Source organism: Chryseobacterium sp. CFS2 (genome assembly GCF_036543225.1).
GTDB lineage: Bacteria > Bacteroidota > Bacteroidia > Flavobacteriales > Weeksellaceae > Chryseobacterium > Chryseobacterium culicis_A.
This window is the reverse complement of record NZ_JAZHQU010000003.1, coordinates 346,030-403,700: the sequence shown is the minus strand read 5'-3', so window position 1 is coordinate 403,700 and position 57,671 is coordinate 346,030. Positions and strand designations below refer to the sequence as shown.

The window sequence follows — 57,671 nt, the reverse complement described above, 5'->3', positions numbered from 1 at the left end:
TTTTTTATGGCTGCTACTCTGATTCCTGCTTCAGGAACAATTTCGTACAGCGTAACAGTAGGACCAATTGTTGCCTTGATCTCTGCAATTCCAACGTTGAAATTCTTAAGAAGTCCAACAATCTTATTTTTATTTTCTTCTAATTCTTCCTTATTGATAGAAATTTCTTCATTTCCATAATCTTTCAGTAATTCTACAGGCGGCATCTGGAAATTGGGCAGATCAAGCTTATGGTCATACAATCCGTGCTTTTCTACAAGTTCCTGAGACTTTTTATCAGAATCGTCCAAAACATCAATTACCTGAGCTACTTCTACATTGAATTTAATGTTTTCCTGTGCAGGTGCGGGAGTTGCCACTGGAGACGGAGCAGATGGTCTGATGTCAAATGCTTCCTCCGGACTGGAAACCGGAACAATGGGTTTTGCAGAAAGGTTTAAACTTACCGGTTGGGAAACATCCCTCGGTTCTGCTTCAAAAGAAGTATGGTTGGGAGTAGTAATCGTTTCTATCTCGCTTGAAACCGGAACTTCAGGAAATCCTTTCGGAGTGCTTACCGGTTCTGGTTCTTTCATTGTATTAATCGGATTATTGGCAGAGTGGTTTGTAACATCAGTTACTGTAACTCTGGATGCTGTTTCCTCTGCTTCTTCTTTCAATTCCTCATCGGCCTCGAAATCATCATTAGAGTCCGGCATCATAGATTTTACTTTTCCAATAGTATTTTCATTGATCTTATCCAGTTTTGCTTTGATAGAGCTTGGACGAAGATTAAATTCAAGAATAAAATATAAAAGGATACTGGCCACGAGAACGGTCCACAAACCTACCGTTCCAATAATAGAGTTAAGGTAATCCATGATCTGATATCCGTACACACCTCCTAAAACCCCTTGTCCTTTAGTAAGTGCTCCCATAAAGATAGGAAGCCAGCAGATAAAAAATAAAGAATGACCAATAGTTTTCCAGGGCTTAAAGATCTTCTTTTTCAGGATCAGTGTACCCACAACAAGAAGTAAAAAAGCGATGATAAATGAAGCAATCCCAATACTTTCAAAAATAAAAATATTCCCAAGCCAATCACCTACCTTGCCAAAGATATTTGAAGATTTTATACTCTTGTCAAGCATCGTTCCAGCCTGGCTTTGATCTGCCTTCCAGTTCATCAGATAAGAGACGAATGAGAATGCAAGAACAGCCGATAAAAGTATAAAAGTAAGCCCGAAAAAAATACGTGGCTTAGATAAGATTCTGCCTTTTTCAGGCGATTCAGTCGGTTTTTTTTGTGTCTTTTTATCCATAATATCAATGTCGCAAATTTAATGTTTTATTCAACACTAAATGAATCTTTTTTATCCAAAAAACATTTTGGTAATCCCGCTTTTATAAAGGTTATTTAAATTTTTCCCCTTAAAAATATTTTCTTTTACAGTACAATAAAATAAGGCTATTTTTTTTGCTTATCCAAATCTGATACCGTTAAATTATATTAACGGATTAATATTTATATTCTTTAAAAAAGATAATAAAATTTCTTATTTAAATTGATGTAAATGAAAAAAAGTAGCAATATTCAAAATTTGATGGATATTATAATATATCAGTGGTGTTTTTTTGAACTAGTTCAAAGGTCAGGAGGAGAAGCCTGTGTAATTTTGACCTATAAAATTTGAGACATGAAAAATACATTCAAAACTATTCTGACTCTAGGTCTGATAATAATTTCACTGATTACAATGAACGCACAAAAACAAAAAATGGAAAACACAGCACTATTAATTATCGATGTACAAAACGATTATTTCCCGGGAGGAAAAATGATGTTGGAAAATGCCGAACATGCTGGAGAAAACACCCGGAAAGTTTTAGAGTATTTCAGGAAAAATAATCTTCCTGTTATTCATATTCAGCATATTTCTACCAATGATGGAGCTACTTTTTTTCTTCCGGATACGGAGGGTGCTAAAATCAATCCTAGGGTTTTACCTCGCGAAGATGAAAAAATAATTATTAAACATTTCCCCAACAGCTTCAGAGAAACGGATCTGATGGATTATCTTCGGTCAAAGGAAATCAAAAATCTGGTGATCACAGGGATGATGACGGATGTTTGTGTAGAGGCAACTACCAGAGCTGCTTTTGATTTTGGGTTTACGAATACAATTATCGGAGATGCAACAGCAACCAGAAACCGGGAGTTGAATGGGGAAGTGGTGAAGGCGGCAGAAGTACAAAGGGCTACTTTGGCCGGAGTATCTGCTCTTGGAAATCTTTATGCACGGGTCATAAATACTCATGAACTTTTAAAATAAGCTATCGGGGAAATGGAAAGGCACAAAGATTTTTTGATAATCTTATAGGTAATCATTTGAAAAATCAGCTCAATCTGTGAGAAAATAAAATATTAAAAACGCAAAGACGCAAAGATTTTTTTTGAAATATAAGCGGTTTTTAGGTCGCAAAGATTTTATCTCCGATAAAATTTAAAACAGTTCAACTTGCTGAAAATCTTCGATTTTCTTGCGCCTAAAAGATAATTACAATGTATTATGAGCTTTTTGCGCCTTTGCGTTTACCCAATAAAAATTGGAGCTCTACTGCTTAGTACAACAATAACTTAACATAACTTAATTTTATAAAGGTGTCAATAATTTTGATACCTTTATTTGACTTAAACAAAATAATGTCCGATTTACTTCTTAAAAATATCAGTCAATATATCAACCTTTCGGAAGAGGATTTTAAACAGTTTGTAAAGCCATTTGAATACAAAAAGTTTAAAAAGAAAGAAGTTGTTCTCAAAGAAGGAGATTGCTGCCTCTTCGAAGGATTTGTTCTGAATGGTTGTTTCAAAATCTATTACCTGAATGAAAAAGGATTTGAGCAGACTTTATATTTTGCTGTGGAAGGCTGGTGGATTACCGATATAGACAGCCTTATCAATAATGTTCCGAGCATTTTGAATATTGAAGCCCTGGAAGACAGTGAAGTTTTGATGATTGCTAAAAAAGATAAAGAATATCTGTACGAAACAATGCCACAGATAGAAAAGCTTTTCAGGATCATGAATCAAAAATCTTCGGTAGCCCTGCAAAGAAGAATTCTTTCATTAACTGGCAAAACAGCAGATAAACGGTATCTTGAATTCCTTGAAAAATATCCGGGACTCGAACAGAAGCTTACCCAGCAGCAGGTTGCTTCTTATCTGGGAATTACTCATGAATTTTTAAGCAAAATCAGAAAAAAAGTACCATTGTAGAAATTGTTTTATTGTCTTTTCTTTTTCTGAAAAAACACAATTGACATTTGTTGTTTGATAATCAGATGATTAGTCGTTATTGTTCTATTTTTGAATAGAAGTCTTCAATCATTGAGATAGGTATTATAAATCTGTATTCAGTTGATTTCCGGAATTGAATTTTTCCCAATGTTTTCAGGCTTATTAAGAATGTTTCAAAATAAGCAAAACCGAGGCCAAAGTGATAAAAAACAGCTTTTTTTAAGCTCTTTGTAGTTTATCATGCTTATTTTTGCATGTCAAGTACAATAAATCATGAAGAAGCTCCAAGATATTCTTATCTCAACCAGGACAATGGCTGTATTGTTGCTGGTGTACGCATTCGCGATGGCTTATGCAACGTTCTTAGAAAACGACTACGGAACTCCTACAGCAAAAGCATTAATTTATGAGGCTAAATGGTTCGAACTGATCATGGTCTTACTGATTCTCAATTTCATAGGAAATATTGGAAGATACAGGTTGTGGAAGAAAGATAAGTGGCCGGTTCTTGTTTTCCACCTTGCCTTTATTTTTATTTTTATCGGTGGTGCCATCACCAGATATATCAGTTTTGAAGGACAAATGCACATCAGAGAAGGTGAAACATCCAACGAAATCGTAACCGATAAAAATTTCTTTAAAATTCAGATCGAAGAAAAAGGTGATGTGCTGAACTATCAGGATGTTCCTTATCTGATGTCTCCGTTACACAAAGATTTCAATGCAACCTATGACTTCCACGGAAAAGAAGTGAAAGTGTCTGCAAAGGAATACATTCAAAGAAAAAAAGACAGCCTTGTCGCTGAGCCAAACGGTGCTGAGTATCTTCATTTGGTTTCTACCGGAAATACAGGAAGACAAAATATTTACATCAAACCGGGGGAAACAAAATCCATCAACGGAACTTTGGTGACATTCAACAGAGCGATTGAAGGCGCAGTGGAATTCAAAAACGAAGGAGGAAAATTATTCATTAAAACTCCTGTTGATGCAAGCTATATGACCATGGCGACTCAGGCTACAGGAAGTACAGCGAAAGATCAATTCCAGCCTTTGGCATTAAGAAGTTTATATACGATCAACGAACTGAAACTGGTAGTTCCTGAAGGTCTTAAAAAAGGAAGACTGATGGCTATTGAAGGAGACAGAAAGAAAGATGCTAATGTTCCGGATATGCTTCAGATTGAGCTTCAGGGACCAAAAACAAAACAAATTGTAGACCTTTCTGTTGAAAAAGGAAACCCAAATGCTTACAAGCAGGTGACTATGGATGGATTAAACATTATGGTAGGTTTCGGACCAAAAGTATACAACACACCTTTCGCTCTGAAATTAGATGATTTCGTAATGGAAACTTATCCTGGAAGTTCATCTCCAAGTGCTTACGAAAGCCATGTGAAAATCATTGATGAAGGTAAAGAAACTCCTTATAAAATTTATATGAACCACGTTCTTAACCATAAAGGATATCGTTTCTTCCAGTCTAGTTTTGATCCGGACAGAATGGGAACTGTTCTTTCTGTAAACCACGATTACTGGGGAACTCTGATTTCCTATATCGGATACGGACTTTTATTCTTAGGAATGTTTGTGATTTTCTTCTGGAAAGGAACTCACTTCTGGAAACTGAATAAAATGCTGACTGATGTTAACAAAAAGAAAGCAGCAGCAGTACTTTTACTATTCTTAAGTTTAGGGTTAAATGCTCAAAAAATTGAAACTCATGGAACAACTGATGGAAGCAGAGAACACATTCATGTAGAAGGAGACAACCATTCTCATGCTCCAGCTCCGTCTGCCCAGCCGCTTGACGGTGCTGCTCCAAAGCAGAACTCTTTGGCAACGCCAATGGGTAAAATGAGATCTATTTCTCCGGATGAGATCATTGCAAGAAACAAAATCAGCAAAGAGCATGCGGATAAATTCGGATACCTTCTGGTACAAAGTTTTGAAGGAAGAATTGTTCCTATCAACACAGAAGCATTAGATGTTTTAAGAAAATTATACAAAAAAGACGAATTCAAAGGAACAGACGGAAAGTCTCTTACAGCTAACCAGTGGTTCCTTTCTATCAATACAGACACACCAAGCTGGACGATGGTTCCTATGATCAAAGTGGGACCTAAAGGTGGTGATGAACTGAAAAATAAAACCAAAGCAAACGAAGACGGGTATACTTCATTAATGAACCTTTTCCCGGCAGATGCAAACGGTAATCTTACCTATATTCTGGAGCACGATTACAATACTGCATTCCGTAAAAAACCAGCTGAACAAACGAATTATGATAAAGAAGTAATTGCTGTAAACGAAAGAGTGCAGATCTTCAACGAATTCTTCAGCGGTCAGTTTATGAGAATTGTTCCTGTGAAGAATGATGCTAATCACACGTGGCATTCATGGTTAGACCAGAAATTCGAACCGGATATGGAATCTCAGCAGGTAATGGGTCCTTATTTTGCAGAAGCTCTTACAGCACAGAAAACAGGGGACTGGAGCAAAGCAGATACAGAATTGGCGAAGCTTTCAGAATACCAGCAGAAATGGGGTAAAGCTGTTGTTCCTGCTAAATCTAAAGTTGATCTTGAGGTTTTCATGAATAAAGCAGATATTAACTTTAAACTGTTGATTTTCTATACTATTATTGGAGGACTTCTTTTAATCTTAGGATTTGTTGAGCTGTTTAAATCTAATAAAGTATTAAATAAAGTAATTAAAGTAATCATCGCGGTTGGTTTAGTAGGATATCTGTGTCATTTCTTAGGACTTGTCGCAAGATGGTATATCTCAGGACACGCACCGTGGAGTAACGGATACGAAGCGATTATCTTTATCTCATGGGTAGGTATTACTGCTGGTTTATTACTATATAGAAACTCAAACGCATTAATTCCTGCAGCCGGATTTATGGTAGCAGTGATTATGATGGGATTTGCTCACGGAGGTTCAGCTCTTGATCCGCAGATTACACCGCTTGTTCCGGTATTGAAATCATATTGGTTAATTGTTCACGTAGCAATTATTACCTCCAGTTATGGATTCTTCGCACTGTCGATGATCATTGCAGTGATCTCATTGGTATTCTATATTATATCCAATAAAGAAACTTATAAAATTCACCATGATACTACATTGAAGGAATTGGTAATCGTTTCTGAAATGTCATTAACCATAGGATTGTTTGCTTTAACTGTAGGAAACTTCTTAGGAGGAATCTGGGCAAACGAATCATGGGGAAGATACTGGAGCTGGGACCCGAAAGAAACATGGGCTTTCATCTCTATCATGGTGTACGCGTTTGTATTGCACATGAGATTAGTACCTGGATTGAGAAGCAGATGGGCATTCCACGTAGCAACGATGTTTGCGTTCTGCTCAATGGTAATGACTTACTTTGGGGTAAACTATTACCTAAGCGGACTTCACTCGTATGCAGCAGGAGATCCGGTACCAGTACCGGCATGGGTATACATTGGAGTAGGTACAATGATCCTTTTATCAGCGGTTTCTTATATCAAGTTTAAAGCTTTAACGAAGAAATAAAAGATTGAACATATCAATTAAAATCCCGGAATTTACTTTCCGGGATTTTTTTATTTCTGTTGTTTCTGACTTTGGGATGAGTTGTTTTAACGCTATGTTCGCAATGATGTATATTATGATGAAAGAACGTTCGCAAAGGCGTTTCACTCAGCAAGAGAAGAAGTGTTTATTTAAGCTGAAAGTGTTGTAAAATGTAAAGAACTTGTGTTCTTATAAACGCTATGGTTCGCAATGATTTTGTTGATGAGTTGTCGTTCGCAAAGGCGTTTCACTAAGCAAAGAAACTACTGGTCGCAGCTAAACGAAGTGGCTTTGCGAACAAAAATATAATGCATCCTAATAAATTAACCTCGTGAACTTTGCGTCAGTTAAAAATACCCGAATCCCGAAATCTGCAGCTCATTCAAAAAACTCAAAATTTATCATTCATAATTCAAAATTCATTAGTATCTTTATGATATCAAAATAATATCAAATTAAAAATTCAATCATGGAAAAAACATTAAAACCCATGTCGGGTTATCTTACACTGGTCATCTGCCTTGCTCTGTTTGTTGCAGCAGTTTACTTCTTTGTTAGTGGAGTAGATCAAAGTATCGTCTATGTGGCTATCGCTATGCTTTGTTTTCTTCTTTCGTGCTTTTTCTTAAAAGGGTTAATGATTATTCAGCCTAACCATTCAAGAGTGTTAAACTTTTTTGGAAAGTATGTAGGGAGTGTAAAAGAGAATGGGTTATTCTTTATCAATCCTTTGTATTCATCACAGAAAATATCTTTACGTTCTGAAAATTTACAAGGTCAGACTTTGAAAGTCAATGATAAAATGGGTAACCCTATTGAAATTGCCGTTGTAATCGTATGGAAAGTGGGAGATACTTACAAAGCTGCTTTTGATGTAGAGCGTTATTCAGACTTTGTAAAAATGCAGAGTGAAGCAGCTGTGAGACATTTAGCGATGAGCTTTCCTTATGATAATTTAGAAGATGATCATGCTCCGATTACATTGAGAGAGGGAGGTGATAAAATCAATTCTATTTTGGAACAGGAGCTTACAGATCGTCTTTCCAAAGCAGGAATTGTAATTCAGGAAGCAAGAATTTCGCACCTGGCTTATGCTTCGGAAATTGCGGGAGCAATGCTTCAGAGACAACAGGCTACAGCAATCGTTGCTGCAAGAACCAAAATTGTAGAAGGAGCTGTGGGAATGGTAGACCTTGCATTGAAAAAACTTTCAGAAGATAATATCGTTGAATTGGATGATGAAAGAAAAGCTGCAATGGTAAGCAATTTAATGGTAGTTCTTTGCGGTGAAAAAGCGGCAACTCCAATATTAAATGCAGGAACACTTTACAATTAAAAGTGAAAAATTAACAGTTAGATTTTAGTGAAGATATTTCTGCGCTAAAATAGTTAGAAATAATGTTAGAGAATTTAGAAAATGAAATCAGAAAAAGCTCAGAACTCTTCGGAAAGCAAAGGTAAAAAATCCTTTGTGATAAGGATAGATGAGTCTACTTATAAACTTCTTGAAAAGTGGGCCAATGATGAATTCAGAAGTGTGAACGGACAGATAGAATTCCTGTTGCATCAGAGCCTTGTCAACGCAGGGAGGAAGAAGAAAGAGTAGTTTAAAAGGGTGGATCAAACAGGGAAAATAACCTTTTTGGGAAATACTCGCACAGAAATCGAATATTTTTCCCCTTTTTAAAATTACAGAAAGTATAAAAAAGACCTCCTTTTTTAGCTTTTCAATAAAGAAATAACAATTCAGTTAACCTTCGCCTAAAAAAGAAAGCAGAGAAATTTTCTCTGCTTTTTTATTGTATACAACTCTGGAGACTATCTGCTCCAACGTAGAATATAACGAGCCAAATCAAGCCTTTAATGGTAAAGAAAGCTAATCCTGCCCATCCCACACGCTTGAACCACTTTTTAAGCTTTGAGTTGTTTTCTTGTGAATTTTCCATTGGTGATTATCAAAAAGATTACTCTACAAAGATAAGCATGTTTATAATTAGTCCAAATAAAAAGCGTATTAAAAATTAAAGTTTTGAGGTTCACATAATATTTTTATCTTTAGAGAGAACGAAAAGTAAGATTTTATGTCAAAAAAAGTAAAGGATTTCGGAATCGAAAAAACGCTGAAAAATTTAGGTATTAAAGAAGAGAACAAAGGTACCTCAACAGGCGGGAAATATTTCGCTTCAGGAAAGGTGATAGAAAGCATTTCTCCTGTGGACGGAAAGTTGATCGCTAAAGTAAAAACTTCCGGAGAAAGTGATTATGACAAAGTAATTGAAACTGCTCAAAAGGCATTTCAGGAATTCAGGCTGATCCCGGCTCCCAAAAGAGGAGAGATCGTAAGACAGCTGGGCTTAAAATTAAGAGAATATAAAGATGACCTTGGTAAACTTGTTTCTTATGAAATGGGTAAATCATTGCAGGAAGGACTTGGTGAAGTTCAGGAGATGATTGACATCTGTGACTTTGCGGTAGGACTTTCAAGACAGCTTCAGGGGTACACCATGCACTCTGAAAGACCAGGACACAGAATGTATGAGCAATACCACCCGCTTGGAGTAGTAGGAATCATTACTGCATTCAATTTTCCGGTGGCTGTATGGTCTTGGAATACAGCTTTAGCATGGATCTGTGGTAATGTTACCATCTGGAAGCCGTCTGAAAAAACACCACTTTGTGCTATTGCATGCCAGAATATCATGATGGAAGTTCTGAAGGAAAATAACCTTCCTGAAGGTATTTCAAGTGTATTGGTATCAGACCACGAAATCGGACAGAAATTAGTAGATGATAAAAGAGTAGCGCTGGTATCTTTCACAGGATCTACAAGAGTAGGAAGAATGGTTTCTTCGAAAGTAGCAGAAAGATTCGGGAAGTCTATTCTTGAATTAGGAGGAAACAATGCGATTATCATTACTAAAGAAGCTGATATCGACATGTCAATCATCGGAGCTGTTTTCGGAGCGGTAGGAACTGCAGGACAGAGATGTACTTCAACAAGAAGACTGATCATCCACGAAAGTGTTTACAATGAAGTGAAAACAAGATTAACAAAAGCTTACGGGCAGCTGAAAATCGGAAATCCATTGGATGAAAACAACCATGTAGGACCACTTATTGATACGGATGCTGTAAACCAGTACGAAGAAGCGATCAAAAAATGTAAAAAAGAAGGCGGGAAATTCGTTGTTGAAGGTGGCGTTTTAACAGGAAAAGATTACGAATCCGGATGCTATGTAAAGCCTTGTGTAGCAGAAGTGAAAAACTCTTATGAGATTGTTCAGCACGAAACTTTCGCACCTATCTTATATCTTATCAAATACAAAACATTAGAAGAAGCTATCGCTATTCAGAATGATGTTCCTCAGGGATTATCTTCTGCTATCATGACTCAGAACCTGAGAGAAGCAGAGTTATTCCTTTCCCATGCTGGTTCAGACTGTGGTATTGCCAACGTAAATATCGGAACTTCCGGTGCTGAAATTGGTGGAGCTTTCGGGGGTGAAAAAGAAACCGGAGGAGGAAGAGAATCAGGATCTGATGCCTGGAAGTATTATATGAGAAGACAAACCAATACTATAAATTATACCGCGCAACTTCCTTTAGCACAAGGTATTAAATTCGATTTATAAAAGCTTTACTTAAAGCACTTAAAAAACAAAAAAAATTAATAACCTGAATGGTTACATGTTTCATTCTTTGAGCCATTTGAACATTCACTTATTAAATCACACTACAAATTTATTATGGAACACACATTAGATATAAAAGCAAATAAAGTAAAAGAAACAGTAGGAAGACATGTTCTTGCAGACGGTTTCGATTTTGTGATGGACATTGAAAAATCACACGGATCATGGCTTTATGATAAATTGACAGACAGAGAATACCTGGATATGTTCTCTATGTTTGCATCAGCATCCATCGGATACAATCACCCTTATCTTGTAGAAAGATCAGAGTGGTTAGGAAGAATGGCTGTAAACAAACCTACTTTGGCTGACGTTTACTCAGAAGAATACGCTCATTTCCTTGAAGTATTCGAAAGAGTGGTTATCCCGGAAGAATTACAATATGCGTTCTTTATCGAAGGAGGAACTATGGGCGTTGAAAATGCTATGAAGGCTTGCTTCGACTGGAAAACCCGCAAAAACTTTGCAAAAGGACTGGAAACGGAAGCAGGAATTTGTATCCATTTCAAACAGGCTTTCCATGGAAGAAGCGGTTATACTTTAAGCTTAACCAATACTTCTGACCCAAGAAAATACCAATATTTCCCAATGTTCAACTGGCCGAGAATTTTAAATCCAAAATTAAAATTCCCGATTACAGAAGAGAACCTTGAAGAAACCATCAAAAATGAAAACCTTGCGCTGCTTCAGATTGAAGAGGCTATTCTGATGAACCCTGATAAAGTGGCTTGTATCATCATTGAACCTATTCAGGCTGAAGGAGGTGACAATCATTTCAGAGATGAATTCTTATTAGGATTAAGAAGAATCTGTGATGACAACGAAATCTTACTTATTTTTGATGAAGTTCAGACAGGTATTGCCATTACAGGGAAAATGTGGGCTTTCCAGCATTTTACAGCAAAACCGGATATCATTTCTTTCGGGAAAAAAGCTCAGGTTTGTGGTGTTTTGGCCAACAAAGAGAAGTTTGATGAAGTTCCAAACAATGTTTTCAGAGAAAGTTCAAGAATCAATTCTACATTTGGAGGAAACTTTATTGATATGCTTCGTTTCCAACTGGTAATGGAAGTTATCGAAAAAGAAAACCTTGTGGAGAATGCAAGAGTAGTTGGAGATTTCTTATTAGAAAGCTTAAAAGCCATGGCTGAAAAGTATCCTGAAAAAATTTCAAATGCAAGAGGAAGAGGTTTAATGTGTGCTATTGATCTTCCAACTGCAGAGCAGAGAAATCACCTGATGAATGAGCTTTTTAACGATGGATTGATTATTCTTCCTTGTGGAGATCAGTCTCTTCGTTTCAGACCTCATCTGAATGTTACTAAAGAAGAAATCCAACTTGCTTTAGATAAAATTGAAAACAAGATTAATAAAATTTAAAACCCGGTATTTGTAATTTTAAAAAATATATCGTATATTTAGATACTTAAACAGTTAGAATATGGAAAGAAGTACGAGAGTATCAGTTTATGTAAGTGATAATCCTTCAGAAATTCAGTTGGTTAAGTCTAAATTGGATGACGCTCAAATTACAAATACCGTTGAAAATAACTATCTTACATTTACTACAACCCCAACAGCTACTTCGCTGAAGGTAATGGTAGATTTGGAAGATGAAAAAAAAGCATTTGAAATTATTGATGCTTACCTTCAACAAAGTGAAAATCAATAAACAATTTCATAATTTTAAATTTTACTACTTCAAACCGAAAATTAATCTTATTAGTTTTCGGTTTTTTAATTAATTACAAACGATTAAAAAAAATTATTCTTGCAATTATTAGTTATTCTAATTTTTTAATTTTTAAATCAAATTTTACCACATGAATCCAGAGATTAAGCTAAGAAAAGCGGAAATTGAAGAAAGAAACATTATTTGGGAAATCATCCAGCAATCTATCGAAAGAAGAAGACAGGATGGAAGCACCCAATGGCAGAACGGATACCCTAATCTTGGAACCGTAGAAAGTGATATTGCCAAAGGATTCGGACATGTTCTGACGGTAGATGGAGAGATTGCTGTGTATGCAGCTTTGATTTTAAATGATGAACCTGCTTACAGTACTATTGAAGGCGCATGGCTGAGCGATGGTGAATTTGTAGTGGTTCACAGAGTTGCTGTAGATGAAAAATTTGCAGGACAGGGTATGGTGAAAAAGTTTTTTGACCATATCGAAGAATTTACAAAATCCCATGGAATTCAGAGTATTAAAGTAGATACGAACCATGACAATATTGCTATGTTGAAAATCCTTGAAGGCAGAGGTTATTCTTATTGTGGAGAAGTTCTTTTAAGAGACGGAATGAGAAAAGCTTTTGAGAAGATTATATTTTAAGCCAAAAGTTAAATCCTATTTCATTGAATTTTTAAAACGCCCTGTATTTATAAACTCTATCAGGTTTGTTCGTTTGGTTCTGAACTAATTTCTACTTTTGTTCAAAATTTTTATATTATGCACCAAAGTATAGAAATTGATGAGAAAATTTTTCAGGATGCCGTAAAATTCTATGGCACCGTGTTCAGCTTACCCCCTTTAGCATCGAAAATTTATTCCTACCTTCTTTTTGACTATGAGAAAGTAGGAATTACTTTTGACGAGTTTGTTGAAGTATTATCCGCCAGCAAAAGCTCTGTTTCCACCAGTATTTCTTTGCTGTTGAACGCCCAGCTTATTGTTGATCATAATAAGATGGATGAGCGCAAACGATATTTTTTCATCAATGATGAATACAAAAAAATACGATTCGAGAAAATTGTCCAAAAAATGCAGGACGAACTAAAACTATTAGATGATTTAAACAATTTTAAAAAAAGTAAAGACGATGGATACAATGAAAGAATAGAAGTTTACAAAGCACTCTTAAATAAAAACATAGAAAATATACAGGAATCTCTTAATAAACTATAAAATGAATAATAAGCTAGTTATACTTTCCCTTGCAGCGTTTTCACTAACTGCCTGCAAAAAAGAAGCTCCGAAGCAGGATGGTGCCAAGCCCTATCCGGTTGTTTCCGTGGAGTCGAAAAATATAGTGGGTTATCAGACGTTTCCGGCTACCATTCAGGGTAGGGTAAACAATGATGTACGTGCAAAAATACAGGGGTATATTACCCAGGTATTGGTAGATGAAGGACAATATGTTACCAAAGGGCAGCCTTTGTTCCGTCTGGAAACCAATATTCTGAATGAAAACGCCGCAGCTTCCAAAGCCGGAATCGGTGCTGCTGCATCCAGTGTTGCTGCTGCTCAGGCTTCTGTAAATGCTGCGCAGGTTGAAGTAAACAAACTAAAACCTCTGGTTCAGAAAAATATCATCAGTAACGTACAATTACAGACTGCTCAGGCTCAGTTGGCTCAGGCTCAGGCTCAGTTACAGCAGGCCAATGCTGCCAAAAGACAGGCTGAAGCCAATTATAAAGGAGTAGAAGCCAATATCGAATATTCCATCATTCGTGCACCTATTTCAGGGGTGATCGGAAGACTTCCTTTAAAAGTCGGAAGTTTGGTAGGACCATCTGATCAGACTCCTCTGACAACGATTTCTGATACTTCTGAGATTTTTGCTTATTTCGCAATGAATGAAAAGGCTTATTTTGATTTCCTTGAAAAAGCTCCTGGGGCTTCTATGTCTGAGAAAATCAAAAACTTACCAATGGTTGAACTGCAGTTAGCAAACGGAAGCCTATATCCTGAAAAAGGAAAAATTGAAGCCATTACCGGTCAGATTGATCCTACTACAGGAACCATTCAGTTCAGAGTTGCGTTCTCCAATGCTCAGAAATTATTGAGCAACGGTAACAGCGGAACCATCAGATTCCCTCAACGTTATGACAATGTTTTGGTAGTTCCTGAAAGTGCTACTTACGAACAACAAGGTATTGTTTATGTATACAAAGTAGAAAAAGGAGATATTGCAAGAAACGTTGTAATCAACGTTATTGACAGAATCGACAATATGGCTCTGATCAAATCAGGAGTTAATAAAGGCGAAACCGTCGTTGCAGCTGGTATCGGAGGTCTGAAACCGGGAACAGCAGTGAAGCCGAAGCCCATCAAAATGGATAGTCTTGTTCAATCAATAAAACCGAAATTCTAATGATAAAAAACTTTATTAACAGGCCGGTTTTATCTACCGTAATCTCAATTTTGATTGTGATTCTCGGTGTGCTAGGACTGATCTCGTTACCGGTTACACAGTATCCGGACATTGCACCTCCTACGGTGAGTGTTTCCGCAAACTATACGGGAGCCAACGCTGAGACGGTGATGAAAAGTGTAGTGGTGCCTTTGGAAGAGCAGATCAACGGGGTGGAAGGAATGGATTATATTACTTCCAGTGCCGGAAATGACGGTTCTGCCCAAATCCAGGTTTTCTTTAAACAAGGAATTGATCCGGATATTGCAGCGGTAAACGTACAGAACCGTGTCGCAAGAGCAACACCACTTCTTCCATCCGAAGTAACGAGATCGGGAGTTGTTACCCAGAAGCAGCAGACAAGTGCCCTGATGTATATGTCTTTCTATTCTGAAAATAAAGATCTGGATGACGTATATCTTCAGAACTTTTTGAATATTAATATTATTCCAAACCTGAAAAGGGTAAATGGTGTAGGGGATGCCAACGTTTTCGGAGGTAAAAACTACTCGATGAGAATCTGGCTGGACCCGGCAAAAATGGCAGCCTACAGTGTGACTCCTACGGATGTTACCAATGCTATCAACGAGCAGAGTAGAGAAGCGGCTGCAGGTTCAATCGGCCAGAACAGTGGAAGTTCTTTTGAATATATCATCAAATATGTAGGTAAATTCAACGATAAAGAACAGTATGATAATATCATCATTAAATCTCTTGCAAACGGACAAAACCTGATGCTGAAAGACGTTGCTAAGGTAGAACTCGCAGGTCAGTCTTACACGGGAATCGGGGAAAACGGAAACAATCCTTCCATCAGTATGGGGATTTTCCAGACTCCGGGATCCAATGCACAGGAGATTATTAAAAATATCAAAACTTATCTGAAATCGGCAGAAGGTACTTTCCCGAAAGGAATTAAATATACCTTTAACTTTGATACCAATGAATTCCTGGAAGCTTCTATTGAAAAGGTAGTTCATACCCTGATCGAAGCATTCATCTTAGTATTTATTGTTGTATATATTTTCCTTCAGGACTTCAGATCTACCCTGATCCCGGCTATTGCAGTTCCGGTATCTATTGTAGGGGCGTTCTTCTTCCTGAATCTTTTCGGATACTCATTAAACCTATTGACCCTTTTTGCATTGGTACTTGCCATTGGTATTGTGGTGGATGACGCCATTGTGGTCGTCGAGGCCGTCCATGCGAAGATGGAGCACGGTATTTCCGATGCGAAAAAAGCTACGGTGGAAGCGATGGATGAGATTACTGGGGCTATTATCTCTATTACCCTGGTAATGGCAGCGGTATTTATCCCTGTGACGTTTATTACGGGTCCTACTGGGGTATTCTACCAACAGTTTGGTATTACGCTGATCATTGCAATCATTATCTCAGCAATTAATGCATTAACGTTGAGCCCGGTTTTATGTTCATTATTCCTGAAACCTCACGAAGCGCATCATGCAGAGTACAAGAACTTAAACATTCTACAGAAATTTTTCTATAAGTTCAATATAGCTTTTAAAACTACAACTGAGCGTTACGGAAGAGGGTTTGTATTTCTGTTAAGACATAAATGGGTAACCCTTATTATTTTCGCTATTACCGGAGGTATTTTATTCTGGGCAAGCAGCAGTATGAAGAAAGGGTTTGTACCTACGGAAGACAGAGGAATTATCTTTACCGATGTTCAGCTTCCTCCGGGAGCCTCTATGGAAAGAACTTATAATGCATTGAAAACGCTTCAGGCTAAAGCATTGAAAGTTCCGGGAGTTCAGAATGTAACGATTTCTACAGGGAGAGGATTCTTGTCCGGAAACGGAAGTAACAACGGTCTTGCCTTTGTAAAGCTAAAACCATTCGAAGAAAGAAAAAAAGATGGTCAGACTTCTGAAGATATTACCAAAAAATTATTTGGAATTGTAGGATCTGTACCTGATGCAAAAGTGGTATTCTTCCAACCTCCAAGTGTACCAGGATTTGGTAACAGTGCCGGTTTTGAAATGGTATTGCTGGATAAATCAGGTGGAGAATATGCTGATCTGGATAATAAAACCAATGAATTCATCAGTAAGCTGATGCAGAGACCGGAAATTCAGTTTGCACAGACCTCTTTCAATACAAAATATCCTCAGTATCAGATGGAAATTAATGTTCCTCTGAGCAAGCAGCTTGGAGTTTCTGTAAATGATATTCTGGCAACCATGCAAGGGTATATCGGAGGTGTTTATACCGCTGACTTTACCAAGTATGGGAAACAGTTCAGAGTAATGGTACAGGCTCTTCCTGAAAACAGAAAGAATATTGAAAATCTGAACGAACTTTATATAAGAACAGGTTCAGGGATCATGTCTCCGATTTCACAGTTTGTAACATTGAAAAAAGCCTACGGACCACAATCTGTAAGCCGTTATAACCTGTTTACTTCAGTGAAAGTGACAGGAGCCAACTCTGACGGATACAGTTCCGGTGATGCTATTGCCGCTGTACAGCAGGTTGCTGAAGAAACGCTGAATCAAAACTATGCGGTAGAATTTACCGGGTTGACCAGGGAAGAATTAAATTCAGGATCTCAGACTCTTCTGATCTTCGGGTTGAGTTTGGTCTTTGTTTACTTTATTCTTTCTGCACAGTATGAAAGTTATATTCTTCCGCTGATTGTTGTAATTTCCCTTCCTCTTGGGGTAATGGGAGCTTATTTCGGGCAGAAGATAATGGGCTTGGAAAATAATATTTATTTCCAGATTGCCCTGATCATGCTCGTTGGGCTACTGGCGAAAAATGCAATCCTTATTGTTGAATTCGCTGTTCAGAGAAGGCATCATGGCGAAACGATTGTCATGTCAGCTATCAATGCAGCGAAAGCCAGAGTGAGACCAATTCTAATGACATCGTTTGCCTTTATCTTCGGTTTATTACCGTTAGTATTGGCCAGTGGAATTGGTGCAGTAGGTAACAGATCTATTGCAACAGGTGCAGCAATTGGACTATTGATAGGAACGGTTTTAGGATTATTTGTTATTCCGGTATTGTATGTCATCTTTGAAACATTACAGGAAAAAATTAAGCCTATCAAAAAAGAAGATATCAATTTAGCAGAATAAAATTAAGATTTAAGAAATTAGAAGTTAGACATTAGAGATGAGTCTAAAAACTAACTTCTAACTTCTAAACTCTAACTTCTAATTAAAAATAATGAAGAGTTTATTAAACATCATAAAAGGAATCACTTTTTCAGTGTTCATACTCGGAGCCATCTCATCTTGTATGGCAAGAAAAGAATATGAAAGACCGAAGAACGTTGTAGACGAAAAGCTGTTCCGTACAGATATGCTTCCTTCAGACAGTGCCAGTATCGCAGATATTTCATGGAAAGAAATATTTACTGATCCGATATTGCAGGGGCATATTTCTAAGGCGCTGGAAAACAATCTTGATATCAGAATTGCCCTGGAAAGTATTAATTCTGCAGAAGCTTATCTGAAGCAAAGCAAAGCGGCATATCAGCCCACACTTTCTGTAGGACCCAACTATACGTTTCAGACCCAGTCTATCAATACGCAGTTTGGACAGATTATCGGATCAAGACGTTATGTGAACCAGTTTGACATTACAGCCAGTATCGGATGGGAAGCTGATATCTGGGGGAAATTAAAAGCGCAGGAGAAAGCGCAGTTAGCGACTTATTTAGGTACTGTTGCTGCCCATAAAGCAGTAAAAAGCAGCCTTGTTTCATCCATTGCTTCTGCCTATTATCAGTTGCTTACTTTTGATGCCCAGAAGAAAATTATCACGGAAACCATCGCTGTACGTGAGAAAAACTTAGAAACTACAAAAGCGCTGAAGATTTCCGGAACAGTAACAGAAGTAGCCGTACAACAAAGCGAGGCGCTTGTTTTCAATGCCAAATCATTATTGATTGATATTGATACACAGATCCAGCTGCTTGAAAATACGATGAGCCTTTTAATGGGTGAGCCTTCTCATTCTATTGAAAGATCTACCCTGGAAGGACAAAAACTTCCGATTGATTTAAAACTGGGATATCCGACCCAGCTTCTGGCTAATCGTCCCGATGTAATGAGAGCAGAATTTAACTTAATGAATGCTTTCCAAATGACGAATGCAGCCAAAGCACAGTTTTATCCTACTTTAAAATTAACAGGGAGTGGAGGGCTTCAGTCTGTAGATATTGACCACTTATTCAGTGTAAATTCATTGTTTGCCAATGTAGTAGCAGGACTTGCCCAGCCAATTCTGAACAAGAGACAGATCCAGACCAACTATGACGTAAGTCTTGCCAATCAGGAAACGGCTTATCTGAACTTCAGAAAAACAGTGCTTACTGCCGGAAAAGAAGTTTCAGATGCTATCAGAGTTTTCTCTGTACAGGATTCATTTATTGAATTAAAACAGCATGAGTTGGATGCCTACAAAAAATCGGTTGACTATTCTCAGGAATTGGTAAACTATGGTATGGCCAACTATCTTGAAGTGTTGAACGCCAGTGTAAATTCATTGAATGCAGAATTGAACATTTCCAATGCAAGATACAGTAAAATGAAAGCTGCCGTAGAGCTTTATCAGGCTTTAGGCGGAGGCTGGAAGTAACCGTGTTTTGTAATATAATAGCATAAAAACGTATGTCAGTAATGGCATACGTTTTTTTATTTACAAACATCCAAAAGTTAGAGTGGATCAGAATTTACTTATAAAATTAAATTTTCAGGTGTAAAAGACCATAAAAAATGGCCGGAATAAAATCCCCGGCCACGATTAATTTTATACTCTTTTTCTATTGTACATATGCTACATAAGATTCATTAATAGCTCCCTCGGTAGTCTTAGCAAAGAATGCATAATTTATCCAGAAAAATCCATGGTCTCCCCATGTTGTACCCCAGGAATTTTGTACTTTAAAGGCTTGTTTAGCATCGTCATAACCCACTATGCAAACGGCATGCTTACCTCTTACAGCACCAGAATGGCTTTTCCATATCCAATTGTTTGCTGAACTTAAATTATCAAAGCTTCCATCTACCGTAACGGCAATGATAATTGGTAAATTCATACTTAGAAGGGTCTTTACATTATCGATATTTGTATTATCTACAGTAGCCCATGTTGTAAATTTATGCGTACTCGCTGCACTTTTTTGAGTAGTATTAGGCTGTGTAGAGCACTCAACATCTGTGTAGGGCATTTCGTTCCAGCTGCAGACTCCTTGATCTTTTATTAAATTTAATCCACGGGATATATAAGTTCCATTAGGGCAGTCGCTTAATTTTATTTGATTATATACGTATTCTGGACTTCTTGGATTAGTTATCCCCTTAAAATTATGTTCCAGAGTACTTGCGGCAGCATACGCTGTAGCAAAAGCAACGCATGAGCCTTCCTGTCCCTGATTTAGTATTGGAGGGGTGTTCGGTATGCTGTAACTTGATGGAATCGTAGCTGCTGCTGCAATTGCAGATTTGCCTTTAAATTTCATTGTTAATGCTTCTATATCAGCTTTAGCAAATGAATCGTAGGTTTTCTCATCTACTAATACAGCGCCTAATGAACGCATTGCTTGATTTTCTTTATTAGGTTGCTGAGTATTTTGCTCTTCTTCATTTCTGTTACATGAAGACAGAGATAGCATTCCCAATACGATAGCTAATAATTTTAGATTTTTCATAAATGTATTATTTAAAATTTATCATGCGAAAGTATATATTATTTTTAAATTTTTAAAATATATTTTAAAAATTAGTCAATATTTTAACTTTTTTTATGTGTTTATTTGTTTTATTTATTAGTTTTGTTTGTCATTGTTGATATTATTCATTATTTCATGCATTTTAATGTAAAATTATAAAAGAGGATCCCGTGATCCGTTACAGGAGAGTTTTTACCTGGTTTTCAATGAATGGAAAGTTCATTGTTTTTCTATTCAAAGAGATGGAAGTATAGGTTCGGAAAGTTCAATTCCCGCTTGTTGTAATAGCTTTACTGTGATTGTTGTCTCATAGTGTTGTCGCTTCAGGCTTTCTATTTTTGTGAGTAGATATCAATGTTTATGTAAAAAAAAGGATACATATCATTACATGTAGAACTTACGGTCTCGGATAACCCGTGTAAAATTTCTTTAAAAATAAAAATCAATTTGTATATATGTATTTAACTACGTAGTTTTGTACTTTAAAATACACACTCTATGAAATTAGAAATACAATCCATAGGAAATTCTTATTCAGAACAGGTCATTGACTTGATTTTGACAATTCAGCAGAAAGAATTCAATATTCCGATTACGATAGAGGATCAACCTGATTTATTGCAGATTGAAAGTTTTTATAAGGAAGCCGGAGGAAATTTTTGGGGTGCTTTTGTGAATGGCGAACTGGTAGGTTCCATTGCACTGGTGAAGTTTGATGAAAAGGCAGGAGCAATCAGAAAAATGTTTGTTAAAAAAGAGTTCAGAGGCAAAGAACTGAACATTGCACAGGAATTGTTGGATGTTTTAATTTCTTTCTGTCGCAAAAACGGAATTAACGATCTATATTTGGGAACCATAACGGTACTGAAAGCAGCACAGCGTTTCTATGAGAGGAATGAATTTGTGAAGACTGGAAAAAGTGATCTTCCAGTGAAATTCCCTTTAATGAGCGCTGACGATATTTTTTACCATTTAAATATTGACTGAATATGAATGTGATCAACGAAGCAGGCATTCTTGCCATATCAACCAGACTTCACCGCCTCAGTGAACAATTGAGGAAAGATGGAGCGCTTATCTATAAAGCATTCGGAATTGATTTTGAACTGAAATGGTTTCCGGTTATTTTTACGATTTATAAAAAAGAAATAGCGAGTGTGGTAGAAATAGCCAATGAAATAGGGTATACTCATCCATCTACCATAACCTTACTCAAAGAACTCGAAAAACAGGAACTGATCCAATGGCAGAAAGATAAACAGGATGAAAGAAAAAGGCTGTTTATGCTGACTTCCAAAGGGCAAGAACTTATTGAAAAAATGAAGCCTGTTTGGGAACTGATGTCTCAGATTTTAGGAGATATTGCAGATAATAAAAACAATCTGCTGACTGCGATTGATGAAGCAGAAGAGAAAATTGCCAGCCAGTCTTTTTATCAGAGGGCGCTGCAACGTAAAAATTCCAAGTAAATATCGGAGCATTTCCTCTACTTACTTTAGTAAATAGTAATGTATAAAAAATAAAAAAATTAATTCCTTCTTACTGGTCATCTAATGATAATAGGCCTTTTTGTTCAATAATGTGAAAAAGCTTTATTGAAAACTCATTGTCGTAGAACTACGACAATTTTCCAAATAATCGGTAATTCATTTTGGAGTGAATATTTAAGGTTATATATTGCAATACCAAAATCACTAAAAAAACTTATGAAAAAATACCGAAATCAACCACTTTTTAAAGTGTTACCAAGTATCTAAAGCGGAATTATTTTTCTGAAAATTCCCACTGCACCCATCTCAGGTCAATCATTGAAGAGCTTGTTCAAGAGACCGTTACATGCTTGTAGATTGATTCCTTGAACCGAAGGGTCTCACCTTATTCAATTAAGCCATACACTAAAAAAAAGATGTCATGTTTAAGGAACAGAATAATCTTCCCAAGCCGGAAATAGATTCAGACAAGACTGATTTTGTAAGCAAAATCAAAGACAATAAAAAAGTTAAAGAAGTAAAGAAAGCTGCTTCAAAAGTGAATAACGCAGTCAATATGGTGAATACAGGAAAACAATTCCTAAACCAGCCTTTACTGCCCAATGAACCCTCCATAATTAAGGATAAGCTCTGGGTTAAACAGCCTACTTCTAAAATATTCAATGCTGACAGTATTCCGGAGAGTGCCATCGTAGGAATCAACCGGGTAGTGAAGCTTGATATCCATGTGGAAGGTAAACCTATAAAATATTTCAAACATTTTAGCCTTACTCAAAGTGCTACCAAACATCACGAATTTGAGCTCATTCTTGCTCATGATACGTTAGGAAGTGCAGAAAATCATAATCTTGAAGAAATACAGAATTTCCTGGGAAAAAGGATTACTGTGGTTTTCAAATATAAAGATGTGGAAGGCGGAGCTGAGCGAAATTTTGTAGGAGTGATCACAGAAGTTGGATTCAGCCAGGAAAAAGGAAGCCTGGGTAATCTTGTGCTGTCAGGTTTCAGCCCAACAATTTTGTTAGATGCTGCCCCTCATATTCAAAGTTTCGGCGGAGCCCAACCCATTAGTCTGAACAGCATCGCCAATGAAGTGATTAAAGAAGGATTAGGGCAGGGGAAATTTGACTTCAGAATAGATGCCCGCCATGGTAATGTATCTTACAGTTCTCAATACGGAGAAACCCATTATAACTATCTGGCCAGAATTGCTGAAGCTTATGGAGAACAATTTTTCTATGATGGAGAAGTTTTACATTTCGGACAATTGCCTCCGCAGGAAAAGCCTGTGTTGCTAACCTATGGCAGTAATCTGACGGATGTTAAAATTAAAATGAAAGCTCAACATGTGAATCCTACATTTTATGGATATAACAGTAGTAAAAACGAAAAATTTAAAGGCGGAAGCTCAAAAATAACGCATACCTCAGATATTGCGAAGAGGGCTTATGAAATTTCAGAAAAAACTTTTCAAACCCCATCTTTAAGAGTGGCTCCTATCAAAGCATCATCTTTTATGGATATTGATGCTTCTCAAAAGGGAACTGCAGGAAGTAAAGCCTCAGAAGTTTTTGTAACTTCCGGTAATACAACCGTTCCTTTTCTTTATCCAGGGTGTACTGCGGATATCCAGATGCGTAAAACAGATACTAACGAGACCTCTTATTTCACTAAATTAATGCTTATAGAGGTAACCCATCGGGTGGATGCCCGCGGTTACTATGACGGATCTTTCCAGGCCATAGCTTCTGATACCGGATTTATTCCAAGACCCGAATTTACTGTTCCGGTGGCGGAACCCCAGTTTGGAAAAGTAGTTTCCAATACCGATCCTGAAAATCAGGGTCGTGTGCAGGTTCAGCTTGACTGGCAAACTGGTCAGGACACCACAGAATTTATCCGTGTAATGTCTCCTGATGCCGGAAGCAGTGAAAAGGTAGGCAAAAACAGAGGATTTATGTCTATTCCTGAAGTGGGAGATCAGGTCATTATCAATTTTGTACATCTTCATCCCGACCGTCCTTTTGTGATGGGGGGAATGTATCATGGCGGAATTGGAGCAGGTGGCGGCACTGGAAATAATATTATGAGTTTCAGTGGGCGAAGTGGTGCCGAATTAAAATATGACAATGGAGCCGGATCTATGAATCTTAAAGATCAGGGTGGTGCCAATATGAATTTTGACGGAACCGGAAATGCTACTACCAATGCAAATAGTAACCATACGGTGAATGCAGGAAGCTCCAATGTTATCAATGTGGGAGGTAAAAAAGATGCTCCGCCACAATCATTGTTAAAAATGGATGCAGGCGGAAATATTACCCTTGACGGAAAAACAAGTATTACCCTACAGGTAGGAGATAATTCTATCACCATATCCGAAGCAGGTATTATGGCTTCGGCAGGAAAAGGAATGATTGATATCACTGCACTTACCGGAGCTCTGGGATTGTCAAGTAAAGGCGGTCCTATGGATATCAGCACAGATTCGCCACTTACCATTACCGGCGGACCAAGCGCTGTGATGTCTTCAGGAGATACCAATATTATGTAATTCTAAAACCGAAATCATGGATGAATTAGAATACATAACCCTCAATGCTCTGATGATGTGTGACCAGGGGGCAGCTCCGGATTTCTTCAAACCTACGTTCAATACGAAGGTGAAAATCCATGGCTGTCTTGTGGCGACCAATCAGGATGCTACTCCTCTTATTAATATCCCTTCCTTTAAGGTGTGTAAAATCAGCGGAGGACCTTGTACACCTACTACTGTTCCTATGACATGGCAGGATACCTGGCAGGTGAAAATTAACGGGATCCGGTCTTTGATAGGAAAAAGTACCTGTCAATGTCCTATAGGCGGGAAGATAGAATTTATGACCAGTGGACAGGTTCCACTTCCGGATGATGCAGCCAAGGAGGTAAAAGATATGCAGGATCAGGCACAGCGTGAGCTTGACGACAGTGGACATGGCGATAGTGTAGGAGAGGCAGGTTTTGTAGAAGGTATGATCCCGGTTTGGGGAAGCGGTCGTGACCTTATCAATGATATACAAACCGGAGATGTAGGCGGCGGCCTTATGAATGCCGGATTTTTAATCTGGGATGTCGCTTCCATAGCTGTAGGTGTGGTTTCTTTCGGAACCGGAACCGTAGCCATGCAGGGAGCAAAAGCAGGAATAAAAGGTGCTATAAAAGCAGGAGCAAAAGCTATATCTAAAGAAGCGCTGCAACAGATGGGGAAAGCTGCACTAAAAAAGCTGAGCAAAGAAGCTTTAAAGAAAAGTGTGGATGATGTAGCCAAGAAATTGCTTAAGACCTGTGTTTTTGCCTGTTTTCCAGCCGGAACACCCGTGCATACCGAACACGGAATTAAAAATATTGAAGATATCCAACTCGGAGACCAGGTGTGGGCTTATGATGAAGATACAGATACTGTAGCCCTTCAGCCGGTTATTGATCTTATCGTCAATGAAAGTGACCATACCATTAGTATTTATACTGAAGCTGAAGTGATTGAAACAACGGCAATACATCCTTTTTATACTGAAGAAGGTTGGAAAGATGCTTCAGAATTAGAAATTGGCGAAAAGATTTGGACCAAAGATGACACTAAAGTCACCATTGAAAAAACTGAATATAGCTATGAACCTAAAAAAGTTTATAACTTTACGGTAGCTCATTTTCATACCTATTTTGTAGGCCTTTTAGCCTTACTGGTACATAATTCTGGTAGATGCTTGTCTCAGATGATGTTGGAATCTCAGAAATGGTTTCAGAAAGTTAGACGTGGATATTTTTTTAATTTAGTATGGAATAGCGAATTAAGAAAGCAAGCATTAGAAAAAGGGTTTAAATATTCTCATGAAGTTGAAGTCTTATTAAAGAAAGGGAAAGTTGGAAAAATAGATGGATTAATAGAAAATGCTGACGGGACTTTTAAAATTATTGAACGTAAAGCCAGCGATCTAAGTAAAATTTCAGATAAAACAATCAAAAGTTATATTGATGATGCAGCAAAATATAATGGTAAACCTATGACACAGACAGGGCAAGTAATAAACTCAGCTGGAGATAAAGTAATATTACATGTTGAAAAAGTTGGTAACTTAAGTAAAGAAGTTCTTGAGCATGCAAGAAAAAAAGGAGTAGAAATAGTGGATAATCTTTCCGGATTAATTTAATTAAAAATTTATTATAAAAATGTATAAAACAGAGTTTTCGAAGTATAATGGACTTATGGAAAAGATAATGGATGAACAAACTACATTAGAAGTTCATTTATCAACGGAATTTAGCCAAAATGTTCCAAAGAAGTTTTTAAAATATACCCCTGATGAATGGGCCAGATATGCTTTTGAAAATGAACTCGAATATAGTATTAACTTTTATAAAGATGAAAAACCTTATTGCCAGGTTACCATTGATTCTATGAGTATAATATTAAATTTTTACGATAACAATATACTTAAGCATAATTTAATGATAGTCTTTTCCAAAGGTGACATCGCTAAAGGAGATTTTAAGGGATATAGTAACAATAAAATTTTTTTAAAACAAATTTCTTGGTATGGTGATCTTGGAAAAACACTATTATTCTATTCAAATAAGAAGAAAGACAATGTTTTTTTGAAGGAATTTGTAAAGGAAAATGAAAAAACAGTACTCATCGAACAATTTGGAACTGCAGACTTATCCAAACATTGGTTCGATACTCCTAAAAATTATTTAGATTATGAAGCATTGTTAGATTATCAGAATCTTTTTAATCAGCTTCCATCAATACCAGCTTAAAATGATGATCTGACTATCAATCAGAAACTGGAGTTAGAATCAAAATATATAAAATTCATTTTCAGCAATAAAGGCATTCAGAGTATACAATAGTAATGAAATGAGTATTTCAAATTTTTTATTCGGGGAAAATATTCCTCTTTTTCAACTGGAAAAGTTCTCACAGGAATACACCCTGAAGGTAGAGAATACTTTTATGATGGGTAAAGAGAACAAACCAATCTCATTAAAAACCTCATCAGATATTATTATTGAACAGGAAAAAAGAGATCATGATATCAACAACACCATAAAGCTACAGGAAATCACGGGTGATACTGATAATACTTTGATGAAGCCTTTTTTGTTGCAAAGTCTTACCCTTGCAGATATTTCCCGCAATATTCAGTTGAAAAGAAATCTTAGCGGCAAAATACTTTCTATTGAGAATAAACCTGATCTTTGGAAAAATTGGGAAGAATGGAAGGAGAATAAGCTGGCGAGTGCTTTCCCGGAGGAAAAGGATCAAAATAAGTTGATTACAAATTATGAAAAGGGATTGAAAAACTTTGATGTTGAATTGAAGAAGAATCTGCAATACATTCTTTTACTGCCGGAAGTTTATAACCTTATATTTCCTCCTAATGAATATTACAGTTTTCTATTCAGTCCGTCAAATATTCATTCCAGGCTGATTGATGGGGTAGAATATCACTATCAGTTGAAACTGGTAAAACTAGAAGAAGAAAACAACAACCTTTTTGTAGAGTTTCATTCCGTACTGAACAACCAGGACGAACTTATGAAAAGCCATATCAAAAAACTTTATGAAAAGGAGAAAGATTTTTCTATTGACCAGTTTGAATTCAGTATCAAAACTAAATACAATTTTGAAAAATCAACGGCTAAGATCCTGAATGCTGAGCTTCATTTTGTAGAAAAAATGCATGAACATCTGGCTTATTTAATGGATATGGATTTAAATAGTAAATAATTAGCTTTAAACAAATAGTGGCAACAAACGGCCTTTTCAAGAGCTATACACTATGATTGGGAAATATTGATGATAGGATTAAGAAAAGATTTTTGTTTTAAATGCTGTTTTTCTTCTTCCGTTAGTTCATGGGTTCCAAGGCCGATCCCGTTCCATGGTTTTCCGTTATTCATTCTATCAGCTAATTCAATAGATCCAATTGTAATTTTTTTATGAAGCCCTACTACCGTTAAATCCATCAATTGACCTGGATGTATTTCTCCTTCTATAATTTCACCAAGCAGATAAAAGCTTCTGTTGGTAAGCTGAAAGACACTGTCAATCTTAAATTTAACAGTAACATCATGCCAGCTGTATCCACAATGTCTGCACTGCTTTGCATAGGGAGTACGGGCAAGCCTATTGCACTTTGGGCAATTATTGAAAAAAACTTTCTCAGGAGTTTCAGCCAATATTCTCATTACAACGTTTTGCTGAAAGGTCTCATATCCATTTTCTAATAGCTTTGTTATTTCAGGATCAGACTTTATCCAGCCACGTTCCGTCATCAGATTTCTCAAATAAGCATTTTCGGAACTCTTTGAATAGTACATATGATTATTCAGGGCTAATGCTTCGTTTTCGGTCATTAATTTCCCAAAATATCTGATAATATAATCTATAGCTTCTCTGTCCATATCCGATTAAAAAAGGTAGAATGTTTTTTTAGTAATTTGTTTTGCCTAATTTATCATTTATTTCTTTAAGATAGGCTTACCTCATGGAATGTCATAATTAAGAAATTGAAATTTTAATACTGACAAACTATTGTCACTAAAGTCTTTTAATTTTACAGTATCAATAAAAAAAACTATGGGTACAATTGCAGAGAAAAAAACCTTTTATGTCAATACAAAGGAAGAGTGGCGGCAATGGCTGGAAGAGAATCACCATATAGAACAGTCTGTATGGCTTATTTGTAACACCAGAAAATCAAATTTACCCATTGTTCACTGGACTGAGCTGGTGGATGAAGCCCTCTGTTTCGGCTGGATTGACAGTACAAGGAAGACGATTGATGAAGGTTCGTTTATGCAGTTATTCAGTAGACGTAAGCCGAAGAGTACCTGGTCAAAAATTAATAAGGATAAGGTTCAAAAGCTGATAGAAAATAATCTGATGACTAAGGCAGGATTTGAGACGATCAGCATTGCAAAAGAGAATGGTTCCTGGAATATTTTAGACAGTGTGGAAGAGCTGGAGATTCCGGAGGATCTGAATGAAGCATTTAAAATTCATGAAGGCTCCGAAATCTATTTTCTAAGCCTGAGTAAATCTATAAAAAAAAGTTGCTGCAATGGATTGTACTTGCCAAAAGACCCGAAACCAGAAAAAATCGTATTGATGAAATTGCAAGACAGGCAGCTCAGAATAAGAAACCTAAGAATTTTTAGACTGTAAAAAATTAGATATTACTGTAGAACTTATGATTAAGATAAAAATAGGCTGTCCCAAAAAGGACAGCCTATTGATTTGACTCATTATTGAAATGATATTATCTTAGAATCTCAAAGTTGCTGAAACAGACCATGTTCTTCCAAAACCTAGGAATCCTGTGTTCCCGTCTGCAACACCCTGATACACTCTGCCAGTTTCCTGATATGTTTTTCCGGCATCTGGACCATTGGCAATTTTATCTCCGGCGAAGATATTGGAGCTTAATTCAGAAATATAATATTTGTTGAATAAGTTGTATACATTCGCTCTCAATGTTAAAGATTTTTTTGCATCAATAGTGAACTTGTAAGAAGCACCTACATCAAATAAATGATAGCTTGGCAATTTTACAATTCCTTTTTCTCTTGCCGCTTCAGTAAGGAAGTTGATCGGGTTGAACTGAGCATAAAGTTTGTCATAATATTCCCAGTTAGCATCAATACTGAAAGCTTTGGTGATATTATAATCTGCTCCAATACTTGCAGTTGTTTGAGCGGCATCTCCAACCTTCAGGTCTTTTATATTGATTGTTCCAGTTGCCCCGGCTATTTCTTGGTTGTTCTGAACATCAAGAATATTGAAGTTGGCGTTTCCTTTATATTTCCAGTTACCCATTGATACCATTCCTCTCAGTCTAAGGTTGGTAAAAGGTCTTGCCTTTGCTTCCAGTTCAATTCCCTGGTGCAGCTGACCAACATTCAGGGCATTGTAGAAATAGGCGTTTCCAAGGCTTAACTGAGGGAATTTTGCAATATCCGCAGCAGTAGCATTGAATGTTCTGGAAATGAATCGGTCATCCCACTGTGTTCTGTAAGCGTTGATATTCACATCGATATAACGCGATTTGAAACCGTATCCTAACTCTACAGAGAAGATTCTTTCATTCTTCGCATCGTTATAAATATTCTGGTTTGAAGGGAATAAAGCGTTGAATAACGGCTGTCTTGAAATAACTCCTGTATTGAAAAATACATTATGGTGATCATCTATATTATAATTCGCACCTCCTTTTACAATATAACCTGTTTTGTGATACCATTTTGTCTCCTGATTTCCCGGAGTATACAGCATATAGTCTCTTCTCTTGTAATACTGCTCAGAAACAGATCCCTGAACAGATGCACTTAGTTTTTCAGAGCTGTATTCAACCATTCCATAGATTCCAGCCCATTTTACCAGCCCTTCGTTGTGAATAGAAACTTTCTGAGCATCTTTAAGCTTGGTAAGCGGTTCCGGCTTTACGGTTTGGTTAATATAATATCCTTTTGGAGCGTTGGCTGTACCAGGAACAAATAATGCATCTGATCCTAACATATCAGTTACAATATCATATAATGCTCCTTTGTATGTTTTAAGGTCAATACCTCCGTTAAAAGTCCAGTTATTTTTTTTATAATTAAGGTCTGCAATCACACCATACCAGTCATGAGCATTGATACTTTGCTTTCTTACGATACCACTGGTTCCGTTCAGCGTTGCTACATATTGCCCGTTGTAATCACCTGGAGAACCTGCAGGAGCAGTAAAGGTTGATTTCTGGAAGGTATTTCCATTATAATCTGTTACCATACCACCTCTGTTATAGCGATAAATCATATCCCAGTTGATGGTACCGTCTCCGCCTGCACCATAATTCATGAAATTCATGGTTTGTCCGCCTGCATTTTTGATAGAACCGTTCAATCCGGTACCACCGCCGCCACGTCCCCATGAACCATAAAGAACGGTAGATAACTTCAGGTTGTCATTCATAGTCCAGTCCCAGTTCAAAGATGCAATAGGTTTATGATAGAAGTTAGGAGCCAGGTTGAATTGAGAACCGTTCAGCATTCCTGTTTGTGGATTGTATCTTCTTCCGTAAGTTTCAAGCTGCTGCAGCGTTGCCACATTAGCTCCGGTTGCAGAAGATCTTCTCGTATCGTGTACCTGAGGTGCTCCGGTAGCAATTAAATTGAATGCATGCTTTTCATTAGGCTTAAATCCTGTAGAGAAAAACCATGAGTAGCCTTCTCCTTTTGTTCCGTTGATGTATCCGTCACCTTGCCAGCGGGAAAGCAATACGGTTGTTCCCCATTTGTTTTTTAATCCTGAAGAGTACATTGCTGATATTCTGGAGTAGTTATCATTTCCAACTTCTCCTTTAATCATTGCTTTTTGCTCAGAATCGGTAGCTTTGGTTACAATATTGATGGTTCCTCCTACAGAAGGGACCACGAATTTAGACGCTCCCAAACCTCTTTGGATCTGAATATTGCTTGCAATATCAGCCAGCCCGGTCCAGTTGGACCAGTACACCGTACCTCCCTGCATATCATTCACCGGTTGTCCGTTGATAATGACCGCAATGTTGGCTCCGTCAAAACCTCTCATGTTGATTCTGCTGTCTCCGAATCCTCCACCTACTTTGGTTACATAAACGGATGGAGTAGACTTCATAATCTCAGGGAATTCTCTGTTTCCCAGCTTCTCCTGAATTTCTGCCGCCTTAATGTTGGAAACCGCAACAGGGGTTTTTCTCTCTTTGGCTGTTTGGGAAAGGTTTCTACCTACCAACATAACCTCATCAATAGATTTAGATTTCTCTAAAGAATCCTTCGTACTCTGTCCATAATATATGGCTGCCGTAGGTAATACAAGCGCTATAATAAGTCGCTTTTTAAAAGTAATGCTCATGAAATAAACTAGCGTTTTTGAATTTAAGGCTGCAAAGATGAATAATTATTTTTGAATTGAGTATTAAATCTTAGCGATGTGATTTTATTCAGTTTTTGGAATATGCTCTATTTCTTAATTTTTTGAATATGTTAATTATTATACATCTTTCGTTTACAATTTGTTATAAAAGAAAATGATGAAATAAATAGTTTGTTTTTAAGCGATATAAATAATTATGTGGCTCTCCATATTTTTAAATAAAACTAAAATATGTTGGAAAATATACTATAATAATAGCTAACTAATAAAAGGGGTAAGTGACTTGGGTCATAATTTTTATAGTATCGTTTTCATACATTGTATTATTATTTATTTAAAAACCGTGATTATAAGAACTTGATCAGTTTCATAAGTATTATGAAAAATTAGGGAAGCTTTCCAATGAATCAAAGCCCGCCTCAGATTCTGCAGGACAGCAGCACCGATATAAATAATCGCAATTTCAAACCTTCTCAACCTGTTATCTGCGAAGGTGTGGATAAAGAAACATAAGTCTTATAATAACTAAATTTTTCAATGATTTTAGATACCACATCTCAGCATTTCAGGCAGAAATGGTCTTATAGTTGCAGATTCATCACCAATCAAACACTAAATTATTATATTATGGAAACTAAAACAGCAACCAAAAAATCACCCGCAAAAAGAAAGACAACAGCGAAAGCATCTGCAAAAACACCGGCCAAAAAAAATGCGGCCAAAGGTTTGGAAGATCTTTTTGAAGATTCACTTAAAGACATTTATTGGGCTGAAAAAGCACTGTTGAAAGCGCTGCCGGCAATGATGAAAAATGCGACCAGTGAAAAGCTTAAAACAGCTATTGACAAGCACATTACTGAAACGGAAGGCCATGTTAAAAGACTCGAAGAGTGTTTTAAAGCATTAGGAAAAAAAGCCCAGGCAAAGAAATGCGATGCCATGCAGGGATTATTGGATGAAGGAAAAAGTATTTTGGAAGAGACAGAACCCGGAGCAGTAAGAGATGCAGGAATCATTGCTGCGGCACAAAAAGTTGAACATTACGAAATTGCCACATATGGTACACTAGCAGCCTTTGCAAAAGTATTGAAAGAGAAGGATTGTCTTAAAAATCTTTTGAGCACATTAAAAGAAGAGAAAAAATGTGACGAGCTGCTAACGAAAGTGGCTGATACCAATCTTAACAGCAAAGCAGTATAAGTATGTATTCATTATAAAAAAGGAGACCGGGTTTATTCTTGGTCTCTTTTTTATTGTTGAAATATCATTAGATTCAAAAATGGAACATTTTGATTTTGGTTATTTTTGTATCATTTTTAATATATTTGCAGATATTATTTGTATCAAATTTATTTGCTTAAATACCATAAGCTTTTCTCCTATTAAAAAAAAAAATATGACTCAGCTCAGCTTGTTCGACTCAGAAGAATTATATGAATTTCCAAAAGACCTTCTGGAATACAGTGAGCATTTCCTGAGTCAGCATGAAGCAGATAAACTAAAGAATCATCTGCTCGAAACAGCACCCTGGAAACAGCGTACCCAGAAAATGTATGATAAAACGGTTCTGACCCCACGCTTAACCGCATGGTATGGGGATCCGAAAACGGATTATCCATTAGGAAATGGTGAAGTGGAGAATAACCTCTGGACCCCTGAATTGTTTTCTTTAAAACAAAGGATAGAAGAAACATTCGGTTATCAGTTCAATTCTGTATTGCTGAATCTTTACCGGGATCATAATGATTCTGTTGCCTGGCACAGAGATAAGGAAAGCAGATACGGAAAGCGTCCTGTGATTGCATCAGTAAGTCTGGGGCAGACCAGAAACTTTGATTTCAGGAAAAAAGACCATCATCAAAGTAAATATAGTCTGCCACTTCCTCATGGGTCATTATTGATTATGAAAGGAGATCTTCAGGAAAACTGGGAACATCGGATTGCTAAGTCTGTAACTTCTATGAAAGAGCGTATTAATCTTACATTCCGGCTGGTTCGATAATTATAAAATGTTTATTCATAATATTTTATGAAAATAAATGATTTGCTGAAAATATTATTTGGCCGATAAATTGTTGCTATTATAAAGAAGTCTCATAGATTTCACACCTATCACCACTTAAAATTTATTATTATGAAAAATTTTGTAGCAACAATTTTTGCAGTAGCTGCTTTAACGGCCTGCAAAAAAAACGAACCGACAACAACGAGTCAATCTGAGGAAAGTACAACAATGTCTGCCCCTGCGGAATCCGGGATGACGGTAAGCGACTCCACCAAAATGTCAGACACCAAAGATCAGAAAAGTATGCTCAGTGATCAGGACAAAAAATTTGCAGATGCTGCAGCCATTGGAGGACTGATGGAAGTTATGATGGGAAAACTAGCAGAAACAAATGCTGAAAATCCTGTTGTAAAATCTCTGGGTTCCATGATGGTAACAGATCATACCAAAGCGAATGACGAACTCAAAAAATGGGCCTCCACTAATGGCTATACACTTCCCACAACTTTGGACGCAGAGAAGCAAAAGATGTATAATGATCTGAAAGATAAGAAAGGAAAAGATTTCGACAAAAAGTATACGGATCTAATGGTAAGTGATCACAAAGAAGATGTAGAAGCATTCAAAAAAGAGGCATCAGAAGGAACAGAAGCCTCATTAAAATCTTTCGCAGCGAAGACCCTTCCGACACTTGAACATCATTTGAAGGAATCCGAAAAGGCGAAAAATGCTGTCAGATAATTTACGGTTAATATGACTTGCATCATAAGACAAACAGAATGTATTCGATACTTTTGAATGATTAAATATTATTTTGTTCTTGATTATTACGCTCCTCTTTTTTAAGGGGAGTTTTTTATTCTTCTTTCTTTTTGTATTCTTCAATTTTTTTAAACTGCTGATAAGAATCTTTCAGCTTACGAAGCTGTTCTGAGACGGTTTTAATTCCTTTTTCACTAAGATCTCCACTGTCCATAGCATTTTGATATGCCTCTATAGCTGCTTTTTCCCCAAACACTACATTTCCTAATGTAGATTCTACCAAATTACCCATGGTGAAAGAATTTTTAATATCAATCCATGTTCTGTGAATGGCTCCTGCAATGGAAGTTGAATTTTCCGGATTACCCTGTTTTTCTGTGATGAGGTTTATAAGTTCATTCTTCATGATTTTCGATTGTGAAATCATATGATCATACTCATCCTTTACATCCGGATACATTTCCCAGACTTTTCCTTCTACTTTTTCGAAGCCTTCCATTCTGTCATTTGTAATGTGAAGTAAGTCATTAAGTACCGAGATTTCTTTCTGATTGTCCATAATATAAATTTTTAAATTAAACATAATGATCTACTAAATTATAATTTAACACTCAGATCTTTTATAATCCTGGTCATATACGTTAAAAAGTTAGTCCGATGTATTTCTTTTTCCACAAAAAAGCTGCACCTTTGCTCCACAATGGGGTGCTACAGATAACAGTGGCTGAGATGATACCCAGGAATGTATTTCCACACCTGATCCGGATAATGCCGGCGTAGGGATTGCTTACTTATCATCTCATCATTTGATTTCTAACAATTAATATGATGCAGGACATTTTAAAACAAATTACCTTACCGGAATGGTTCGGAGTCTTATTTTCAGTGATTCAGGTTTTACTGGCCCGTAAAAACAATGTCAATAACTATCTTTTCGGAATTGCAGGTATTCTGCTGACGTTGTACGTAATGCTTACATCAAAGCTTTATGCTGAATTTACCTTAAATCTTTATTATCTGATTATGAGCATCTACGGATGGTTGTACTGGAAATTCGGGAAACAGAAATCCGAAATGGAAATCTCCGTGACCACCACCACTGAAAAATGGATTACCGGAGGAATTGTTTTGGGAACTTTTATCTTATTCTGGTCTTTTCTCACTCATTTTACCGATTCGGATGTTCCTGTTTGGGATTCTCTGGTAAGTGCTTTTGCCTGGGCAGGAATGTGGCTGATGGCAAGACGGAAAATTGAAAACTGGGTGATCCTCAATATCAGTAATATTATTTCCATTCCTTTAATGATTCACAAGGAATTATATCTCTATGCTGTTTTAACATCATTCTTATTTTTAGTGGCAATCTCCGGTTATATAGAATGGCAAAAAATCATTAAATCCAAAGCTCATGCTCAGTACTAAGGACATCAGAAAAGAACTTCAGGGAGCTTCTGTAATTTCTGATAAAGTGATGCTGCATATTCACGAAGAAGGATTGCTTAAAATCTGGGTTCCCAAAAAATATGGAGGACTCGGCTATCGTTTTGAAGAAGGGCTTAAAGCATTATTTGGCTGGGCGCAAACTGATGGAAGCTTTGGCTGGATGCTGACACTTTGTGCCGGAGCCAACTATTTTTCCAGAAATAGTAAACCCGAAGTTGCCCAATTACTCTTCACCCATACCAAAACCTGTTTTGGCGGAAGCGGAATGGTTGGCGGCACCGCAGAAAAGCAGGATGATAATACCTATCTGATCAGCGGTTCATGGAATTTTGCAACGGGAGCACCTCATCTGACCCATTTTACACTGAATGCCAGGATTACAGAAAACGGGAAACCTATAATGGATAAAGACGGGAATGAGACTATTCAATCCTTCATCATTCCGAAAGAGCATGCTGAAATTATCCCCAACTGGAAATCTATGGGAATGAAAGCAAGCGGTACCTATTCCTTTACCATTGAAAATGTTATGGTAAGCGAAGACTACAGTTTTGTGTACGATCATTTTTTCACGAATGATATTCTGGACAGCATTCCGTTTCGGGTTTTTGCGGATTTGACGCTCTTGGTCAATTATTTGGGAATGGCCTCTCATTTTATTGAAGAAGCAGAAGGCATTCGTCCTGAAATCAATTTCAAAAGTTTTGCAGAATCTGTTGAAAAGCATTTGGGAAAAGTTTTAAACATAGCCAGAGAAGTAGAAAATATACTCGGTGATCACAAAGGAATTTCAGAAGATAAAGAACACGAGATTCACCAATATGGGGTAGAGGTGGTTCAAAAATTATCCCATCAGATCATTACCGTTTATACACAGCTGGGAATCCGGGCTACGGATACCCGTTCGGCAGTGTATCAGGTATTCTGTGACTATTTTACTGCAGCAATGCATTCCAATTTCAGACCTTCTGCGGATGATGTAGACTTTTCTTTCTGAGAAATAATCAGAGAATACTTCTTTGAAAATCCGGCGATGAGTGAATGCTAAAGATTTAAACTTAATATATATTTAATATGATTGCCATAGGTTTTAGATACTTTTGTATCACCAGTTTTGAGTTCAAAGACGTATTAAAGAATGGATCATTTTAAAGAAATATATTCCGGTTACAAGCACAGGGTGTATTTTTTTGTGGCCAAATACCTTTCGGAAGAAGAAGATATTGAAGAAATTGTACAGGACATTTTTATGCATGTCTGGAAATATCTGTCCAAAACCTATTCTCCATCAGAAATCGAAGCGCTTATTTTTAAATCTGCCAAACAGGAAGTCTCCAATTTCTACCGTAAAAGAAAAATGATTTTCGTTCCTCTTGAAAGTTCCCAGGAAAGTCAGGATGAAGAAAACTCAGAAATAGAAAAACAAATACAGCAGGAAGACCAGCTCAAAAAGATTGAAGATCTCCTGGAACAGGTTCCCGAAAAAAGCCGTGAGTTTTTCATCAAAAATAAAATCCAGAATCTCAGCCTTTTTACCATCGCTCAGGAAAATGATATTTCCAAAACGGCTGTTGAGAAACATGTGAATAAGGTGTTGAAGTTTCTAAGGGCGAATTTGAATTTCTTCTTTTACATTATCCTTTTATTATTCATTTCCTTCATCATTTAATTTCTTTAAATTAGTTAGGCTTGAGTTAACTTTAACTCAATGTCAACCAATATGAACAAATCGTTAAATCAAAAAAATATAGGTTGACGATTCTGCACTTCCTGCGTATTCTCTAATAAAGATCAAATAGGAGTGTATGGATTTCGAAAATCAATGGAAATCAGTCAAAGAAGAAAACAGGAAAATGAAGGATTCGGCAGATCAGCGAATCTGGAACGGACTTGAAAATAAAATCAGATCCAGAAACAAGACAAAAAGGTTTTTGTGGGCTGCAGCTGTTCTTTTGCCCTTGTTTACCGTGATGACTCTGTTCTTTACTGAAAATGCTCTAAGCTCTTCATCTCATCAGCAAATGGTTTTCATAACGGAAACGACGCAAAAGGAATTCACCTTACCGGACGGAAGTATTATTACCATGCAACCAGAAAGTGAATTAACGCTGACAGAAAATTTCGGTAAGAAAACCAGAAATGTTTCTTTTAAAGGAAAGGCATTCTTCAGTGTTGCTAAAAATAAAGCGTTGCCCTTTATCATTGATGCCAATGGATTTAGAGTAAAAGTATTGGGGACAAAATTCCTGCTTGATCAAAGATCCGAAGATAAAAAAGTCTATCTGAAAGAAGGAAAAGTGAAAATTGATTACAAGGGGCACACCACTTATCTTTTGCCTAAAGAAACATGGCTGGCAGACAAAAACGGAACTGAAAAACATTTCTATGATCAGGATGTTGTAAGGACATTTGATTTTAATGAGATGAAATTCGGACAGGCCATTTCACAGTTGGAGAAGACGTACAATATCTCGATAAGCTATCCTCAGCAGTATAGAGAGAATGTTATTGATGGAGATATCACCGGAGATCTTAATAAAGTTATTAAAACCATAGGATTTCCATTTAGTTTAAATACTCGAAAAGAATCAGATTATCATATCATTTTAGAAAAATAATGCACCAGTAATTGGGGTTACCGATGCATTGAATATAAATCAGTCAAATAACAACTAATTTCAGCAAAGCTATGAAAAAAACAACAATTAGCATGATGTTGTTGGGTCTTTTGTGCGCGCCACAGTTTACCTACGCAGAGGCTAACAAATGTTTTCAACAGTCCGTCATTCAGCGGAAAACGCCTTTGATTAAAATCTTTGAAAAACTTTCAAAAGAACATGGCGTAAAATTCTTTTATTCGGTTTCAGACCTTAAGGATATTCAGGTGGATGAATCTCAGGTTAACTATCAGTCATTATCATCGTCTTTAGACTATCTGAAGAAAAATGTTGGTCTGGATTTTAATGTAGATCAGAAAACAGTCACCGTTCGTCTCAATGCAAGAGCAATTGCAAAAATTCAGAGGAATAATGCCCAACAGTCTGCGGAATATTTAAATCCGATAAAAGACACAGTAACATCCAGGGAAAAAAATATTGATGAGGTTGTTTTGGTAGGGTATGGAAAACAGAGTAAGAAAAACAATTCCGGCTCCATCTCTTCTATTGACGAGAAACAGATGAAAGGGGTTGCCTCCAGTAATTTCGGGGATATTATTGCCGGAAAAGCTACCGGAGTTCAGATTACTCAGGCTAATGCAACGCCGGGAGGTTCACCTTCTATCAGAGTAAGAGGTATCGGAACATTAACAGCGGGTTCGAATCCCTTGATCGTTGTTGACGGACTTCCTCTCACTGAAGGTTCCAATCTGAATGCTATTGATCCTAATTCCATTGCAAAAATTGATATCTTAAAAGATGCCGCCTCCGCAGCCATTTATGGTTCCAGAGGAGCCAATGGAGTGATTATCATTGAAACAAAACAAGGGAAAAAAGGCAGAATGGCTGTTTCTTTTGATTCCTATTACGGAATGCAGATGAGAAGCGATAATGTAAAATTGGTGAATGCTTACGATATGGCTACTTTTCTTAAAGAAGCCAGAGATAACAACTATCTTTCCAAGGGCAGCAACAGAAGTATTTCTGATGATAATGCTACAAGAATAAGTAAGGGCGCATCTTTAAGAGAATTAATCCCTGATTATCTCGCCCCTTATCTGGCAAAGCAGCCTGGATTAACAGATACCGACTGGCTGAATACTGTAATGAAACCGGCACCCATAAGCCAGACTTCATTAAATGTTACGGGAGGAAGCGATAAAAGCAAATATGCTTTTACCATGAGTTATTTTAACCAGAAAGGATTGGTGATCGGGACAGATTACGAAAAATTTTCCACCAGCGTTAATCTTTCCACAGAACTTACGGATAAATGGAAAATAGGAGTAACGATGACACCATCTTATGCAACGGGAACCATCAATGCAGCAGAAAATTCGAGAAGTTATAATCCACTGCAGATGGCTACTGCAATGTATCCTTTCTTTAAACCTTATAATGATGACGGAAGTTTGGCCATTTCCAAACAAATCTTAGGAAATACAGCAACTGACGGTGCTTTGGTAGAGAATCCCGTTGCGATTCAGGAAATGACGAACAGAAAATATACTTTATTTAAAACATTCGGAAATATTTTCACAGAGATTGAGCTGTTGAAAGGCTTGAAATACAGACTGTCGGTAGGCGGGGATTACACCAACTACGAATATAATTTCTTTGATCCTTCTACAGTGGGAGCCTACAGAGCGGCCGCTCCGGATGTTACTTTTGCGAACAGAACAGAATATATCCGTAAAAATTATCTGATTGAAAACCTGCTTTCATTTGATCAAAAATGGGGTGAGCATAGAATAGATGCCATTGCCGGACAGTCTTTTCAGCAGGAAGATAATACTCAGCTTTTAACCGAAGCTACCGCATTTCCAGACAATAGCATCCGGAATATTGCAGGCGGAACTTCATTTAAAAACACGCTGACACAATACAAATGGAGGCTGATGTCTTATTTTACCAGAGTTAATTACACCTTTGATAATAAATATAATCTGATGGCTTCTTATCGTAGAGACGGCTCTTCACGTTTCGGGAAGAATTCCAAATGGGGAGATTTCTATGCATTTTCTGCAGGCTGGACGATCAGTAATGAAAATTTCTTTCCTGAAAATACTATTGTAACGGACTTAAAGCTAAGATACAGTCTTGGAAGCAACGGAAATAATCAGATTCCTAATTTCGGGGCACTTTCGCTGATGAATCCTGATAATTACAACTTTGGCGGCGTTCTAACACCAGGGTATACAACGGCAACGGCTCCCAATCCTAATATTTCCTGGGAAAAGTCCAGATCAAACAACTTCGGAATTGATTTCTCTCTGTTTAAAAATATCCTGAATATTTCTGCAGATTATTATATTCTGAACAGAGACGGTTTGTTACTCGATGTTCCCGTTCCACAGCAGTCTGGTTTCAGTACATCGCTTCAAAATATAGGGAAGATCAAAAACTCTGGTTTTGAATTACAGATTGCTTCGAAAACTTTCAATATTGCCAACGATTTTACCTATTCGGGAAGCTTTAATTTTTCAACCAATAAAAATGAAGTTTTGGCCTTGGCAAACGGACAGAATCAGATTATTACGGGTGAAAATAATTTCTCTGTTACAAAAGTGGGCGGTTCTATCGGTGAAATGTATGGGTACAATATTGTCGGAATCTACAAAACTCAGGAGGAGATCAACAATTCACCACATATTACCGGAACAATGGTTGGAGACTATATTATGGAAGACCTCAATGGCGATGGGAAAATTGATGTCAATGATAAAAGAAGTTTCGGAAGCGGCGTTCCCAAATACATTCTTGGTTTCAATAATAATTTCAGATATGGACTTTTTGAATTAAGCTTCTCATTATACAGCGAAATCGGGAAGAGAATTTACAATGCAGATGCAGTAACTACTTTAGAATCGGGAGAAGGTTTCGGAATGGCCTCGCAGTATTATTTTGACAACCGCTATAATGCAGCAACCAATCCCAATGGATTTTTCGGAATGCCGAATATGAACTTTTCCAACAACAGAAAAGAAGCCAGAACTTCAAATCTCTACTTTAAAAATGCCGATTATGTGAGATTGAGATCGCTGCGTCTTGCTTTCAATTTTCCAAAATCAATGCTTGGAAATATCGGGTTGGAAAACGCACAGGTCTATCTGGTAGGAAACAATCTTTTCACGCTGTCAAAATATAAAGGAATGAATATCGATGCCACTTCAGACAATGTTCTTACCCAAGGATTTGATCAGGCTTATTACCCGGTAGCTAAAATATATTCTGTAGGCTTTAACCTTAAATTTTAAAATCATGAAAAAAATATTCTTTACAATATTCAGTCTTTCTGTGATGTTTTCTTGTTCGTCTGATCTTTTGGATGTAAATCCTGAAGCCCAGAAAGTTTCCTCACAATTCTATACCAATGCTTCTGAAATTGAGCAGGGAATTGTTTCAGTTTACGGAGCCCTTCAGTACACCGGACAGTATCAGCTGGCAATGCCTGCGTTGGGAGAATTGCCTTCTGACAACACGTATGATGAGGTTCCAGCCAATGATTCTTTTACGTATGGAGAGCTGGATTTTTTCACTATTCAGCCTAATAACAGCCTTATTGCAAGTACCTGGAAGGACAATTATGTTGGAATTCAGCAGGCGAATATTATTCTGACAAGGATTGGAAAAATCCCTGATATGACCGATGCCCTGAAAAATACGAGAACCGGAGAAATGAAGTTTCTGAGAGCGCTGATGTATTTTAATCTGGTAAGAATTTATGGTGATGTTCCATTGGTGTTAAAAGAAACCACGAATGTTAATGATTACTTTGGGCAGCCAAGAACGCCTGTCGCAGAAGTATATTCAGCAATAGAAAAAGATCTGAAAGAAGCGATTGATCTTTTACCAACCACCACAACGCAAAAGGGTAGAGTAACCAAAGGAGCGGCTTTGGGAATTTTGGGTAAAGTGCTTCTGACACAGAACAAGTTTGCAGAATCACTGACCTATTTAAGTCAGATTGAATCTTTAGGCTATCAACTTTTGACCGATGTCAATAAAATTTTTGATGTCACTAATAAAAATAATGCTGAAATTATTTTTGATGTACAGTTCACCTCCGGATTGAACGGAAATTCGGAAGGAAGTTCGGCATTTCAGATGTTCAGTCCTTCCGGATCAGTTTCCGGAGCGAAAGGCCATAATCTTCCCACCAAAGAAGTCTACAATCTTTATTTGGCGGGAGATACAAGGAGGTCTGCCTATATCGGACTTACGTCAAACGGAATTCCTTTCAGTAAAAAACTGGCGAAAACATCCAATACCATTGCCGATGGAGGAAGCAATTTTGTGGTGTTGAGATTGGCTGATGTTTTCCTGATGATGGCGGAATGTTTTGCGCAGCAGAATGATCTTACAACCGCAAATTTATATCTGAATAAAATTAAAACCAGAGCAGGTATTGCTTCTGTAAACCTCTCAACAAAAGAGACATTACTGAATGAAATTGACCGCGAGAGAAGGCTTGAATTTGTAGGAGAAGGACACCGATGGTTTGATCTCGTGAGGACAGGAAAGGCTATTTCGGTGATGACTGCTCATTTTAGTAATAATGCGGGATACAGCACAGCGCAGATTAAGCCATACCACCTTCTGATGCCGGTTCCGCAAGGTCAGATTAATACTGATCCGGCCATTAAACAAAATCCAGGATATTAATTTAACATTTGAAATTATGCTTAACAATAAACTATTACCACTTTCTCTTCTTATTTTTTCTTCTTTGTGTTTTGCCCAGCAAAAGAAAATCTCACTTTCCACTTTTCCAGACCGTAAAGTCATGGTAGTTGCTCACCGTGGTGATTGGAGAGAGGCTCCGGAAAATTCGGTGTGGGCAGTAAAAAAAGCCATTGAAAAAGGAGTCGATATGGCTGAGATAGATCTTGCCATGACAAAAGACAGTGTTTTGATCCTGATGCATGACAATACCATCGACAGAACGACAACAGGGAAAGGAAAACCGTCTGATTTTACATTAGCCGAGATTAAAAAACTCCATCTGAGAGACGGATTAGGAGTGGAAACCCAAATGAGTGTTCCTACTTTACAGGAAATTTTAGAGATTTCTGATGGAAAAATACTTCTGAATCTGGACAAAGGTTTTGATTATATAAAACAGGTATATCCTTTGGTGAAAAAACGAAATATGCTTGATCAGATTTTGTTTAAAGGTCATGAATCTTACTCAGAGTTCAATCAGAAATACGGTGATATAAAAAATGAAATTCACTATATGCCGATTATCCAGCTGGGGAAAGAGGAAGATCTGAAAAAAATCTCAGAGTACCTTAAGAGCTATAAAGTTTACGGTTTTGAATTTACAATCGGAACAACAGAAAAGAACCTGATTGATTTTAAAAAACTCAGAGAAAATAAGGTTAAAATCTGGGTGAATTCATTGTGGCCCCATCATAATGCCGGAAATAATGATGACCTGGTTCTGGATCATCCTACTATATATGACTGGTATATTCATAAAGGAGTCAACATTATCCAGACTGACCGCCCGAAAGAACTTATCCATTATTTGAAAAGTAAAAAACTTTATTTTTAAGAATTAGAAGAGCTGAAATATTCAATTTCAGCTCTTTTTATCTATTAAGTAGTTGTATAAAACTTTATTTACTATGATGGATTGTTCAGGATGATACTCAAAAAATTTACTTTGGAAATTGAAAGTTTAAGAAAAAAATAACTGGAATACGCCTTTTTTAGGACATTTTAACATATGTTTTATGATTTGTGTCATAAAACAAACACTATTTATTTCACTATATTTGGAATAATAAAGCTAACCATGTAATAAGCCAACATAAAAACTTGTTAAACTAAAAATTATTAAAGATTACCAAAGATTATGAAAGACTTATTTTCACTCAACGGGAAGAGGAAGGATTATGTTATCAGGCATTTTGAAAAAGAGATGTATCCATTGATAGAAAATGATAATTGGATTATCGTTATCATTAAAAAGTGGTACCATACCATGATTGTATCCTATTTGATTTGTAATGATTTAGTTGCTTTAACTATTGTAAGAACAAAATTCTCTCCATTTTACGAAAAATATACGGTACAGTAGTGCCTTGGTAAACTATTTTTATTTTTCAACCCATTCATTTTTCCAGAACAGACTTTTCAAAAACTGTCCTTCTTTTCTTAAATCCATTCTTTCCATCAGTTGAATGAAAGCTGTGAGCATATCCTTTACCATCCAGATTTGAAATATATTGGTTTGTGCATCTGAACGGGAATTTATAGTTGTGGATATTTTTCCACAAGCCAGTAAATGTATTTCCACGGCATCCGGAGATTCTTTACATCTATATTAGGATACCTTTACCCCATAATAATATCAATTAAGATATGTAAAACAATAATGAATGGTTAAAATTTATACAAAATTAATTGTAGCAGTGTTAGCTTTAAGCCCCACTTTTGCTTTAGCCCAAGGAGGAAATGTTGGTATCAATACTGCAAATCCAGGTTCCACGATGGATATCGCCGGATCATTAGCAGCAAATTATAATGCTGTCAATGCAAACTCTTATAATTTGAACTCATCAGATTTCCATGTCTCTTATAACGGGGGTTCCAATGCTGTTTTTAATCTTCCTTCTGCAATCAGTGGGGCTGGAAATTATAAAGGACGTATTTATAGGATTAAAAATAATACAAACTTTAGTATTACAGTAAATTCTGCACCTCCAGAGACTATTAATGGAAATCCCAATGTTCTTGTACCGGCAAATCAGAGTGTAGAATTAATCAATACCGGGCTTACAGGAGCTGCTTCTACATGGGAAATACTTTCAAAAGGAACTTCTTCTACAGGAGATTATATTGTTGTAAAACCAAATGCCATTCAAACAGTATCTACCGGATCGGATGTTACGTTTGGGTCTGTAATTGCAACCAATAACATTACTTATAATGCCGGTGTCTTTAATTTGAAAGCCGGGAAAACCTATGTACTCCGTTGCCAACTGCATGCTACAGAGTTCTCACTGGCTGGAGGTTTCTTTGTCTATGAATGGGTGGATGCTTCAAATAATTCTGTTCTTCCTTCCAGTACCACCGGTGTTGTTGATGCAATCAATAATTATCCTGCCACTACAATAGGAGGACAGCCAGAAGCCTATGCTATTTACAGACCTACGATTGATACCTCTGTAAAAGTAAGATTAGGAGGAGCAGGAACAGCTCAGTTGAATCCTCAAATAGGATTTATGACTGTTACAGAACTTGCAGGAGGTAACGGTAACGGAGGAACAACGATTATTAATAACAATATTACCGCAAGCAATGGTCTTACATTATCAGGTACAGATGTAAAGCTGGGAGGAACCCTTTCACAAGCTACAGATATTGCAATGGCGGGAAACAATTTAAGTATTAATGGTGCAGGGAAGGTCCTTATGGGAACCAATACAGTACCCTCGGGTGCAGCAGATGCAAAAGTTATTATTGATAATGGAACTACCAATGGAGCTCTTCAGATTAAAGATGGTACCCAGCAGCTGGGGTATGTACTCACAAGTGATGCCAATGGTTTAGCAACATGGTCATCCACTGTTACTACTGCATTTGCCAATAATTGGACACCCTATACCGGAACATTGATAAATCCTTATACGGGAGGAACGGGGGCTGCCGGATTGAATACGGGAATTCAGGTCACTATTCCTGCAAAGGGCTGGTATTTTTTCCGATGTGGAGTTGCTATCAATTCTGACTGTAATGATTACTTTTTTTATATTAATGGTATTGGTGATGTCTGGAGAAGCTACTGTGGATCAAACACTGCTGCATTCATGTTTCCAAGGGATCAGAACCGTGTATTATATTTTGCTACACCCGGAACCTATACTGTGTTAGCTGGTAAAACAAACGGAATAATTCCAGCTTCATTCAATGCCGGAAACCCTTCTTTTTACCTGGATTTTGTAAAATTCCAAAACTAATATAGCCGCTTTTTTATAGAAATAAATAGGTTCGGAGATTCTAAAAACACATAAAAAAATACTGCAGGGATTTATTCCTTGCAGTATTTTTTATGGATTAAAAATGCAACCCTTTTCGGTACTATGAAAAAGTAGCAATTTTATGTGATTTGTTCATAATAAAAAAGACAGGAAGAGCCAAAACTATCCTATAATTCCATTTTTACATTTCCTATAGATTTTCAATACAATAAATTAAAATGGGATGAAAGATACAGAGATAGCATCATAGATTCAAGCTACAGCAGAAACATTGCTCGTTTTGAGGACATCGATCCTTTTTTAATGTACAATAATTGTTAGTTTTGTATCCTGGGTTTGTTGAGTAACCCATAGACGGTTAAGTAGAAATAAAATAATAAAAAGAGTGCGAAATGACTGACGTATTTGAAAATTACCTATCCACCATAGGAGGATTATCAGCTGAGGAAATTACCTTTGCTGAGAAGTTCTTCAAACCGATCAGTTTAAAAAAAGGTGATTTTTTTATTCGTGAGGATGAGCCCTGCCGTTATATAGGATTTGTCGCCAGTGGCTCTGTAAAAGCATATGCCACCGATAAAGAAGGAAGGGAAAATATCACCTGCTTCAAGTTTGAAAATGAATTTGCCACTTCCTTTCCTGAGTTTATGGCACAGGAAAAATCCAGAAGGAGTATCAGGGCTATTGAGGATAGCATAATCTATAGGATAAGCTACCTGGACTATCAGTATCTGCTTGGTCAGTTGGCCACTTTGAACGAAGTGATAAAATTGGTGATGGAGCAGGAGTATATCCAAAAGGAACGTTATATGCTGAATTATAATAATAAGTCGGCTGTGGATAAATATCTTCATGTCTTATCTAGTGAACCGATCCTCGTTCAGCGTGTAACAACGCAGGATCTGGCATCGTATCTGGGCATTACGCAGCGATCACTTACACGGGCGAAGGGACAAATCCACCGGCCCAGTATATTATAGGACAAATGTCCTTATGCAGCCCTGATCAGCGGTGTAGATTTGCACAAAAAAACTATGTTACGTCAAATTGCTCCCGAGGTATTCCAGATTTCACTGATGCCACGAAATAGTATCAACTGCTATATTATCGAAGGTGTATTGATAGATTCCGGAATACGGAGTTCATATACCACTATTAGGAAAGCTCTCCAGAAAATCCCCGTTTATCAACATGTACTGACCCATGCCCATGCAGATCACCAGGGCTGCAGCGATCAGATATGCGCTGAGTTCGGAATACCTTTACTCTGTCATCCTGATGAAGTTTTGAGAACCGAAACAGGTAGGGTAACCAATGACTATCCAACTCCCCGGCATTGGGTAGCAAAGCTTCAGCAAAAGTACTGGGCAGGGCAGGGACACAAAGTAGATCAGACAATCGTTGAAAATGATAAGATCGGAAACTTTCGGGTAATAGAGACTCCCGGACATTCGGCAGGTCATATTTCTTTATTCCGTGAGCGAGATGGCGTACTGATCATCGGAGATGCAGCGACAAATATGAACCTGCTCACAACAGCAACGGGTCTCCGGCTTCCACCAAACATATTCACCTCAGATCAGCAGCGTAACATCAAATCGCTTCAGAAACTGGCAGAACTGAATCCTGCCATACTCTGTTTCGGTCACGGACCAGTCATGCAAAATAAAGATCGGAAGTTTGAGGAATTTGTAGCTCAATGCAGCGTTTTTGTTTAATAAAAATAAGCTGTGCGGTAAATTACGGATTGAATGTGCTTTATGCAGGCTTCATTCATATGGTGTTATTTTTGTTCATATACTAAAGGTTCTATGAAATAAATGGTTATCAATTGTTTATCCGTGATGTTGATTATTTTCTGTCGAAATAAAAATGACACTGTTTTTTTAAAATGGTGTCATTTGGTTTTATTAAATTTTAAATTATTTACAGGATTATGATGGATGAATTGAAGAATATGACCATTTATGAGCTATTAGCTACCATTGCCTATGATGAAACTGTAAGTTTATAATCTCTATATTGAAAATATTTTCTATTTTTGGAGAAACTGTAGACCTCTATGTATGAATAAAGTAAGTTTTAAATTAATTTGCGCAATCGATTGCATTTTTTCTTGTTTTTTATATGCTCAAAGATCTGTAAAGATTGTTAATCCTTTGGATGTTTCCAGAAGTGAGGTAGTGGCAATTCCCAGGACTATGCTGAAGTCATTTTTACATAAAAACAGGGAGGAGGAACTTAGAATAAAAGATGCAAAAGGGAAATGGTTACCAATTCAATGGATAGATTATGATGGTGATGGAAAAAATGAAGAATTACTTTTTCTGGTAAATATTGATGCAGGAAAAACCAATGTATACACTATTATTGCGGATGGGAGCGTTCAAATCCCAGAAATCGGAATTTCTACCTATTCGAGATTAGTCCCGGAAAGAGTAGATGATTACGCCTGGGAAAATGATAAAATTGCTTTCAGGGTTTATGGTCCGAAAGGCCAGCAGGAAGCTTTGCAGGGAATAAAAAGCAGTACACTCTCAAGCGGTGTGGACATCTGGCTGAAAAGAACAGACCAGCCTGTTATCAACAAATGGTATAAAGGTTATCTTACAGATCCCATGTATTATCATAAAGATACAAGAGGGGAAGGCTATGATCCTTACCATGTGGGAAACAGCAGAGGAACAGGTGGAATTGGAATCTGGAAAAATGAAAAACTTCAGGTTTCCCAAAACTTTGTTACTTCCAGAACAATTGCTGAAGGTCCTTTAAGAACAGTTTTTGAACTGACTTATCAGCCATGGAGTGAATATGAAGTGAAAGAAACCAAAAGAGTTTCTTTGGATCTGGGTTCCAACTTTTCTAAGTTTGAATCTGTTTTTGAATCAGAAAAACCTGTTCCTAATTATACTATCGGAATTTCGCTGCATAAAAATGAAGGAAAAACCCAACTGAATGATCAAGACGGATATTATCTTCACTGGGAGAAAATAGACGATGCTTTTGTGGGAGAAGGAATTGTTGTAAACCCGAAAATTGTTGAAAAATCAATCGCTTTTACCTCAAATATTCCTGATGAAAGTAATTTGTATGTTGTAACCAAACCTTCAAAAGTCTTAACGTATTACGCCGGATTTGCATGGCAGAAAAGCGGGCAGGTTCATACAGAGAAGGACTGGGAGAAAATGCTTCAGAAGCAGGCTCGGATCATTGCAAAACCATTAGTAGTGGAAGTAGGAGAATAATGAAGTGGTAATTTTTAAATAATATAAAATGAATCTAAAAATATACACATTGGCATTAGGACTGCTGTCAGTAACTTATTCTGCCCAGATTAAGGATACTCTGGCGGAGAAAATGCTGATCTATCAGCTTCCTAATGGTGGTTGGGGAAAACAACTGGAAGATAAGTCGGTGGTAAACTATAGTCTGTCGATTGATAAAAACCTTTTAAGAAAGATAAAATCTACCGGGGATGATCATGCAACTATTGATAATAATGCAACATCCAGAGAAATCAACAGCTTGATTAAAGCGTACGCAACAACCAAAAACCCAGATTATTTAAAAGCTGCGGAAAAAGGAATCAGTTATCTCCTTCTGATGCAGTATGATAATGGAGGATTCCCGCAGTATTATCCCAATACGGGGCTTTATAGAAAGCAGGTGACTTATAACGATAATGCGATGATCAATGCTCTTACTGTTTTGTACAATGCTGCGGAAGGCACGAATAATTTTGATGTGATTTCATCTTCTTTAAAAGAAAAATCAAAAATAGCTGTTCAGAAAGGTATTGGATGTATTTTGAAAACTCAGGTAGTCCAAAAGGGAAATCCTTCCATCTGGGCAGATCAGTATCATGAAATTACATTGCAGCCGGATAAGGCAAGAGCTTTCGAGCCTGTTTCACTAGCCACCGGAGAATCGGTAGGAATTATAAGGTTTTTGATGCAGCAGTCCGTGACTCCTGAGATTGAAAAATCAATAAAAGCAGCAGTAGCATGGTTTAAGCAGAATAAAATTGAGGGATATAGCTACAATGTTACCAAACAGAATGGTAAAGCAGTTAGAGTATTGGCTGAAGATAAAAATTCCGTGATCTGGGCAAGATTTTATGATATTCATACCAATAAACCTTTGTTTGGAGACCGCGATGGCAGTGTAAAGTATAATTACAATGAAGTTTCGGAAGAAAGAAGAAACGGATACAGCTGGTTTGGTGATTTTGCAGAAAAGCTTTTAGCCAAGGAATACCCGAAATGGCTGGAGAAAAATAAACTAAGTGAATAATTGATCTTAACAGAAGCGGGTTTAGGCCCGCTTATTTTTTGTAAAATAAAAAGAGCATCTCATTTCTGAGACGCCCTATTCCTTTTATTATTGTTGTTATTAAGCCTTCTTTTAAAACTGATCACAGACATTTCCTCCTAAAGTAGCACCTGCATTAGCCGTTACATCTGCTTTCACATCTGCCACGTTAAGTTTTGTGATACTGTATGGCGGAGTGAATGCCGTTCCGCTTCCTGCTGTATTTCCGGTAACATTGATGAAACTGCTTCCGGATTGGGTTACCGCGGTAAATCCACTCATCAGATTGATAGGCTCTTTTACATTTTCAAAAACATTTCGTTCTACCAGAATATTCGCCTGTACTCCGGCAGCAATACATTTGTTGCTTACGGAACTGTTGAAATAGCTATTCAGGATATGAATTTTACCAAATCGTACTCTCGGCATACGCTCTCTGCATCCAGGTGCCCACCAGCATCTGACAAAAGTTACATTCAGTTTTCCGGCATCAGCAGTTGCTCCGTCGCTGGATCCGATAAGGTTCGAGAATCTGTGGTCATCCGTTCCCCCCGAACCTCCAGGTTTTGGAGCTTTCAGATAATGAAATTTGGTATAGGAAACCGTAATATAGTCGGATTTGTTTTTAATGTCGAAATTTCCATCTACACCATCTCTGAATTCGCAGTGGTCTATCCATACATTTCGGCAGTCATCCAGAATAGCGTTATCCCAACCATCGATGTCATAAGCACCCGGACCTTCAAAAATCAGGTTTCGGATAATAATATTATTGCACCTTTTAATATTGATAATGCCTGAACCATCTTTGGTCTGGTTTGTAGAAACCAGTTTGGCTCCGCTTGTTCCATAAATTGTTTTTCCTGTTTGATCCTGAAGTGATAAACGGGTAGTGATGGTAATGGTTCCGGTTACTTTGATCACTTTCACAGCTGTATTTTCAATAGCAGCTTTTAACTGAGCGTAGTTGGAAACGGTTGTTTCGGCTGCTGTTCCGCCACCGGTTGTTCCGCCGTTTTGAGAAGCCCATCCCGGAGCTACGCAATTGGCCAGAGGAACAATCTTTTGTGTAAGCGAGTTTTTAATGTTGAGTTCGCTTTGTGCAAGGTCGTTGTTGATTTCTTCCTGACCACATCCGGTTAAGGCAAAAGCAGAGCTTAGAGCGGCTGATAACAGAGCCGCTTTGAACGTTGTTTTCATAGTTTATATTTTGTGATTTGTTCTGGTGTAAAATTATAGTATTAATATTAAAGTATTTTATATTTTACTATATTGATATTTATATAATTATAATGTTAAATATTTTATTTGATCAATCGGTTGCATTTTATATTTTATTTAAAAATTTGTTTATTGTTTTAAACTGGTAGCTAAAAATGACAGTATTTTATATTTTTAATGCTTTGTTTTTGTAGGATTATCGCAAAGGCGCAGGGATATTTCGGATTTGCACAATGTGAAATATCAGGCAAATGAGTGTTATTTTTTTTCTCATAGATTTTACAGATTTCGCGGATCTTTTCATGATGATCGGCTCAACTTGCAAAACCTGAAGAAACTCATAAAATATTTGTTGTTCAATTTTATCGGAGATAAGATCTTTGCGTCTTAAAAACGGATAGTATTTCAAAAAAACCTTACTCCTTTGCGTCTTTCCAATCTCTATTTACCTTATTAAACAAGAAAATCTTCCCGAAAAGGTGTAAATGAATCAATGAGCTTTCCTTCTTCAATACATTTCACCCCATGGAAAATATTGGGCTGTGCAAAAAATCCATCTCCTTCCTGTAAGATTTTTGTTTCATCATCTACTGTAACTTCAAACTTTCCGGAAGCCACATATGTGATCTGGGAATGAAAATGCTGATGCAAAGTTCCTACAGCATTTTTTTCAAATTTTACAATCGCCATCATTATCTGGGAATTATATCCAACAAACTGCCTGGAAATACCATTTCCTAAATCTTCCCATGCCGTGTTCCTATCGAAGAAAGGTTCTTTTTTGAAATCCATTTTATCTTTTTAATTAAAATTTTGTGCAATCTGTACAATTCGTATTATTTAATATACTTCTCTAAGCCTATTTTCAGATCTTTCAAAGAAGTTACAGCCAGTTTTGCAATAGATGCTGCCCCCAGCTTTGATAAATGGGTATCGTCATCTTTTCCTTCCGGATAATAAGGTTCATCACCTTTTTTATAATGCAGATGCAGTTTTTTTGAATTTTCCGGACCATAAGAAATTTCCAGCTGCTCTGACAATAATTGTAAATCCACAAAAGGAACTTTAAGATCATTGGCAACCATTCTGACCACCAAAGGATATTCTTTATGTGTATCCACCAAAACACCGTTCTCATTAAAGTTTCTTCTGACAATAGACGTCATCAGAATAGGAATAGCACCTTTTGATCTCGCTTCAGTTACGTATCTTTCAAGATTGGCTCTGTATTGAGTATACGGATTGGTAAATCGTACCGAGTCATTGATTTTCTGGTCATTATGTCCAAACTGGATGATCACAAAATCCCCCTTTTTAAGCTGATTCATCACTTTATTCCATCTTCCTTCCGTTCTGAAGCTTTTTGAACTTCTCCCGTTAGTTGCATGATTCTGAATAGAAATTCCGGAGGTAAAAAGAGAGGGAAGCATCTGCCCCCAGCCATGTTCCGGGTTTTTATCCGGATTTTCTTTATTGGCCATTGTTGAATCACCAATCAGAAATAGAGTAGGTTGCTGTGCATAGGTGATGATGGAAAGGAAGAAGATAAGAAGGGTAAGTTTTTTTTTCATGTTTATTTTATTTAGTATAATTCTTTTGTATTGAAACAAAAGAATCAAAAATTCAAGACTGGGAATCTTCCGCTAAAAATTAATTCTATTCTCTAAAAATTCTAAACTCGTGCGAATTCGATTTTTCTTCTTCGGGTCATTACTGGTGTCGCACTCAAACAATAGAATTTTCTTAACGTTCACAGAAATAATTTTTTTAACGCTTCATATTCCAATGTCAATGGGATAGAAAAATTGGTCATTATTTTTCATTTGCTTTTTTATTTAAATATCTTCTGTATATTGGATATTACTTATTACCTATTACCTATTGCTTATTGCTTATTGCTTATTATTTATGTTAGGGTTCCAGCCATCAAATATTTTTTCCAGAGTGTAATTTTTCAGGTCTTTTTTGGTTAGCTGATGAGACCAGCTTACGCGTTTTGAAGAATTTCCTCCTTCGCCTTTACTGCCGGATTCTGCATAATAAGTTGTTTTTTCTTTATCGGGAAACATTTTATCTCCTTTCCAGGGATTCCAGCCTTCGGGCAGAATGTGTTTTCCCATTTCCGTATTGATAAAAACTGTTTTAGCATAAGGTCTCCACGGCCTTCCGAGATAAACTTTAGATACCTCATCTTTAGCAACAAGCTTACAATCGAAAAAAACAAATCCATATTTTCTGTCAATTTCCGTGGCGGCAGCAGTGATGTAAGAATCGGCTAAGCTTTTAATCGTACAGTTTTTAAAAACAACGGTTGCCTGTCCGAAAATAAAATCGGTAGTTCCTTCTATATAACAGTTTTCAAAATACTGTCTGCTATGGTTGGTTGCAGCATAAAAAGTGTCCTGACAACCAATAATATCAGCGTTTTTCATTACAAAACGATCTCCTTCTACATGAAGAGAAACCGCTTGTCCTTCATTGCATGAACTGTTTTGAACGGTCAGGTTACTGATTTTGATATCATCACCCATTACCAGAAGAGTATAGGAGTTGAAAGTCGTCATCTTTTCATGAAAAGCATCTGGTTTTCCGGAGAAATCATTGTTGGTAATTATCGTATTGTTTCTGTTTTCCCCTTCCAGTGTGATCTTATGCTTCGAAGAAGGAATAACCACTTTTTCATGATAAATCCCAGCTTTGATTTTAATTAAAGCTTCTGCTGGTCCAAGATCTCTTACTGAATTGATTGCTTTCTGAATGGTGGTAAAATCTCCGCTTCCATCCTGAGCCACTGTAACGCTGATGTAAGGTTTGCTCTGTGCCCATAAAAACTGTACGATTGGCAGGAACAGAATTACAAATAATTTTTTCATAAGATCCGGTTAAAAATTATTTCAACACTTTATTTAAAAAATCAACAGTATAGTTCAATGTTTCAGTGAACCATGGTTCTGCCGACCAGAATGAATGTGGTGAATCTTTAATTTCATGAAATTCAGTAGGGATGTTGTAAGCCTTTAGTTTTTTCATCATATCATCTCTTCCGGCATGAAACCTGGGTTGAGAGCTGTTGATAAAAAGAGTAGGCGGAGTATTTTTATCAACATATTCCAGCGGTGAAGCTTCTGTCCAGTTTTTGAGATTGGTATTCCGGTCTCCATCCAGCCAATAGGAAGCGTAGGTACTTTCCTCAGCTTCAGGATGAATGAACGAAACAATTCCATCAACATTGATGATTGCCTTTATTTTGTTTTTGGCTTTTACACCTACCAGGGTTGCCATCTGTGCACCGGCAGATTCACCAAAAACCACCATTTTATTTTTATTTAAAGAATATTTTCTGTGATTTTTTCTGACCCATTGAATAGCTGTTTCGATATCTTGAATACCTGCAGGATATTTGGCAATATCAGCAAGACGGTAGCCAACAGCTATGACTACAAAACCTTTTGATGCCAGCTCCATTGCCATATATTTTTCATTGTCCTTGCTTCCGGAAATCCACCCGCCACCGTGAACCATTGCAATTCCTGCATGCTTTTTTGAATCATCAAGAGGGTAGTATACATCGGCTTTTAATGATGAATCATTGATGTTTTTGTATTCAATATCCTTGTCGATTTTAATATTTGGAGGAACCGGGCGATCAATAGGGGTAATAGAGGGATATTTTTTCTTTAATTTTTCAAAAGTTCCTTCATTGGTGTAAGGAGTAGCATTCGGTCTGCTTACCTGCCCGAATGCCATCGTCCCTACGAAGAAAATAGAAATATAAGTATGTCTTTTGTTAAAAATCATTTTGTCAGATTTTTACATTGAACCATTAAGAATCTTAAGCTATTAAGATAAATGAAGAAAATCCTTCTGATTTTTTAGAGGAACTTTTAGTGTAAAATCCAGCTTAATATTCTTAAAGATTTAATTCATCTTAATGGTTTTATAATTGTTTATAAATGTTGGAATACGCAAAGGCGCAAATTTTTTATTCTTTATTTTGGTTATAAGGCGCAAGAATATTTCGACTTCGCTCAATATGAGATTTTCAGCAAAATGAGAGGCTTTCAATTTTATCGAAGATAGAATCATTGCGTCTTAAAAATACTGTTAATTTAATTTTTTGCGTCTTTGCGATAATCAACTATTTTACTGAGTTCTTAGCTACCTCTGTTCCTATAGAAACAGCGCTTTTATCAGATAGTAAATCTTTAGGTACAGCTACTGCTCCGGTTTTGTTTCCTAAAACTTTGATGTAAGGCTTGATTGGTGATTCGAATTTCACAGTAGACAGGTTAATGTTTTTACTGTTATAAACCGTTGCTCCCGTTCCTTCAGTGTATTTCAGGGTTACATTCTTTAACTGGATTCCATCTGCATCAACAATTGTCAGTGCTTTTTTTGTATCAAATTTTGAATCTTCAATTACAATATTTTTAAGGTTCATTTCAGCCAGACCAAACAGGCTAATAGCTTCATAAGAATTAACGGCATTGATGTTTTTAAAGAAGATATTTCTGAAAACCGGAGTTTCTTCCGTTACAGGATAAACTTTTTCCGGGGTTTTATTTCCTTCCTGTTTTTGCCCCTCTTCTAAAACCGGGGAAGAACCTTCGTAAAACATATTGAAACCAATCGTTTGGGTAGGAATATTAATCATATCAATATTTTTAATGTAAATATTTTCTACAATTCCGCCTCTTCCACGGGTTGTTTTAAAACGAAGCCCGATATCTGTTCCGATAAAAGTACAGTCGGAAACATGAATATTTCTGGCACCTCCGGACATTTCACTTCCCACAACAAATCCTCCATGGCCATGATACACTACATTGTTTTTGATGATAACATTTTCAGTAGGCATTCCTCTTTTTCTGCCATCCTCATTTTTCCCGGATTTGATACAGATAGCATCATCACCTACATCAAATGTATTATCATAGATCAAAACATTTTTGCAGGATTCCAGATCTACACCGTCACCATTTTGAGAGAACCATGGATTTCTTACGGTAAGATTTCTTAGGATTACATTGGAGCACATTAATGGATGAAGATTCCACGCCGGGGAATTCTGGAAGGTAGGACCATCTAACAATACTTTGTCACAACCCACCAGACTCACCATCACCGGGCGCAGAAAGTCTTTTACTGTGTTGAGTTCGTCTTTTGAGATCTTATCAGGAACATTGAAGCTTGAGCTGCTTTCAAATCCTTTTTTATAACTTTCTGAAGGATACCATGTTTTGCCATCGGAAGATAATATTCCCCCTGATTTTATGATTTCTTTCCATTCAGATTCTGCAACTTTACTTTTTTTGATGGCTCTCCATGCGTCACCACTTCCATCAATGACTCCTTTCCCTGTAATGGCAATATTCGTAGCATTTTTTGCGGAGATAGGAGACTGGCATCGAATGGTATTGAGCCCTTCAAAACTTACATCTAGCAAAGGATAATCATTTTTATCTTTACTG

Annotated in this window: 47 protein-coding genes (2 of these 47 only partly in view); 35 read left to right on the top strand and 12 right to left on the bottom strand. The window is 37.0% G+C overall.

Going from position 1 to position 57,671, the window contains the following annotated elements:
* A protein-coding gene (locus ODR02_RS08670) for an FtsK/SpoIIIE family DNA translocase (protein WP_309512147.1) crosses the window boundary here: on the bottom strand, nt 1–1,301 show its 5' portion. 1,267 nt of this gene lie to the left of the window's left edge; the window shows 1,301 of its 2,568 coding nt (coding positions 1–1,301); the start codon lies at nt 1,299–1,301; the stop codon falls past the left edge of the window.
* A 375-nt stretch (nt 1,302–1,676) separates the two neighbouring features.
* On the opposite strand from ODR02_RS08670, the gene ODR02_RS08665 reads away from it, so the two are divergent.
* The 13 genes from ODR02_RS08665 (at nt 1,677) to ODR02_RS08605 (ending at nt 19,287) form a co-directional block, all read left to right on the top strand.
* On the top strand, nt 1,677–2,312 hold the full coding sequence (locus ODR02_RS08665) for a cysteine hydrolase family protein (RefSeq protein ID WP_309512146.1): 636 nt from the start codon (nt 1,677–1,679) through the stop codon (nt 2,310–2,312).
* 371 nt (nt 2,313–2,683) lie between these two features.
* Nucleotides 2,684–3,259, top strand: a complete 576-nt coding sequence (locus ODR02_RS08660; protein ID WP_309512145.1) for a Crp/Fnr family transcriptional regulator — start codon at nt 2,684–2,686, stop codon at nt 3,257–3,259.
* A gap of 294 nt (nt 3,260–3,553) precedes the next feature.
* Nucleotides 3,554–6,823, top strand: coding sequence for a cytochrome c biogenesis protein CcsA (ccsA, locus tag ODR02_RS08655; protein ID WP_209784631.1), 3,270 nt, complete (start codon nt 3,554–3,556; stop codon nt 6,821–6,823).
* A 490-nt stretch (nt 6,824–7,313) separates the two neighbouring features.
* On the top strand, nt 7,314–8,180 hold the full coding sequence (locus tag ODR02_RS08650) for an SPFH domain-containing protein (protein WP_105682509.1): 867 nt from the start codon (nt 7,314–7,316) through the stop codon (nt 8,178–8,180).
* Nucleotides 8,181–8,261: 81 nt separating this feature from the next.
* On the top strand, nt 8,262–8,450 hold the full coding sequence (locus ODR02_RS08645; RefSeq protein ID WP_209784630.1) for an Arc family DNA binding domain-containing protein: 189 nt from the start codon (nt 8,262–8,264) through the stop codon (nt 8,448–8,450).
* A gap of 475 nt (nt 8,451–8,925) precedes the next feature.
* Nucleotides 8,926–10,476 (top strand): L-piperidine-6-carboxylate dehydrogenase, encoded by a 1,551-nt coding sequence (amaB, locus tag ODR02_RS08640; RefSeq protein WP_209784629.1) that lies wholly within the window; start codon nt 8,926–8,928, stop codon nt 10,474–10,476.
* A 114-nt stretch (nt 10,477–10,590) separates the two neighbouring features.
* Nucleotides 10,591–11,916 (top strand): L-lysine 6-transaminase, encoded by a 1,326-nt coding sequence (lat, locus tag ODR02_RS08635; protein ID WP_209784628.1) that lies wholly within the window; start codon nt 10,591–10,593, stop codon nt 11,914–11,916.
* 61 nt (nt 11,917–11,977) lie between these two features.
* Nucleotides 11,978–12,208: a DUF2007 domain-containing protein gene (locus ODR02_RS08630; RefSeq protein ID WP_209784627.1), complete on the top strand. Its 231-nt coding sequence runs from the start codon at nt 11,978–11,980 to the stop codon at nt 12,206–12,208.
* 151 nt (nt 12,209–12,359) lie between these two features.
* A complete protein-coding gene (locus ODR02_RS08625; protein WP_105682505.1) occupies nt 12,360–12,872 on the top strand; it encodes a GNAT family N-acetyltransferase in 513 nt (170 codons plus the stop codon).
* A 117-nt stretch (nt 12,873–12,989) separates the two neighbouring features.
* On the top strand, nt 12,990–13,445 hold the full coding sequence (locus tag ODR02_RS08620) for a transcriptional regulator (protein WP_065394571.1): 456 nt from the start codon (nt 12,990–12,992) through the stop codon (nt 13,443–13,445).
* A gap of 1 nt (nt 13,446) precedes the next feature.
* Nucleotides 13,447–14,634 (top strand): efflux RND transporter periplasmic adaptor subunit, encoded by a 1,188-nt coding sequence (locus ODR02_RS08615; protein ID WP_309512144.1) that lies wholly within the window; start codon nt 13,447–13,449, stop codon nt 14,632–14,634.
* Complete coding sequence (locus ODR02_RS08610) at nt 14,634–17,780, top strand: efflux RND transporter permease subunit (protein WP_309512143.1); 3,147 nt, start codon at nt 14,634–14,636, stop codon at nt 17,778–17,780. The genes ODR02_RS08615 and ODR02_RS08610 overlap by 1 nt, the downstream gene beginning before the upstream one ends.
* A gap of 91 nt (nt 17,781–17,871) precedes the next feature.
* Nucleotides 17,872–19,287 (top strand): efflux transporter outer membrane subunit, encoded by a 1,416-nt coding sequence (locus ODR02_RS08605; RefSeq protein WP_209784624.1) that lies wholly within the window; start codon nt 17,872–17,874, stop codon nt 19,285–19,287.
* Nucleotides 19,288–19,471: 184 nt separating this feature from the next.
* On the opposite strand, the gene ODR02_RS08600 is transcribed toward ODR02_RS08605, so the two are convergent.
* On the bottom strand, nt 19,472–20,359 hold the full coding sequence (locus ODR02_RS08600) for a C1 family peptidase (protein WP_309512142.1): 888 nt from the start codon (nt 20,357–20,359) through the stop codon (nt 19,472–19,474).
* Nucleotides 20,360–20,878: 519 nt separating this feature from the next.
* Between ODR02_RS08600 and ODR02_RS08595 the strand changes: the two genes are divergently transcribed.
* The 6 genes from ODR02_RS08595 (at nt 20,879) to ODR02_RS08570 (ending at nt 27,640) form a co-directional block, all read left to right on the top strand.
* Nucleotides 20,879–21,367 (top strand): GNAT family N-acetyltransferase, encoded by a 489-nt coding sequence (locus ODR02_RS08595; protein ID WP_309512141.1) that lies wholly within the window; start codon nt 20,879–20,881, stop codon nt 21,365–21,367.
* 2 nt (nt 21,368–21,369) lie between these two features.
* Nucleotides 21,370–21,849, top strand: coding sequence for a MarR family winged helix-turn-helix transcriptional regulator (locus ODR02_RS08590; RefSeq protein ID WP_209784621.1), 480 nt, complete (start codon nt 21,370–21,372; stop codon nt 21,847–21,849).
* 442 nt (nt 21,850–22,291) lie between these two features.
* Complete coding sequence (locus ODR02_RS08585; RefSeq protein ID WP_408915266.1) at nt 22,292–24,424, top strand: type VI secretion system Vgr family protein; 2,133 nt, start codon at nt 22,292–22,294, stop codon at nt 24,422–24,424.
* A 16-nt stretch (nt 24,425–24,440) separates the two neighbouring features.
* Nucleotides 24,441–26,057 carry a polymorphic toxin-type HINT domain-containing protein gene (locus ODR02_RS08580; protein WP_309512140.1) on the top strand — a complete coding sequence of 539 codons (1,617 nt, stop codon included), beginning with the start codon at nt 24,441–24,443 and terminating at the stop codon, nt 26,055–26,057.
* A 19-nt stretch (nt 26,058–26,076) separates the two neighbouring features.
* Nucleotides 26,077–26,667 (top strand): hypothetical protein, encoded by a 591-nt coding sequence (locus tag ODR02_RS08575; protein WP_309512139.1) that lies wholly within the window; start codon nt 26,077–26,079, stop codon nt 26,665–26,667.
* Nucleotides 26,668–26,767: 100 nt separating this feature from the next.
* The gene (locus ODR02_RS08570; RefSeq protein WP_309512138.1) at nt 26,768–27,640 is read left to right on the top strand and encodes a hypothetical protein; all 873 of its coding nucleotides are present in this window, start codon (nt 26,768–26,770) and stop codon (nt 27,638–27,640) included.
* A gap of 50 nt (nt 27,641–27,690) precedes the next feature.
* Here the strand turns inward: ODR02_RS08570 and ODR02_RS08565 are convergent, their stop codons facing one another.
* Nucleotides 27,691–28,317 carry a hypothetical protein gene (locus tag ODR02_RS08565; RefSeq protein WP_309512137.1) on the bottom strand — a complete coding sequence of 209 codons (627 nt, stop codon included), beginning with the start codon at nt 28,315–28,317 and terminating at the stop codon, nt 27,691–27,693.
* 175 nt (nt 28,318–28,492) lie between these two features.
* Between ODR02_RS08565 and ODR02_RS23585 the strand changes: the two genes are divergently transcribed.
* Nucleotides 28,493–29,080 (top strand): YdeI/OmpD-associated family protein, encoded by a 588-nt coding sequence (locus tag ODR02_RS23585; protein WP_442879465.1) that lies wholly within the window; start codon nt 28,493–28,495, stop codon nt 29,078–29,080.
* A 99-nt stretch (nt 29,081–29,179) separates the two neighbouring features.
* Here ODR02_RS23585 and ODR02_RS08555 read toward each other — a convergent pair whose 3' ends face one another.
* A complete protein-coding gene (locus tag ODR02_RS08555; RefSeq protein WP_209784613.1) occupies nt 29,180–31,789 on the bottom strand; it encodes a TonB-dependent receptor in 2,610 nt (869 codons plus the stop codon).
* A gap of 648 nt (nt 31,790–32,437) precedes the next feature.
* On the opposite strand from ODR02_RS08555, the gene ODR02_RS08550 reads away from it, so the two are divergent.
* From ODR02_RS08550 to ODR02_RS08540, 3 genes are all read left to right on the top strand, one after another.
* Nucleotides 32,438–33,010: a YciE/YciF ferroxidase family protein gene (locus tag ODR02_RS08550; protein WP_209784612.1), complete on the top strand. Its 573-nt coding sequence runs from the start codon at nt 32,438–32,440 to the stop codon at nt 33,008–33,010.
* Nucleotides 33,011–33,206: 196 nt separating this feature from the next.
* Nucleotides 33,207–33,812 (top strand): alpha-ketoglutarate-dependent dioxygenase AlkB family protein, encoded by a 606-nt coding sequence (locus ODR02_RS08545; RefSeq protein ID WP_209784611.1) that lies wholly within the window; start codon nt 33,207–33,209, stop codon nt 33,810–33,812.
* Between the two features lie 132 nt (nt 33,813–33,944).
* Nucleotides 33,945–34,556 carry a DUF4142 domain-containing protein gene (locus ODR02_RS08540; RefSeq protein WP_209784610.1) on the top strand — a complete coding sequence of 204 codons (612 nt, stop codon included), beginning with the start codon at nt 33,945–33,947 and terminating at the stop codon, nt 34,554–34,556.
* A 115-nt stretch (nt 34,557–34,671) separates the two neighbouring features.
* Here ODR02_RS08540 and ODR02_RS08535 read toward each other — a convergent pair whose 3' ends face one another.
* Nucleotides 34,672–35,136, bottom strand: a complete 465-nt coding sequence (locus ODR02_RS08535) for a PA2169 family four-helix-bundle protein (RefSeq protein WP_309512135.1) — start codon at nt 35,134–35,136, stop codon at nt 34,672–34,674.
* A gap of 266 nt (nt 35,137–35,402) precedes the next feature.
* Between ODR02_RS08535 and pnuC the strand changes: the two genes are divergently transcribed.
* The 7 genes from pnuC (at nt 35,403) to ODR02_RS08500 (ending at nt 44,237) form a co-directional block, all read left to right on the top strand.
* Nucleotides 35,403–35,999, top strand: a complete 597-nt coding sequence (gene pnuC, locus ODR02_RS08530) for a nicotinamide riboside transporter PnuC (protein WP_209784608.1) — start codon at nt 35,403–35,405, stop codon at nt 35,997–35,999.
* Nucleotides 35,986–37,017, top strand: coding sequence for a hypothetical protein (locus ODR02_RS08525; RefSeq protein ID WP_309512134.1), 1,032 nt, complete (start codon nt 35,986–35,988; stop codon nt 37,015–37,017). Before pnuC ends, ODR02_RS08525 begins: the two co-directional genes overlap by 14 nt.
* Before the next feature lie 141 nt (nt 37,018–37,158).
* The gene (locus ODR02_RS08520) at nt 37,159–37,689 is read left to right on the top strand and encodes an RNA polymerase sigma factor (protein ID WP_309512133.1); all 531 of its coding nucleotides are present in this window, start codon (nt 37,159–37,161) and stop codon (nt 37,687–37,689) included.
* Between the two features lie 136 nt (nt 37,690–37,825).
* On the top strand, nt 37,826–38,638 hold the full coding sequence (locus ODR02_RS08515) for a FecR family protein (protein ID WP_309512132.1): 813 nt from the start codon (nt 37,826–37,828) through the stop codon (nt 38,636–38,638).
* Nucleotides 38,639–38,709: 71 nt separating this feature from the next.
* The gene (locus ODR02_RS08510; protein ID WP_309512131.1) at nt 38,710–41,934 is read left to right on the top strand and encodes a SusC/RagA family TonB-linked outer membrane protein; all 3,225 of its coding nucleotides are present in this window, start codon (nt 38,710–38,712) and stop codon (nt 41,932–41,934) included.
* A gap of 4 nt (nt 41,935–41,938) precedes the next feature.
* Nucleotides 41,939–43,342 (top strand): RagB/SusD family nutrient uptake outer membrane protein, encoded by a 1,404-nt coding sequence (locus ODR02_RS08505; RefSeq protein WP_309512130.1) that lies wholly within the window; start codon nt 41,939–41,941, stop codon nt 43,340–43,342.
* 16 nt (nt 43,343–43,358) lie between these two features.
* On the top strand, nt 43,359–44,237 hold the full coding sequence (locus ODR02_RS08500; RefSeq protein WP_309512129.1) for a glycerophosphodiester phosphodiesterase family protein: 879 nt from the start codon (nt 43,359–43,361) through the stop codon (nt 44,235–44,237).
* Between the two features lie 546 nt (nt 44,238–44,783).
* Here ODR02_RS08500 and ODR02_RS08495 read toward each other — a convergent pair.
* Nucleotides 44,784–44,984, bottom strand: coding sequence for a hypothetical protein (locus ODR02_RS08495; protein WP_309512128.1), 201 nt, complete (start codon nt 44,982–44,984; stop codon nt 44,784–44,786).
* Between the two features lie 82 nt (nt 44,985–45,066).
* Here ODR02_RS08495 and ODR02_RS08490 point away from each other — a divergent pair, with 82 nt between their 5' ends.
* From ODR02_RS08490 to pelA, 5 genes are all read left to right on the top strand, one after another.
* Complete coding sequence (locus ODR02_RS08490) at nt 45,067–46,647, top strand: hypothetical protein (RefSeq protein WP_309512127.1); 1,581 nt, start codon at nt 45,067–45,069, stop codon at nt 46,645–46,647.
* A gap of 413 nt (nt 46,648–47,060) precedes the next feature.
* Nucleotides 47,061–47,648, top strand: coding sequence for a Crp/Fnr family transcriptional regulator (locus tag ODR02_RS08485; RefSeq protein WP_309512126.1), 588 nt, complete (start codon nt 47,061–47,063; stop codon nt 47,646–47,648).
* Nucleotides 47,649–47,702: 54 nt separating this feature from the next.
* A complete protein-coding gene (locus ODR02_RS08480) occupies nt 47,703–48,386 on the top strand; it encodes an MBL fold metallo-hydrolase (protein WP_309512125.1) in 684 nt (227 codons plus the stop codon).
* A 348-nt stretch (nt 48,387–48,734) separates the two neighbouring features.
* A complete protein-coding gene (locus tag ODR02_RS08475; RefSeq protein ID WP_209784597.1) occupies nt 48,735–49,913 on the top strand; it encodes a DUF4861 family protein in 1,179 nt (392 codons plus the stop codon).
* A 28-nt stretch (nt 49,914–49,941) separates the two neighbouring features.
* Nucleotides 49,942–50,961 (top strand): pectate lyase, encoded by a 1,020-nt coding sequence (pelA, locus tag ODR02_RS08470; RefSeq protein ID WP_309512124.1) that lies wholly within the window; start codon nt 49,942–49,944, stop codon nt 50,959–50,961.
* A gap of 111 nt (nt 50,962–51,072) precedes the next feature.
* Here pelA and ODR02_RS08465 read toward each other — a convergent pair whose 3' ends face one another.
* The 6 genes from ODR02_RS08465 to ODR02_RS08440 all read right to left on the bottom strand — a co-directional run.
* Nucleotides 51,073–52,179 (bottom strand): pectate lyase family protein, encoded by a 1,107-nt coding sequence (locus tag ODR02_RS08465; RefSeq protein WP_309512123.1) that lies wholly within the window; start codon nt 52,177–52,179, stop codon nt 51,073–51,075.
* 474 nt (nt 52,180–52,653) lie between these two features.
* Entirely contained in the window at nt 52,654–52,992 is a 339-nt protein-coding gene (locus ODR02_RS08460; RefSeq protein WP_209784594.1) for a cupin domain-containing protein, read from the bottom strand.
* A gap of 44 nt (nt 52,993–53,036) precedes the next feature.
* Entirely contained in the window at nt 53,037–53,771 is a 735-nt protein-coding gene (locus ODR02_RS08455; RefSeq protein ID WP_209784593.1) for a rhamnogalacturonan acetylesterase, read from the bottom strand.
* Between the two features lie 321 nt (nt 53,772–54,092).
* The gene (locus ODR02_RS08450) at nt 54,093–55,073 is read right to left on the bottom strand and encodes a pectinesterase family protein (RefSeq protein WP_309512122.1); all 981 of its coding nucleotides are present in this window, start codon (nt 55,071–55,073) and stop codon (nt 54,093–54,095) included.
* Nucleotides 55,074–55,089: 16 nt separating this feature from the next.
* Nucleotides 55,090–55,998 carry an alpha/beta hydrolase gene (locus tag ODR02_RS08445; RefSeq protein ID WP_309512121.1) on the bottom strand — a complete coding sequence of 303 codons (909 nt, stop codon included), beginning with the start codon at nt 55,996–55,998 and terminating at the stop codon, nt 55,090–55,092.
* 340 nt (nt 55,999–56,338) lie between these two features.
* A protein-coding gene (locus ODR02_RS08440) for a glycoside hydrolase family 28 protein (RefSeq protein WP_309512120.1) crosses the window boundary here: on the bottom strand, nt 56,339–57,671 show its 3' portion. The gene runs 335 nt beyond the window's last position; the window shows 1,333 of its 1,668 coding nt (coding positions 336–1,668); its start codon lies beyond the right edge, outside the window; the stop codon is at nt 56,339–56,341.

Excerpts from the sequence above, each read along its gene's own strand:
- ODR02_RS08665 (WP_309512146.1), top strand. The coding sequence starts at position 1,677 with ATGAAAAATACATTCAAAACTATTCTGACTCTAGGTCTGATAATAATT.
- ODR02_RS08660 (WP_309512145.1), top strand. The coding sequence starts at position 2,684 with ATGTCCGATTTACTTCTTAAAAATATCAGTCAATATATCAACCTTTCG.
- ccsA (WP_209784631.1), top strand. The coding sequence starts at position 3,554 with ATGAAGAAGCTCCAAGATATTCTTATCTCAACCAGGACAATGGCTGTA.
- ODR02_RS08650 (WP_105682509.1), top strand. The coding sequence starts at position 7,314 with ATGGAAAAAACATTAAAACCCATGTCGGGTTATCTTACACTGGTCATC.
- ODR02_RS08645 (WP_209784630.1), top strand. The coding sequence starts at position 8,262 with ATGAAATCAGAAAAAGCTCAGAACTCTTCGGAAAGCAAAGGTAAAAAA.
- amaB (WP_209784629.1), top strand. The coding sequence starts at position 8,926 with ATGTCAAAAAAAGTAAAGGATTTCGGAATCGAAAAAACGCTGAAAAAT.
- lat (WP_209784628.1), top strand. The coding sequence starts at position 10,591 with ATGGAACACACATTAGATATAAAAGCAAATAAAGTAAAAGAAACAGTA.
- ODR02_RS08630 (WP_209784627.1), top strand. The coding sequence starts at position 11,978 with ATGGAAAGAAGTACGAGAGTATCAGTTTATGTAAGTGATAATCCTTCA.
- ODR02_RS08625 (WP_105682505.1), top strand. The coding sequence starts at position 12,360 with ATGAATCCAGAGATTAAGCTAAGAAAAGCGGAAATTGAAGAAAGAAAC.
- ODR02_RS08620 (WP_065394571.1), top strand. The coding sequence starts at position 12,990 with ATGCACCAAAGTATAGAAATTGATGAGAAAATTTTTCAGGATGCCGTA.
- ODR02_RS08615 (WP_309512144.1), top strand. The coding sequence starts at position 13,447 with ATGAATAATAAGCTAGTTATACTTTCCCTTGCAGCGTTTTCACTAACT.
- ODR02_RS08610 (WP_309512143.1), top strand. The coding sequence starts at position 14,634 with ATGATAAAAAACTTTATTAACAGGCCGGTTTTATCTACCGTAATCTCA.
- ODR02_RS08605 (WP_209784624.1), top strand. The coding sequence starts at position 17,872 with ATGAAGAGTTTATTAAACATCATAAAAGGAATCACTTTTTCAGTGTTC.
- ODR02_RS08600 (WP_309512142.1), bottom strand. The coding sequence starts at position 20,359 with ATGAAAAATCTAAAATTATTAGCTATCGTATTGGGAATGCTATCTCTG.
- ODR02_RS08595 (WP_309512141.1), top strand. The coding sequence starts at position 20,879 with ATGAAATTAGAAATACAATCCATAGGAAATTCTTATTCAGAACAGGTC.
- ODR02_RS08590 (WP_209784621.1), top strand. The coding sequence starts at position 21,370 with ATGAATGTGATCAACGAAGCAGGCATTCTTGCCATATCAACCAGACTT.
- ODR02_RS08585 (WP_408915266.1), top strand. The coding sequence starts at position 22,292 with ATGTTTAAGGAACAGAATAATCTTCCCAAGCCGGAAATAGATTCAGAC.
- ODR02_RS08580 (WP_309512140.1), top strand. The coding sequence starts at position 24,441 with ATGGATGAATTAGAATACATAACCCTCAATGCTCTGATGATGTGTGAC.
- ODR02_RS08575 (WP_309512139.1), top strand. The coding sequence starts at position 26,077 with ATGTATAAAACAGAGTTTTCGAAGTATAATGGACTTATGGAAAAGATA.
- ODR02_RS08570 (WP_309512138.1), top strand. The coding sequence starts at position 26,768 with ATGAGTATTTCAAATTTTTTATTCGGGGAAAATATTCCTCTTTTTCAA.
- ODR02_RS08565 (WP_309512137.1), bottom strand. The coding sequence starts at position 28,317 with ATGGACAGAGAAGCTATAGATTATATTATCAGATATTTTGGGAAATTA.
- ODR02_RS23585 (WP_442879465.1), top strand. The coding sequence starts at position 28,493 with ATGGGTACAATTGCAGAGAAAAAAACCTTTTATGTCAATACAAAGGAA.
- ODR02_RS08555 (WP_209784613.1), bottom strand. The coding sequence starts at position 31,789 with ATGAGCATTACTTTTAAAAAGCGACTTATTATAGCGCTTGTATTACCT.
- ODR02_RS08550 (WP_209784612.1), top strand. The coding sequence starts at position 32,438 with ATGGAAACTAAAACAGCAACCAAAAAATCACCCGCAAAAAGAAAGACA.
- ODR02_RS08545 (WP_209784611.1), top strand. The coding sequence starts at position 33,207 with ATGACTCAGCTCAGCTTGTTCGACTCAGAAGAATTATATGAATTTCCA.
- ODR02_RS08540 (WP_209784610.1), top strand. The coding sequence starts at position 33,945 with ATGAAAAATTTTGTAGCAACAATTTTTGCAGTAGCTGCTTTAACGGCC.
- ODR02_RS08535 (WP_309512135.1), bottom strand. The coding sequence starts at position 35,136 with ATGGACAATCAGAAAGAAATCTCGGTACTTAATGACTTACTTCACATT.
- pnuC (WP_209784608.1), top strand. The coding sequence starts at position 35,403 with ATGATGCAGGACATTTTAAAACAAATTACCTTACCGGAATGGTTCGGA.
- ODR02_RS08525 (WP_309512134.1), top strand. The coding sequence starts at position 35,986 with ATGCTCAGTACTAAGGACATCAGAAAAGAACTTCAGGGAGCTTCTGTA.
- ODR02_RS08520 (WP_309512133.1), top strand. The coding sequence starts at position 37,159 with ATGGATCATTTTAAAGAAATATATTCCGGTTACAAGCACAGGGTGTAT.
- ODR02_RS08515 (WP_309512132.1), top strand. The coding sequence starts at position 37,826 with ATGGATTTCGAAAATCAATGGAAATCAGTCAAAGAAGAAAACAGGAAA.
- ODR02_RS08510 (WP_309512131.1), top strand. The coding sequence starts at position 38,710 with ATGAAAAAAACAACAATTAGCATGATGTTGTTGGGTCTTTTGTGCGCG.
- ODR02_RS08505 (WP_309512130.1), top strand. The coding sequence starts at position 41,939 with ATGAAAAAAATATTCTTTACAATATTCAGTCTTTCTGTGATGTTTTCT.
- ODR02_RS08500 (WP_309512129.1), top strand. The coding sequence starts at position 43,359 with ATGCTTAACAATAAACTATTACCACTTTCTCTTCTTATTTTTTCTTCT.
- ODR02_RS08490 (WP_309512127.1), top strand. The coding sequence starts at position 45,067 with ATGGTTAAAATTTATACAAAATTAATTGTAGCAGTGTTAGCTTTAAGC.
- ODR02_RS08485 (WP_309512126.1), top strand. The coding sequence starts at position 47,061 with ATGACTGACGTATTTGAAAATTACCTATCCACCATAGGAGGATTATCA.
- ODR02_RS08480 (WP_309512125.1), top strand. The coding sequence starts at position 47,703 with ATGTTACGTCAAATTGCTCCCGAGGTATTCCAGATTTCACTGATGCCA.
- ODR02_RS08475 (WP_209784597.1), top strand. The coding sequence starts at position 48,735 with ATGAATAAAGTAAGTTTTAAATTAATTTGCGCAATCGATTGCATTTTT.
- pelA (WP_309512124.1), top strand. The coding sequence starts at position 49,942 with ATGAATCTAAAAATATACACATTGGCATTAGGACTGCTGTCAGTAACT.
- ODR02_RS08465 (WP_309512123.1), bottom strand. The coding sequence starts at position 52,179 with ATGAAAACAACGTTCAAAGCGGCTCTGTTATCAGCCGCTCTAAGCTCT.
- ODR02_RS08460 (WP_209784594.1), bottom strand. The coding sequence starts at position 52,992 with ATGGATTTCAAAAAAGAACCTTTCTTCGATAGGAACACGGCATGGGAA.
- ODR02_RS08455 (WP_209784593.1), bottom strand. The coding sequence starts at position 53,771 with ATGAAAAAAAAACTTACCCTTCTTATCTTCTTCCTTTCCATCATCACC.
- ODR02_RS08450 (WP_309512122.1), bottom strand. The coding sequence starts at position 55,073 with ATGAAAAAATTATTTGTAATTCTGTTCCTGCCAATCGTACAGTTTTTA.
- ODR02_RS08445 (WP_309512121.1), bottom strand. The coding sequence starts at position 55,998 with ATGATTTTTAACAAAAGACATACTTATATTTCTATTTTCTTCGTAGGG.